This window comes from Nocardia sp. NPDC004604, from assembly GCF_040609795.1.
In the GTDB taxonomy this organism is placed as follows: domain Bacteria; phylum Actinomycetota; class Actinomycetes; order Mycobacteriales; family Mycobacteriaceae; genus Nocardia.
This window is the reverse complement of sequence record NZ_JBEXLC010000034.1, coordinates 1-57,671: the sequence shown is the minus strand read 5'-3', so window position 1 is coordinate 57,671 and position 57,671 is coordinate 1. Positions and strand designations below refer to the sequence as shown.

Below are 57,671 nucleotides of genomic sequence, written 5' to 3'. Positions count from 1 at the left end.
CTGCGGCGAGAAGCGACAGCCGCACCCCTTCTTCGTGATGCTTCCGGCGTTGCGCGAACTGAGGCGAGGTCGCCCCCAGGAACTCGAGAGCTGCATCGATTCCGGTGACCCGTGTCTGGCGAACAATTCGCTCACCCGGCGCGGGCTGGAACGGCTCGTCACGGGTCAGCCCGCCGCCGGTGCAGCCGATCTCGAGGCCGCCGCCGTACGCAGTCGAGCTATCGGGGAAACCCGGGCGTTGTGCCGTATCCTGCTGACCCTCGCCACCTATCGCGCGGGTGCGTACGGCACTGCGGCAACTCGACCACTCTTGGACGAGGCGGTCGGGCTGGTGTCCTCCTGGGTCGGCGCAAACGAGGTGGTCGCGGTGCACACCTGGATCGGGCAGTTGCGAGCCTGGACCGGCGATGTCACCGAGGCGCGCACGCATGCCACCGAGGCGCTCGGGCGCATAGATTCGACGGTCCGCGCGAGCACCGTGTGCTGGCTGCGTGTGGTGGAAGCCGACATCGCGCGGCAGACAGGCGACCGCGAGGAGGCCCTGTCACTGTACCGGCAGGCGATCACCGAACTCACGGCCTTGCGACTGGCGGGGCAGCCGTACAGTCACACCGCCAACGGTGCGGAGGTCTGGGGCCGCGCCGGGTACGCGATCACGCTCGCCGAAGCCGGTGAATACACAACAGCCCATGCCGAGTACGCCACGGCGAGAGCACTTTTGGATGGCCCCGGCTACCTAGAGCAGCACGCTCACCTCGGGACCGCTAACGCCGCCATCGCGCTTGCGAGCGGGCATCCTCGCCTCGCACTGACCATCATCGGTGGATGCGACACCCTGCACACGGGACAGCCGAACCAATACCGGGTACCCGACGCACAGCGCATCGTCGACGCAGCACAAGCCACCCTGAGCTCGGACTCGGTTCACCGGGCCCTCACCGCCGGACACGGACTTACCCCGGCCCGGCTCGCCACCCTGCAGGGCTGTGCCGAACATCCGGACCCAGCCGAAGACCCGCGAAGCCGAATCGCCTCGTAACTCGATCATTCGGATCGCGGCGCAGGCGAGTGGGTTCCACCGTGCGCCCGCGACCCGGGAACCCACACCAGGCCGAAGGCCGCGTGCCGCACTGGCAGCGGCTTGCCAGCGTATTGCCAGTGCGGGCGAGGATTCTTGACTGCGCAGGATATGAATTCGTCTCTGGAAGGACCCTCTATCATGGCTGTTCTCTGCATTCTCGATGTACACGGCATCACCACCGAGCAGTACAACGCGGTTGTCGAGCGCATGGGTGTCGAAGGGCACGCGCTGGGCAGCATCTACCTGCACATAGCCGCGGTAACGGAGGACGGGCTGCGGATCATCGAAATCTGGGACGAGAAGCAGGAATTCGAAACGTTCCTCGATCAGATCCTATTTCCGACCATGAAGGTACTCGGGATCGAGCAGACCCAGACTGTCACCGCCTTCCCGCTCCACAACGTGTTCACGCCTCGTCTCGAAGAGCTCCCGGGTCTCAGCCGCATGACCCAGGTCCCCTGACAGGTGCTCAACCATGCGTCTATCGAGATTTTCCAAACGCGCCTGCCTTCTTGTGGCCGCACTGACTGCTGCCACGTCCCTCGCTACATCTTGCTCCGACTCCGCGCCGTCTACCTCCTCCGTATCGGCAGCTGCTGAGCCGTTGCCCGGTTTCCACGATGGAACAATCGATCACGACGGGATCGCGGTCCACTACATCTACGGTGGTCATGGCCCGGCGATCGTGCTGCTGCACGGCTGGCCCGAATCCTGGCGAGCCTGGTCGAGGATCGCCCCCGGCCTCGCCCGGGATCACACCGTCTACGCGATCGACTTACGCGGCTACGGCGATTCCGGGTTGGCGAAATCTGATGAGGGTTACCAGGCGCTCGCGGTGACCACCGATATACACGCACTGGCGCAGCAGCTGAACCTGGGTCGCTTCGACCTCGTCGGTCATGATTGGGGCGGCGCGATCGCGCTGGCCTACGCGACCCAATACCGATCCGACATTGCGCATCTGGCCGTTCTCGAAGCACCCCCCAGCAGTGACTATCTCCATCTCGTGCAGACCAAACCCGATGTGTTCTGGTGGGATTGGTTGGCCAAAGGCCCCAAGGGCGAATTGCCCGAGGACCTCATCGCCGGCAAGGAAGCCCTGTTCTACGGCCACTTCTACGATGAAGCCGACGGTACGATAGACAGCAGCGAGCGCAATCAACTGATAGCTGCGCTGAGCAAGCCCGGCCGAACCCACGCCGCGCTCGAATACTTCCGACAACAGGATGTCGGAGAAAGACAGGTCGACGACCTTATCGCTCGCGACGGCAAACTCACCATCCCGGTGCTGGGCGTCGGTGGCGAACACAGTTTGGGTTCGGCCATCGGCAATCTACTCAACCGCGTCGCCGACCACGTCACCACCGACGTCGTGCCCGGGGCCAACCACTGGGTGCTGGAGGAAAACCCCGACTACGTTTCTGCCAGCCTGCGCACATTCCTCGCCAGCTAAAAACCTCGGATTCCCGGACCAGCGTGTGGCTGCCGATGTTCGGGTCGGATTCGAGTTCGCAGCGCCAGACATGCCGGCCGAAATTTCGCCAGGCGATGCGGTAGGACTCGTCGAACTCCAGGACTGTGTCCAACAGCAGCGCCGGATCCAGCATCATCTGCCGCAACTCCAGCCGGTCATGGTGCGTCGGCATGAGTTGACCGCACAACAGTGGCGGGTCGTTGAGGCGTTGCTGCCGGTGTCGGGGCCAAGGGCCGTCCCGCGGGTCGATGACCGGCGGGTGGTGAACGCGATGTTGTACAGGGCCAAGACGGGGATCGCGTGGCGGGATCTGCCTGAGCGGTACGGGCCGTGGAAGACGGTATACAACCGGTTTTGGCGGTGGTCACGTAACGGCACGCTGGCTGTGATGGTCACGCGAGTGCGGGTGATCGCCGACGCGGTTGATGAACTCGATAGGGAGGTGTCGGTGGATTCCTCGATCGTGCGTGCCCATGAGCACGCCGCCGGTGCCCGGGTGATTCGTGCCGGCGAGGAGCGGGTTCTACGACCTCGACGAGTCCGATGATCACGCGATCGGCCGGTCCCGTGGCGGTCTGACCACGAAGATCCGTCTGGCTTTCGACGGGCTCGGCCGTCCGTTGTCGATCGTGCTGACCGGTGGAAACGTCAATGACTGCACCGTGTTCACCCAGGTGCTGGCCGGGATCTGGATGCCGCGCCCGGGCCGCGGCAGGCCGTGGACCCGGCCGCGGCGGGGTGGTGGCCGACAAGGGCTACTCGACCGCGGCGATTCGCGCCCACCTACGTGAGCACGGGATCGCTGCGACCATCCCCGAACGAGCCGATTAGCAGGCCAATCGACGTCGCCGCGGACCCGCAAGTGGTCGTCCGCCGGCCTTCTCACCGCGAATCTATCGCCGCCGCAACGTGGTCGAACGCTGCTTCAACCGGCTCAAGCAATACCGCGCGATCGCCACCCGCTACGACAAGACCGCCATCTCCTACCGGGCATGCTCGATCTGGCCACCCTGCTCATATGGCTTTGAGGACAGGGCCTAGCGCCGCCTGACGTCGGCGAGATCCGGTCGTCCCGCCCCGCGGCGACATCTGCGGTGAACAACCCGATTCGATCTCAGCAATGATGTCGCTCAGATACCGCCGAGGGCCAGGTACTTCATCTCGAGAAACTCCTCGATGCCATGGTGTGAGCCTTCCCTTCCCATACCGGACTGCTTCACGCCGCCGAAGGGCACGCTCTCCACCGAGATGAATCCGGTGTTGACGCCGATCATTCCAGCCTCGATGGCCTCGCCAACGCGCCATGCGCGACTGTTGTCCCGGGTGTAGAAGTAGCTGGCCAGGCCGTACTCGGTGCTGTTGACCGCCTCGATCACCTCCGCCTCGGTGCCGAACCGGAACAGCCCGGCGACCGGGCCGAAGGTCTCCTCGTGGGAGATCAGCATGTCGGTCGTGACGTCGGCCAGCACCGTGGCCTCGTGGAAGGTGCCCTCCAGGGCGTGGCCGCCGGCCAGCACCCGGGCTCCGTGCGCGAGGGCGTCGGCCACATGCGCCCGCACCTTCTCGAAACCTTGGGTATCGATAAGCGGGCCCAGGTTCGAGTCCGGATCGGTGTACGGGGCTACCCGCAGCGCGGCTGCGCGTCCGGCGAAGCGGTGGGCGAAGTCCTCGTACACGGCGTCGTGGACGAAAAATCGATTGGCGCCCACGCACGACTGGCCACCATGACGGAACTTGGCGGTGATCGCCCCCTCGACCGCGGCGTCGAGATCAGCGTCCTCGAACACCACAAACGCTGCATTGCCACCCAATTCGAGTGTCATGCGCTTCACCGTCGGCGCGCACTGTGCCGCCAGAATCCGCCCCACCTCGGTCGAGCCGGTGAAGGTCAGCTGCCGCACCACCGGATTCGCGCACAGTTCACCACCGATGGTCGGAGCTGCCGCGTCGTCACCGGTGACGATATTCAGCACGCCGGCCGGGACACCGGCCTCAACGGCCAATTCGGCAATGGCCAAGGCGCACAAAGGCGTCTGTTCCGCAGGCTTGAGCACCACAGCGCAGCCCGCCGCGATGGCAGGCGCAGACTTCCGGGTGACCATGGCCGCGGGGAAGTTCCAAGGCGTGATCGCGCCGACCACGCCGACGGGCTGCTTCAACACCAGGATCCGAGTGTCGGTGCGGTGCGCCGGAATGGTCTCGCCGTACACCCGGCGCGCCTCGGCGGCGAAGAAATCGACAAACCCGATGGCATAGGCGACTTCGGCGCGAGAATCGCTGAGCGGCTTGCCGTTCTCGGCCGACAGTAGGACCGCCAACTCTTCGCTCTTCTCCGTGAGCAGCGCCGCCCAGCGATCGAGAATCTTCGAGCGATCCCCGGCCGTCCGCTCCGCCCAGGCGGGTTGCGCCACTTGGGCTGCCTCGATCGCCCGCCGGGTCTCGGCTTCCCCCATCTGGGGGACCTCGGCCAGCACCCGGCCCGTTGCCGGATCGGTCACGGGAAATGTTGCCCCGGAATCGGATCCGACGAACTTACCGTCGATGAGCGCCCGATCCTGCGGCACTACAACGGTGGAGGTCATTTCCACACTTGACATTCGTAACTCAACCTTCTGGGCATGGTGCCCGGACTCATTTCGAACGACGGAAGAATCGGTGATGGGCCGCCAGCATTCGTGGGACCACGAGGTACACAGCCAGCGGTACGACCACGGCCGTCAGGGCGAGTGCGCGCAGAACTAGCGGCCAATGACCGACAAACGGAGCCATCGCGACCATGCCGATAGCCACCATCGGGAAGATGGCGAGCCAGGTGATCACGGCCCGGACGTGCACCGAAGGCGCCGGGGTGGGTGGGGTTTCCATGGATGTCACGGTCTTTCGAGACGGCTGAGTGATCGTCCAAATCATGAACGGTCGCGCTGGCAAAGTACTGGTACATGTTTGCCAGCGGCGTCTGTCGCCTCGCCCGCCGAAGCGCTCGTGCCGCTACCCTCCAGGGCAGCAGCAGACTGGTCCACCCCTCGAGGCCCAACGATCGACCGATCACCGCCGTCATCAGCGAACGAGGTTCGAGGCTCTTCGCCCCGGAGTACGGCGTTGATCTGCTCGGCGGCGACGGTGCAGCCCAGGCGGTGCGGGCTCGTCCGTCGGCCCGGCCTTCCCGAGGGGCGTCAGTCTCGACAATGGCGCCTGGTCCGGTGATAACGAGTACGGAGCTGCCCGGTATCGAACCCGGGCAATTCGGCGTCGACGAGTCCGCGCTTCCGCTCGGTCAACGGCGCGGAGATCACGACAAGACCGTGCTAGGACACGCAGGGCCCGAAGACATTCCGACCGAAACAACCACAGTGGTGGGAGTAGCCGACCGTATCGCCGACACAGTCGGGCTGACTCTGGTACCCAACACTGACGGTCGACTGGTCGGCAGGATACGTCGCATGGCCGTCACAGTCCGCCATATTCGGCTATGAGCACTTGTCCCGGTTGATGCAAACGACCCATGCGCGGGCCGGGGTCCGAGAGGAGCTTCTCCTGGCCCTGTGCTCGTTCGCACATCGGCATGAGCGCGCACTCGGCGGAAACACCCCGGCAACTGGACACGCCAGCTGGCGTCACCAGTCATCGGCGATGCCGTCGGATCTCAACCGTACTGCGCGACGCCATAGTTCACCGATCATCGACGTCGGTCGGATTTCACCACCACAACCACAAGAATTGTACGGGTCGAACATCGACCGTTCCCCACGTGCGGCCACCAAACAGTTCACCATCCGCCCACGGGTCCGAAAACGCGAGGCAATCCTGGAGGTTCGGCTCCACCGACCCACGAAACTACCGGTGCGGTAGCGAACCCGTCACCGGGCCGGTCGCGCACGGTCGATGTCGGGACCGCGCGACGCGGTGCTGACCGCTGCATATCCGCCGACCATGCGGAATGATTTGACCTGCAAGGATTCGAGCCCAAACAGGTTTTGGGTCGCGACCCAAAACATCACCACCCACTGGCTCCGCCACACCACCCTCACCTGGGTCGAACGCACCTTCGGCTACACCACCGCCCGCGCCTACGCCGGCCACCACACCCACACCAGCGGCACCACCGCCACCGACGTCAAATCCAAACAGCCCTAGCGGCGTGTTTACCACGGCCTCACAGACAACGAAGATCAACAAGATTGCCAGTTACTACGGTGTGCCAGCGAAAGATGTCAGAGAAGCCATCCACAGAATCAAGGCTTACGGCGCGTGGCGCGGGGATGGTGCGAATAAGAATCCAGATGTTGTGGTCGATCTGGAATCCGGTGAGATATACGTGAAGAAGCCGGACGGCACCGCGTCAGACGATAGTATTGGAAATATCCGCGACGAGTTGGAAAGATGACGAAGGGTAGATGTGAACTCGGAGATTAAAGAGTACGACGGCAGGTGGATAATAAAACCTTTACGTGGAAGTCGCATTGCCAATATAGAATGGTGGCCCGATATATTCGAATTCCACCTCGATTCCGGATTCAGGATAGCTGCCGGATACGGTACCGAACTCTCGCCACGATCACTTGCCGAAGACGATCCCAACCGTCATGTGATCACGCACTGGCCGAAATCCGAAATCGAAAGGACGCTTACGGCGCCAATCGTATCGCCAGTATTCTTCAGGTCCGGCAGCTTGCGAATCGGCTTCCGAAATGGGTGGAATATGTTTGTGTCCGATCGGCACCCCGAGATACCAGCTGAGGTTTTCTGGGGCGATATTCTCATTTGGAACCGATCAGGTATCGCAAATCAGTCAGATTATCCGGTTGTGACCGTAGATAAATGGTCAGGAGCCAGAATTCAGGCACCCCCATGGCCATCTCGGCCAGCCGACCTCGAAATAAACTACGACTCAGATGATATCAATGATTGACCCGAAGCTCAGTCACCGACCGATAATACTCCAGCACCGATACCCTATATGCCGACGGAAATATGTCTAAGATCCAAGGCGTAGCCCAAACCTGATCCCCATCGAGCAATGGCGAAAGACTATTACGGGAGATAACCCCGGCGCTATGATCAAGGAAGCCGAGAGATCGACTGATTGTTTGACACCACCCGGCGAAACTGGGTGCCCGTACCCTCACGAGTAATGTCGGAAAAAGAACTTCACGGACTGGCAACCGAAGCGCAAGCTGTGGATCTCTTAATGAGGACGGATCAAGAGTTCTGCCAGAGTTCGGTACGTGATTTCGAGAGAATCATCGCAGTGTTGGATCAATATTCTGGCAACTGACTCGACGGGTTCGCGCAATGGAGGTCCGCGAGCGGTGTGACGGCTTGGACCCGCCGTGTACCGACGACGGCGGCATGACCGCAGCCTCACCAGCGGTGGGGAGGATGTGCGGATTGTGCCGGTACGGTTGTGTGGCATGTCCGTAGGGTCCTTTCGGCGAGTGGCGCTGGTGGTAGCCGCGATCGTGTGTGCCTCGCTTACGCTCGCAAGTCCGCCTGCGATGGCGAAGCCCTCGGATACCGGAGAGCTGAGCAGGATCGGACTGCTCGATCCCGCATGGTCGTTCGCCAAGGCCGCGGCATCGTTCGAGGTCGTCTACTCGACGAAGGATCAGCATGACGCGCCCGCCGAGGGGTCGGGTGCGCTGTATCTGCCGTCCGGTGTGCCACCGCTTGGCGGGTGGCCGCTGGTCGTGTGGGCACACGGCACCGCGGGCATCGGAGATTCCTGCGCGCCATCGCATCGGCCGCAAACGGAGCGAAACAGCACCTATTTCAACCAGATCCTGGACAGTGGGTATGCCGTCCTGGCACCCGACTACCAGGGGCTGGGCACTGCAGGACAGTTCAGTTACTACAACAGAAATGTCGAAGGACTGTCGATACTGGACGCGGTCGCGGCGATTCGCACCACCCCCATTCCGTTGTCGAGCAAATGGGTTGTGATCGGCCAGTCGGAAGGGGCGCACGCCGCGATGAGCGCGGCCAGCCTGTACGCCGAGCGCAGCGGCGGTCCGGCGACGGGGTTGAGCGGAGTGATAGCCACCGGCCTGCGCACCAAACCGGGTGCGAGCCTGCGGAAGATGTTCGAGCGAGCCTCGACCGGCTCCGAGAACCAAGTCGGGTACGCCGGGTACTTCCTGGCCTCGTTGCAGGAATTGAATCCCGGCAGTGTGACCCCATTCCTTTCCGACTTCGGAAAGGAATACGTGGAAAAGGCGACTTCGGAATGCCTTGCGGATCTGGTTGCGCGCGCGGGGGGCCGGCGGCCCGCAGCGCTTGTCGCCAACCCGGACGAACCGACGCCGACATTCGAAGCGGACATCACCGCGCTCGCCGGTTACCCGGAAGATCACTTCACCAGTGACGTCATGATCGGCTATGGCGACGCCGACATCGATGTTCCTCCCACAAACACGGAGAGTTACGGGAAAAGTCTCCAAGAGCTCAATCCCGGCATACAGGTGACGGTCGATAATTACCCAGGTAAAGACCATAGCGGCGCATTCCTGGCATCACTGCCGGATGCGTTGGCTTTCTTGAATACCCACCTGCGCTGACTCAAATGGTGTGATCGAGCGGTTCTTCGGAACTTTGAAATAAGCATTAGGTCGAGCCCCGCGCCTCGGCGCGCTCGATCTCGAGCATTTTCGGCTCCGGTCGACAACGACCTTCGGTGCTGGTCGAGTGTCGAGCCGAGGCTGGGGCCGATCGCGCACCAGCGGTCGCCTACCCTGACAAGTTGTGAGCACAGCCGCTGATACGACTGCCGTGACGAACTTGATCGCGAAGTACGCGGAACTGGTCGACGCGGGGGATTTCGGCGGTGTCGGCGCGCTGTTCGCCCACGCCGCGTTCATCGGCAGCGGCACAACGATCAGGGGCCGTGCAGGCGTCGAGGAAATGCTGCGCAGCACGGTGATCCGGTACGAGGACGGCACGCCGCGCACCCACCATGTCACGACGAACATCGCCATCGAATTCGACGACGAAGCGAATTCCGCTACGGCGCGTTCCTACGTCACCGTTTTCCAGGCCCTACCGGACCTTCCGCTGCAACCCGTGGCGGCAGGCCGCTACCACGACCGCTTCGAACGCATCGAGGGGCAATGGCGATTCGTGGAGCGCCGAGTTCGCATCCACCTGGTAGGCGATCTGAGCCACCACTTACGCACCTAGCCACTCACGTATCCCCGAAGACTGCACCATCAATGATCCATCGGTCGCCGGTCGCTGACCGGCCACGGCCGCGGAATTCTTGCGATCTTCGCTACCAGCTCCCTCCACCATGGAGTACGCGGGCATCTTCGGATTGGGCAACGGTGGGGAATGTGGCGGGCATTGTAGATGGGTCAACGCGGCAACTTCTAGAGTTCGGCGAAGCCGCGTAGAATTCGAGCCGGTCGGGACAGTATCTGGAGCCCTATCATGACCGAAAGAAAGAATTCACACACGAAGTTCGCCCGGTTGGCGGCCGCCGCTGGTATAGCCGCAGTTGCCGCAATTCCGGTCGTCGCAGCCACGGCGGAAGCGCCTACCGCGCACGCAACGACGCCCACGTCTGCAACCCAACTCGTCGACAACCCCGGTGGGGGTCACGGCGGCGGTTGGGGCGGCGGAGGCTGGGGCGGCGGAGGCTGGGGTCGCGGCGGAGGCTGGGGCGGCGGTTGGGGTGACGGTGGCGGCTGGGGTCGCGGCGGCGGCTGGGGTGGCGGCTGGGGTAACGGTGGCGGCTGGGGTAACGGCGGCGGCTGGGGTAACGGCGGCGGCTGGGGTAACGGCGGCGGCTGGGGTAACGGTGGCGGCTGGGGATGGTGGAATCCCGGCTGGTGGAACCTACCCGGCTGGGGTGGCTGGGGCAGCTTCTAGCGCCGGTGACCGAGCCCGGACACGCACAGCGTGCCGGGCTCGGTCGCATCGAGTACCGATCATGTGAAGCCAGGTGCGACCAACCGGGCTGGAGCTGGTGACGAGATGAAGATCGTGTGTATCGGTGGCGGGCCGGCCGGGTTGTACTTCGCTATCTCGATGAAGCGGCGCGACCCGGCCCATGACATCACGGTGATCGACCGCGATCCGCCCGGGTCCACCTACGGCTGGGGCGTCGTGTACTGGGACGACCTGCTCGACATTCTGTATCGGAACGACCCGGACAGCGCCCAGGCGGTGCGTGCCGGGTCGGTCCTATGGCGTGAACAGGCAATCCATGTGCGCGACGACCAGACCGCTCATTTCGCGGGGTACGGGTTCAGCATGGGGCGTGCGGCATTGCTCGACGTACTTTCCCGACGGGCGAGCGACCTGGGCGTCGATGTCCAGCACGAGCGAGAGGTCCACGACCTGTCCGGCTTCGAAGACACCGATCTCATCGTCGCTTGCGACGGCGCGAACAGCCGGATACGGCAGCTGGGTAATCCTCGTTTCGGCACGTCCGTCGCGCTCGGCGAGAATCGATTTATCTGGCTCGGTACGGACAAGGTATTCACCCGATTTACCTTCGCCTTCGAACACACCTCGGCCGGTTGGATCTGGTTCCATGCCTACCCGTCGGTTGCCGAAAAGATCAGCACCTGCATCGTTGAGTGCCAACCGCAGACTTGGCATGGACTGGGATTCGACGCCCTGGACAGCCTGGAGAACTTGCGTGTCCTGGAGAACATATTCACGCGCCTTCTCGACGGTCACTCGTTGATCAGCAAGACACGAGGCGAGTTCGCAAAGTGGAGCCGCTTTCCCGAGGTAACCAACAAGACCTGGTACCACGACAATGTGGTGCTGCTCGGCGATGCAGCGCACACGACGCACTTCACCATCGGTTCGGGCACCCGGTTGGCAATCGTCGACGCCGTCGTGCTCGCACAGAACCTGTACGAGCGTGCCGAGGTCGCCGACGCGCTGGAGAACTACGATGCGCAGCGGCGCGCTGCGCTGCGCCCGATACAGGCCGCCGCCCGTGCCAGCATGATCTGGTTCGAACACGCCGACCGGTATCTCGACCGCAGCGCCGTGCAGTTCGCCTATGCGATGGCGGCTCGGCACGGAGCACAGCTGCCGTGGCGATATCAGCTGCACCTACTCACACAGGTGCCCACTGTGCGCAAGATCCGGCGTGGCATCGACTCCGGACAGCGGTGGTGGCGGGCTGCCCGACGGGGGGAAATCGCGATGGCACCGCCGTCGCCACGACGCCCACCCGAACCGATCCCGACCGATCAGTCGCTGTTCTGATCCCCGCACAAGCCCGGCACGGCACAGGGCAGCAACTACTCGACCGCTCCGCCGCGTGCTTGCCAAGCGCGAGGGCAGAACATCCGATCAGCAGGCACGCCGGCCTCGGTGCAGTGCAGCGCACTGCCGAGGCCCACACGCTTCCAGCCTCCGTCGGCCGCTACGTAACGTGAGTGGTGCGGCAGCTCGGAAGGGCACAGCTAGTCGAGGCGGGTGGCGGTCACGGCCCACACCGGCAGGTGCACCCGGTTGTTTTTCAGCAGCGGCGCAACGATCTGGAGTTGTTCCAGCATCGGCTTCATCCGGTCAGCCCATCCCGAGTCGACGCGCATCTCCTTGGTGAGGTAGGTGAACGTCTCGGGGCTGAAGGTGGCTTGGTACGTGGTGGTTCCCAGGTAGTCGATGCGCCACCCGGCCGCGGGAAGCACCCGCTCGAAATTCTCCGCCGGCAGACCGTCGGGCTGCAGGCCGTTGACATTGTGGCGTCCGATTTCGAACATGAACAGTCGCGCCCCCGGTTTAGTGGCCCGGTGCAGGGCCTGCGCGTACTGGGTCTGTGTTTGTTCGTCGTCGAGGAACACGTGGTAGAACGCGCTGTCGACGACGGTGTCGAACCGATTCTCCAGGCCGTCGAGTCTGGTGGCATCGGCCACTTGGAAGTCCACCCGCACCCCGGCGCGCTCCGCGTTGCGCCTGGCCCGCTCGATCGCCGTCGGCGACGCATCGATCCCGGTGGCCGAGTAGCCCTTGGACGCGTAGTGGATCGCGTGATGTCCCAGGCCGGTTCCGGGGTCGAGCACCTCGCCCCGCACAGCGCCGTAGGCCACCAACTGCTGCACTACCGGCTGTGGGCCGCCGATGTCCCAGGGGATCAACGCAGCAGCGTCCTGCTCCGGCGGTGCATCGCGGTACAGCGCTTCGAAGTCTGGCTGAGCATTGTGGTTCGGTTCCTTGCCCATGACTCCTCCTTTGATTGCGGACGGGCCACACCTGAAGGGTCGTGCACGAGATCAGACCAATGGTTCCGTAATTCGCTGGCGGACGCCACCGACTGTCGGGTGGGTCGGATCAGGGCCGTGCGGATCCTTGCCTTCGATGACGGACCGGCGGACGCTCGAGTGCTGCACACCATCGCGATGATCCAAATCCGGATGCGCGTGACCACGGCCGCGGCCACTACGACAAGAAGCTCGCCGAAGGGAAGACCCCGAAACACGCGAAGCGCTGTCTCGAACGCCGCTTGGCCGATCTGCGCTGGCGAGGGCTGACTCGGGACGAATAACGCAGCGGCCCAACTGAATCCAGCTACCACACCGACGAGGTGTACGGGATGTCGGGGTGAGCGGAGCAGCGACAGCCAGGTCCTGAGCGCGCTGGGCATGGTGCACCGATTATGCATCGTTCCTGGCGATGATGGTCGCCCTCGACGCAGCCGTTAGTCGGGCGGTGTGGCGATCCGGTCAGTGGCTTCGGCGAGTCCGGACAATCGGGTGGCGGTGATCGGCAGGATGGCTGCGTCCCAGCCGGGGCCGCCGACGAATACTCGTGCGTCGGCGGCTTCGCAGGCGCGGATCGCGGAGGTCAGCGCGGTGGATTCCTGTTGGGACCACAGCACCACGTCGGTGGGGAGAGCGGTGCGGGCGAGTGTGTCGGCAATGGCGTCGGCGGGCACGTTGGCGCCGAGCATCCAGGCGGCGACTCCGCGTTCGGCGAGGGCCGCGCGCAGGGCTTCGAGCGGAAGCGCGTGGGTCTCGCCGCTGGTACAGGCCAGGATCACGGCGCGCGCGTGCGCCGGGGTGGTGGGCGGGGTGTGCCGGTGCAGCACCGCCGTGATCGACCACGACAGCAGATGCTCTACGTCGACACAACCCTCACCGCCGAGTTGGCGTGCGACGATCGCGGCGAAGGCCGGGCGGCACAGCAGTTCCCAGGTGTCGATGACCCCGTGGGCGTCCAGATGCGCGGTGAGCATGGCCGACAGCGTCGTTGTATCCAGTGTGAACGCGGCATCGACGAGTGGTTCCCAATCGCCGCGCGCGGGTGCGTGCTGCCGCCCGGTCACCGCGGCGGCCGCGCCGGCCGGGCTCAGGCCGGTGCGGATGAGGGCGAGCATCTGTTCGAGTACGGCGATATCGGATTCGCGGTAAAGGCGATGCCTACCGGCCTGATGCCGGATCGGGCCGATCTCGTAGCGGCGGTTCCAGCTGCGCAGCGTCGCGGTCGGAATTCCGAGGCGGTCGGCCACCGCGCGGACCGTATATCCGGCCGCATCGGGCAAGGGAACGGGACCGGCGGACATGGGCCTATTGTGCCTGCCCGTGGCGCCGGAACCGGGCACATCTTCCCGCCGCTGCTCGCGTGCGCCCCGGAACGGCGGTGTGCATCACTGCATCGTGCGCGGGTAGTGCGTCGTTCGGCGGCACGTGTCCTCTCCGGTTGCGAGAAGTGCAGAATGCATCGATTATGCATCGAATGATGGTACGGTGACATTCGGGGGCCGAGATGCGAGGAGTTCGGTATGACCTCACGCACCACCCGAACAAGGGGGCTTCGGCGCACCTCCTTCGTGGCGGCCGGGTTGGTCGCTGTGACGGCAGCAGTGTCGCCGTCGAGTGCCGCGTCGGCGAGTCCCGGCCCGGATCCGGTGCCGCAGTTGGATCTCGGGCGCTATGCGGGCACCTGGCATCAATTGGCCGCCGTCCCGCAGGTGTTCAACCTCTCCTGTGCTCGCGACACCATGGCCGAGTATCGCTTGGACGAACGCGGGGACGTCGCCGTGCACAACTCGTGCGTGACCTGGACCGGTGAGTTGAACGAAATCGACGGCACGGCAACGGTCAACGACCGGCAGACCGGCGCACAGCTCCATGTCAGCTTCCCCGGCGTACCCGGTCAGGACCTGCGGAACGGTCCGACCAACTACATCGTCACCGCACTGGGTCCCGACTATTCGTGGGCCCTGGTGACCGACCCGACCCGGGCGTCCGGGTTCGTTCTGTCCCGCACGGTTGCGCTCGATCCCGATACGTGGAACCACGTGCGCGCCGCGATCACAGGGGTGGGGCAAAGTCCGTGCCGGTACCTGACGTCGCCCACGACGGGCGGGCTCAGCGATATCGCGCCGCTGTGTACCCGATGACCCAGCACCAGGGCACCTTCGATGCAACCTCGTCCACCCGGGCCGGGACGGTCATCGCGCTGTTCACCCGTGATCTGCGGGTCGACGACAATCCGGTCCTGATCGCCGCCCAGCGCGACGGTGCCGCGGTGGTCCCGTTGTTCGTGGTCGACGAGCACATCGTGGCGCGCTTCGCCGCCCCGAACCGCGCGCGATTCCTTGCCGCGGCGTTATCCGAGCTGGATACCGAATTACGTTCTCTCGGTAGCCATCTGGTGATCAGGCGCGGCGATACGGTGACCGAAACCGATCGGGTCGCCGAGGAGGTGGGCGCGCTCCGCGTCCATGTGGCCGCCGACGTCAGTGCCTACAGTGTCCGCCGCGCCGAGCGGTTGCGAAACCGGCTCACGCGCCGCGGCCGTTCCCTGCATACCTACGACACCTCGGTCACCGCCGCCGCAGCACTGCGCCCGGCCGGTGGCCGCGACCACTTCGCTGTCTTCACACCGTATTTCCGGCGCTGGGTCTTCGAATATCGCCTCGACACGCTGGCCAGACCCCGGCGGCTCCGGACACCGCCGGTGGCCAGCGATCGGCTGCCCGTCGCCGAAGACCTGTGCCCCGGGCCCACCTCCCCGCTGCTTTCGGTCGGTGGTGCGACGACCGGACGGAAACTGTTGCGCGAGTGGGTTTCCGCGGGGATCAGCGACTACGACCGCCGCAGTGATGCGCTCGACGCCGATGCCACATCCCACCTGTCGCCGTATCTGCACTTCGGTTGTCTGTCGCCGGTGCAGGTCCTGGAAGCAACAGACCTGTCGACAGTCGACGGGCTCGCGTTCGCCAGGCAATTGGCGTGGCGGGACTTTCATCACCAGTTACTGGCAGCCAGACCACGCGCCGCCTGGAACGACTATCGATCGCGGGCTGTCGTCTGGCGCGAGGATCCGGATGCGGTCACGGCATGGCAGGAGGGTCGCACCGGAATCCCGGTAGTCGACGCCGGAATGCGCCAACTGCTGGCCCAGGGGTGGATGCCCGGTCGCGCCCGGCTGATCGCCGCGAGCTTCTTGACGAAGTCGCTGGGTATCGACTGGCGGGTGGGCGCCCGCCACTTCCTGCGCTGGCTGGTCGACGCCGACCTCGCCAATAATCAGCTCAACTGGCAGTGGGTCGCGGGGACCGGCACCGACACTCGGGCCAACCGCACCCTCAATCCCCTGCGGCAGGCCAACCGATTCGATCCCGAGGGCGAGTACGTGCGCCGTTGGGTGCCCGAACTCGCCACGCTGCCCGGCGCGTCGATTCACCGGCCATGGCGCCAGCACGTCGACCACGCAACATATCCCGCGCCGATCTGCGAATTCGTGGGCATGTGAGGCGAAGGAATCGGCACCTCCGACGGAGCGCCGGACGTTTCTAGAGCTGGCTCGGTGGCGCGACCCACTTCTCCTCGATCCGACCGAACCGCCAGACCAGCAGTGCGACCGCCCAGGTCAGCGCAAAGAGGGCAACGATCGCGAAGCCGACGATATTGAGGTCCACGCCGCTCACCGCATCCCAGATGCCGCCGCTCCAGTCCATCTGTTCGGCCAGCAGGCCGAGCAGTTCGATGGTGCCGACGATCACCGCCACCGCCACCGACAATGCGGTGACCGTGAGGTTGTAGTACACCTTGCGAACCGGTTTCGCGAAGGCCCATCCATAGGCGAAATTCATGAATGATCCGTCGAGCGTGTCGAGCAGGCTCATCCCGGCGGCGAACAGGATCGGGAGGCAAAGGATCGCGTACCACGGCAACCCCGCGGCCGCACCCGTGCCCGCGAGCACGAGCAGGGCGACCTCGGTGGCGGTGTCGAATCCCAGCCCGAACAGGACACCGATCGGATATATCTGCCACGGCTTGGTGATGGACTTCATCGCACCGCCGAAGAAGCGGTTCAGGAAACCGCGATTGGCGAGTTGGTGCTCGAGCGCGGCCTCATCGTATTGACCGGTCCGCATGCTCCGGAATACGCGAAGAATTCCCACGAGAACGACGATGTTGATGAATGCGATGAGATAGAGGAACGTACCGGAGACCGTTGTTCCGATCAGCCCGGTGTAATGGTGCAGGGCGGAGGAATCGTCTTCGACCGGACCCACGATCGCCTTGACGCCGATCGATAGCAGCAACGCGAGTCCGAAAACAACGGTGGAGTGGCCGAGGGAGAAGAAGAAACCCACCGACAGCGGCCGCTGCCCGTCACTCATCAACTTCCGGGTGGTGTTGTCGATGGCGGAAATATGATCGGCGTCGAAGGCATGGCGCAGTCCGAGGGTGTATGCGGTCAATCCGACCCCGATACCCAATGTCTGCCCGCCGACCCCGAAATGCTGTGGGGCGACGAAGACGACCAAGGTGATCCAGCCGACGAGATGCAGGGCAACGATCACGCCGATCATCGCCGCGGCGCGAAACCACTCCTGCGGGGTCAATGCATCCCGGACGACACGGTAACGCGAAGCTACTCGATCGGAGAGAGTTGTCGTCATGAATACTGTCCTCTCCCAGACGAACCCAGCGGATTCGACGATAACCCGGTGGCCGACGCATGCGACGCGATCGGCAGGAAAGTTATCGAGTTCGTAGCCATCGAGTGCGCCGATACCGGGTGTCGGCCCTGCCGGTGCGAGCGCGTTCGCGGTCGCGTCTCAGCGTCGGCCCAGTCGTTCATTTGTGACGCGCAACTGGCGGATTGTCGTCGCGGCCAGGTGCCGGACCTGTTGCGGACGCAGGCGGCCGCACAGCTGATCCCAATGCAGCGCAACGATATCGCCAACCGCCACGTCGGGCACCGCCGAATAACCGTTGTGCCACACGTCGACCCGCCGCGGCGCCGGAGCGGACAGCGCAAGCCGGTTCCCGTCCCAGGTGAGATGGCGACAGCGGACCACGACCTCGGAATCCGCTGCGGCGAGCACCCTTCCCCACGTGATGCGGCAGCTGTCGAGGACATACACGGGATGTTCGTCGTTGCCCTTACCGAGCAATCGGCTCCACGGGTAGACACCGAAGACGTGGAAACAGTGATTGGCCGCGGCCTCGCCAGCCAGGTCGGGAGTCAGGTGCGCCCAGTAGTGCCCGGCGACCGGGCCTATGACGGCCAAGAGTTCGGCAGCGAACTCCGCGGCGTCCAAGTCGGCGCCGACACCGCCACCGAGCCAATACGATTCGACGAGACGACCGTCCAATGGATCGTCGATTCCGGTCAGTTTGGACATCACCTGCAGATACGGCCACGCACCGGAGAACTTCTGCGCCGCCGCGCGCACGGCCTGGCGCGCCCCGCCGCGCAGCTCCGCATCCGCTGGACCACAGAACCCGAGCGCGTTGGGCGCGTTGGCATAGCGGACGAACATATCGGTGCCGTCGACACACGTCGACTCGATACCAACGATGCCAGTACCTCCGCCTTCTCCACTGCGGGGAAATTGCCTGTCTTTCAACAGATTCGCGGTAGCTGCTCACCCGCAGGCAAATCGACCACGCGGGTGCCACCCAGTGCCGTCCGGGCGACCACCATGCCGGGATGCTCTGCGACGCAGACTCCGATTGCGGCACTGCGGGCGCCGAGTGGATGGTCGCGCATCGCGGCGAGCACCCGATCGGCATCCTGCGGCGGCACGAACGCGACCAACTTGCCCTCATTGGCGACATACATCGGGTCGAGGCCGAGCAGTGCGCAGGCATCGCGGACCTCCGCGGGTACCGGGATCGTCCGCTCATCCAGTGCGACACCGACTTTCGCGACTCGCGCGATCTCGTTCAGGGTGGCCGCCACGCCGCCGCGCGTGGGATCGCGCAGTACGTGCACATCCGCTCCGGTGGCGATCATCGCGGCGACCAGCCCGTTGAGGGGGGCGGTGTCGCTGAACACCGTGGTCCCGAATTCGAGTCCTTCGCGGCAGCTCAATACGGCGACACCGTGCAGTCCGATCTCGCCGCTGACGATCACCACATCACCGGGCCGGGCCCGCTCCGGACGGATATCCACGCCGTCGTCGACCACACCGATTCCGGCCGTATTGATGTAGACCCCGTCACCGTGGCCCGCATCGACCACCTTGGTGTCGCCGGTCACCAGTTTCACATCGGCGCCCAGTGCGGCGGTGCCCATCGCCGCCGCGATGCGGGCGATATCGACCAGCGCGGTGCCTTCTTCCAGAATGAACGCTGTCGACAGCGCTGCCGGGCGAGCGCCCACCATGGCCAGATCGTTGACCGTACCGTTGACGGCGAGCTCACCGATCGAGCCGCCCGGAAATACCATCGGTTTCACCACGAATGAATCGGTGGTGAAGGCCAACTTGGTTCCGCCGATGGTGATCACGGCGGAATCTGCGAGCCCGGTCTCGGACGCCGCACCGAATGCGGGCAGGAAAAGGTGCTCGATGAGTTCGCCCGACATCGCCCCACCGCCGCCGTGGCCCATCACGATATTCGGTGAATCCCGCAGCGGCATCGGGCAGACCCAGCCGTCCATGTCGAAGACCGGCGCTGTCGCCGACACATCGGTCTTCTCATGCATGAGCGACCTCCGCAGGCAGGTCGAGCCGCCGGTAGAGGTAGTAGGCCGCGCAGGCACCCTCCGAGGACACCATGGTGGCGCCCAGCGGGTTTCGCGGCGTGCACTGCTTGCCGAATGCGGCGCATTCGTGCGGTTTGATGAGGCCCTGCAACACCTCGCCGGATCGGCAGATCGAGGATTCTGCGGTACTCATGTGGCCGACTGCGAACCGTTGCTCCGCATCGTAGTCGCGGTAGCGCTCCGAGAGCCGCCAGCCGCTGCGCGGGATGACGCCGATCCCCCGCCAGCCCCGGTCGGTGACCTCGAAAACGTCCTCCAGCATCGCCTTGGCCGCTGGGTTACCGGCGGCGGCGACGGCACGGGGATAGGCGTTCTCCACCTCGTGACGCCCGGCCTCCAGCTGCATCACGGTGCGGCGGATGCCCTCGAGAATGTCGAGCGGCTCGAATCCGGTGACCACCACCGGAACCCGGTACTTCTCCGCCAACGGTGGGTATTCGCCGGTTCCCATCACGGTGCACACGTGCCCCGCAGCGAGGAACGCCTGCACCCGGCAGGTCGGCGATTCCATGATCGCGGCAATGGCCGGCGGTACCAGCACATGGGAGACCAGCAGCGAAAAATTCTGCACGCCGAGTCGTTTCGCCTGATACACGGTCATCGCATTGGCGGGTGCGGTGGTCTCGAAACCGATGCCGAAGAACACCACCTGACGGTCGGGATTCGCCCGCGCCAATTCGAGTGCGTCCAGGGGTGAATAGACCACCCGCACGTCGCCACCCTCGCTCTTGACGCGGAACAGATCCTTCGTACTGCCGGGAACACGCAACATATCGCCGAAGGAACAGAAGATCACCCCCGGCCGGGCGGCGATCGCGAGTGCCTTATCGATCACATCGAGCGGTGTGACGCACACCGGGCAGCCGGGACCATGGATCATCTCGATCTGATCGGGCAGAAGCTGGTCTATACCGTGGCGAATGATCGAATGCGTCTGTCCGCCACACACTTCCATAATCGACCAGCGCCTGGTTGTCACCGCCCGGATGCGGTCGAGCAGGATCTTCGCGAGTTCTGGATTGCTGAATTCATCAAGGTACTTCACTATGTCACCTCCGGGTCGGGTTGCTGTTCGGTGGCTTCCGGATTCTCGAGACCGGCCTGCGCCGCGGCGATGGCGAAGCCATCGCCGAACTCCTCCTTCAGCACCCCGAGCCGTTCGAATTCGGACAGAGTCTGCAGCGCCGACTGCTCATCGAGACGCTGGATCGCGAATCCGACGTGGACGACGACATAATCACCCACGGCCGCGTCGGGGATGTATTGCAGGCACACATCCTTGTGGACGCCGCCGAAGTCGACCACCGACATCAACGTGCCATCACGCTCGTGCAGGCTGAGCACCTTTCCCGGGACCGCCAAGCACATGATTGCCTCTCCTTCCGCTCAACCCGCGCCGATGGCGAGTAGCTGACCGAACGCGAGACCGCCGTCATTGGGCGGCAGTCTGCGATGGCTTATGACATGAAATCCGTTCTCCCGCAGCAGTATCCGAGTCCGAGAGAGCAAAAGGGCGTTCTGGAACACGCCACCGGACAGCGCAACCGGCGTCGACGGCGCCGCGAATGCGGTGGCCAGTTCCAGCACCAGGTGGGCGACCGCGGCATGAAAGCGCGCTGCGATCACACCCGCCGGAACACCCTGACGCACATCGCTGAGCACCGCGGCGATCACCGATGCCGCATCGATCGAGGCGATATCGGAGGTCGACTCCGCGGCACCGCGAGACGGGATCGCGAACCGGTAGCGGTCCGTACCGGGATCCACGCCACGCGCGATCGCCTCCAGTTCGATCGCGGCCTGCGCCTCGTAGTCCACCTGGTGGCGCACGCCGACCAGCGAGGACACCGCGTCGAACAATCGCCCCATGCTCGAAGTCGGCACACAGCCGAATCCGGTGTCGAACTGGTGCATGAGCACCGCGCGTTCGGCGGCGGGGCAGGCCCGCACGGCCGGGATGTCCTCGGCCCACTCGATACCCGCGGCCCGCAGGTGCGAAAGCGCCATGCGATACGGTCGGCGCACACTGGCGTCGCCACCGGCCAGCGGCACATATCGCAGATGTGCGAGTCGGCGATAGCCCTTGTAGCCCGCGGCGAGGACCTCACCTCCCCAGATCGCACCGTCCGGCCCGAATCCCGTACCGTCGAAGGCTATTCCGAGGACGGCGGCGGCCGGGTCCAGCCCGTGCTCCCCCATCACCGCCGCGATATGGGCGTGATGATGCTGCACCGTCCGCACCGGACGCCCGGCGGCGTGCTGTTCGGCCCAGGCGGTCGACCGATAGCGCGGATGCGCGTCCGCCGCCAATTGGCCGGGGCGCACTCCGGTCAGTTCCTCGAGATGGCGCTCGGCATCGGTGAACGCCCGCAGGGTGGCCAGGTCGTCCATATCGCCGATGTGCTGGCTCAACCAGGCGTAACGTCCGTCTCCGACCGCACAGGTGTTCTTCAGATCGGCACCGACCGCGAGTGTCGGCGGCACCGGCATGGGTAGCGCCAGCGGCAGTGGCGCGTAGCCGCGGGATCGCCGGACGGGCAGCTCATCGCCATCGACCAGCCGCACCACCGAATCGTCGCAGGGCACCAGGATGCGACGGTTGTGCGAGAGCCACCCGTCGGCCAGACCCGCGAGCCGCGTCAGCGCGTCGCCGTCGTCGTAGCAGATCGGCTCACCACCCAGATTTCCCGATGTCATCACCAGCACCTGGGGGCCGGGCGCGTCGCCGGACAGCCCGAAGAGCAGCAGATGCAGTGGCGTGTAGGCGATCATGACGCCGAGGTCCGGGTTGCGCGGTGCCACCGATTCCGCGACAGTGACGAATCCATCAGGTGCACAAGGTATCTCGCCCGGTAGAACACGGTGGCGCGGCAACAGCACAATCGGGCGGGCGGGGCCGGTCAACAGCGCGGCGGCCGTCTCGTGCACCTCCACGATCGACCGCGCGGTCAGCAGATCGGACACCATGACGGCAAAAGGCTTGTCCCCGCGCCGCTTTCGGCGACGCAACTCGGCGACGGCAGCCTCGTTCGCCGCATCGCACGCGAGATGGTAGCCACCGATACCCTTGACCGCGAGAATTCCACCGGAGCGCAATAGATCACGCGCCGCTGCCAGCGGATCACCAGCGCCCGGACCGGTATAGGACAGGGTCGGACCGCAATCCGGACAGGCGATCGGCTGCGCGTGGAAGCGCCGGTCACCGGGATCGCGGTATTCGCTGGCACAGCGCTCGCACATCGCGAACTCGGCCATGGAGGTGCGCTCGCGGTCGTAGGGCAGGCTGGCGATGATGGTGAACCGCGGACCGCAGTTGGTGCAGTTGACAAACGGATGGCGGTACCGCCGATTGCCCGGATCGCACAGCTCGGCCGCACAGTCTGCGCAGATCGCAACATCGGGCGAGGCCAGTGTCCGGCTGCCGCCGCGAATGGTGGTGTCGGCGATATGGAAACCGGTCCCGCCGCGCACCGGGATCTCGGTGTGCTCGACGGTTTCGATGACCGCGAGCGGTGGCGGCCGGAGGCGAATTCGGCTCACGAATTCGTCCAGATCCGCCGGTCCGCCCTCGATTTCGATGATCACCCCGCGGCTGTCGTTGGACACCCGGCCGGTCAAGGACAATTCGGCGGCGGTGGTGTACACGAAGGGCCGGAATCCGACGCCCTGGACCACACCTCGGACTTCCACCTGCCACCGAATACGTCGGTTCACGGCAGCTCCCCGTGCCCGAGCAGTCGCAGCCCGTCCAGCGCCGCGGCCGCCCCCGCTTCGTCGGTCTTCTCCACCGCGAAGCCCATATGGATGATCACCCAGTCGCCGGGGCGCACCGGATCGTCCTGCAGTATGCCGACATTCACCCGTCTGCGCGCACCCGACACATCCACGAGCGCGATCTGATCGTGGTAGCCGTCGACGATCTCGATTACCCGGCCGGGGATCCCGAGGCACACAGCTCATACCTCCTGTCGATCGAGCAGGTCCGCCACCACGGTGTCGATCGCGGTGATCGCGTGGGGCACGGCCGCCTCGACCGAGGCGGTCAATCCGATCCCCTCGGCAACGGATTCGACCTGACAGCCCACCACGATCGTGGGCGGCACGGTGCCGCCGAGCGCCAGGACCGTCTCGAAGACGGCTTCGGGATTCATCGCGTGCCCGTCGAAGTACGTGCTCGCGCTCTCGGCCAGCTCGATGCGGAACACCTCGATCCGGCCGGGCGCACCCCGATCCGGGATCGCGTCCACGAGCACCAACGCGTCCCATTCGTTGAGCAGGTCGTAGGCCAGATGCATGCCTCGGATGCCGTAATCGACGAAATGCACACCGTTCTCACCGCCGGACGACAGCTGTCGAACCACGGCGGGCCCGAATCCGTCGTCGCCGAGAAAGATATTGCCTACGCCCGCGACCAGTACTTGTGTCGTGCCCATCACCCCTGTCCGTCGGCCGACGACAGCGCGTCACCGGCATTCACATCGGTCGACACCGGCCGCACAGTCGATACCGGCCTCACATATGGCGAATCCGCAGATACCTCCGGAGGTCCGGTATGGACCGCAGCCCGACGACCGCGCATCCGGCCACGACCACAGCGACGACAACGGTCGCGATCACCCCTACCGTTTCCATATCGACCCTTCCTTTCATCTCTATGAGCCTCATCTCTATGAGCCCTCGAGCGGCTCGATCTCGTCGGGAGCGAAATACAGGTAGCGCCCGTACCACTCGTGCAGATCGGCCGCGGGATCGTCTTCGACGACAACCCCGATGTGCACGTCGCCGTCCACGTCCTCGTGTACCAACGTCACTCGCGCGACCATGCTGTCGTAGAACAAGTCGTGAGCGTCGGCGCGGCGAGACGGACGCAGCACCACCCGACTGCCCTTGCTCACCAGTACGCCTGCCACGACGACGGCATCGGACTCGGGACGTACGGCATTGTCGGCCAAGGGATCCCACCAGTCGACACCGTCGGGGATCGCGGGCAGCACTTGTGGCTGTCGCAGGTCGCGCAGCTCACCGTGCAGCTCTTGCAGTTGGTCCGGTGTCATGCTGTCGCAGCGGTCGATGATCTCCGCGGCCCGCGCATCGGTGGCGCGGGCCTGTTCCTTTTCTTCATCGGTCATGGTCATCACGCGCAGCGCAAGGATCTCGTCGATCTCGGTGGAGTCGAATAGCGGACCCGGACTCTGTTCGGCGACCTGTGGGTGGTCGTAGAGGATGATCGGTGAGATCAGCAGCAGGCTCTGATCGCCGGGAGGCCCGGCCAGCACGGGGAAGCACCGATGGTGCGAGCAGCGCTGCACCGCGGCCGCCGCCTCCGCAGGCGGGTCCAGCAGCGATACGAAGTCGCCACCTTCGATTTCGGCGAGGACATGCGCGCCGATGAACGAACGGGCGATGGCGTCGTCCTTATCGGAGGCGGGCGAACCCAGATTGCGAACCGCGATTGTCAGTCCCTGGTACCCGTCCACACGGTGCACCGTCACCGTCAGTTCCCCGACGAGCGGACACCGGGTGCGAACCAGTCGGCCGACGATATTTCCGGCTCCGTCGTCGATCTCCTCGAGGTCGGTACCGCCCTCGATCGTGATCCGGAAAGTGCGGTCGGCCAGGGGAAACGGCCCGAAATCGAGTTCCTGTTCGACGGCCTCGTCCCAGCTGAGCCACGACCGCGAGCCGACCCGCAGCTCGGCCACCGACGCGCCGAGTTCATCCTCGACGGTGCGCCGCTGCAACTGCAGGAACCGGACGGTGACGCCGATCGTGGCGCCGTCGGCGGCCTCGACGAGACACTGTGCCGACAGCCCCGCTTCCTCACCCAACCCCGATTCCGCCGCATCCACCGGACCGAGCACGCCGAATTGCCAGCGGGACTGGTTCTTTCGGGCATTCGCCCGATAGGGGTAGAGCAGATACCCCTCGTAGAGCACCGAGTCGGCCACCGCGCGCGCTCGGGCACGCGCGGACCGGCCCGCCTCATCCAGCTTCATCGCGCCTCCCGAGCCTCGGTGGCCAGCAGTTCACGAACCGCATCGTCGTAGCCGAGCAGGCCACGGCCGGATTTATAGGCCGACAGGTCGTCGAGAGTCTCCCGCGACAGCCGCAACCAACCCGAATTCGGGAAATACGCGCCCATCAGGTCATGCCATACCGATACCGGCATATTGAATCTGTCGTCGCGATCCCATGGCACCTGCTGGATCGCGAAACCATTGGCGCCCTTGATGAATACCGTGCCGCTGAACAGAAAGATCAGCGGTACCGTGCCCGCTCGCAGCGCATGCAGATACTTCGATCCGGCGACCTCGAAGTCGTAGGTTACCGGCAGCGGCAGATCCACCTCGGCGCCTCCGCTGAATCCGGGAACCATGGTGGCGCAGTGCATCCACAGAAACGAGCGCTGGGTGTCGTGCCACCGTTCGCGGGGACCGAACAGATCCACCAGACCCGCGGATTCCTCGTCGGTGTAGGAGCGGCGATTCGGTTCGATGCGCACCTGCGCCCGTAGCGCGATGGCATGGACCGGCTCCTCGGCCAGCGCCGCGATGCCGACCCTGGCGGACAGCGCTGGTGCCGCCGCGTACAACTCCGGCCGGATATCCAGTACGGCGAAGGTGATCGAGTACGCCGGGCTCATCGCGGTCCCCCGGCAACTCGCGCGCGGGCCGACATCGCCGAGAAGAACTCGTCGATGTACCGGTGCACATCACGTCCGCCGTCGAACCCGCGCCACAGCATTCGCACCCGTCCGACGAATTCGTAGCAGGCGTCGATGGGCAGCAATAGGCAGCCCGACGTGGCGCCGCGATCCGGCATCCGAATCAGCAGTGCCTCGGTATCGTCGGCCAGAATGTCGATCTCCGGATGCCGTTCCAGGATGGCGCTCCACAGGTCGAGCGGCAGTTCGGATTCGGTGGCACCGGCCGGTCCGGGATAGAACGCGACGGTGCGGCCGAGTGTGGAGTTGCGGAAGAAGAACGCCAAGCCGACCGGAATCTCCAGCGCATCCCATTCCCCTTGACCAACAGTGACATTCGGGAAAACCAGATACCGATCGGGCACCGCCCGGTAGCGCAGCGACGCCGAGCTGTCGGTGAACAGCAGATAGCAGCCGCGACAAACGCACATCAGCTGTCTGCCTTCGATATTCACCACGTGCTGGTGAGTCTCTGCGATCGGGTCCGCGCACATTTCGCACCGCTCCCCGACCGGCGTGGTCGCCGGTCGCGCCGCCGCGAGACGCCGCAGCACCGGGAACGATGGATTCACCCGACCACCTCCGCCGGAAGCGCAACCGACGGCTCGCCGTCGCGGACCAATACCGGAAGCGGCTCGAGATGACCGTCGCCGTCGATTCGGGCACCGGCGTGCACGACATCGAAGTGTGCCCGGCATACCGGGCAGCGCAGCACGGCTTCATCCGATGCGAACCCCATTCGGCGGTGCAATACCGCCCCGGCCAGCGAATTCCCGCAGGCCGCACAGCAATCGCGATAGACGAACAGCCCGTCACCGATCCGACAGGCAAGCACCGCCACTCCGGCGATGGTGAACCCGCCGACCTCACCGGGACCCAACGTGGCGAGTTCGGGCACGCCGATCCAGCTGCCGACCTGCTGCCCGCGCGGATGTATATGCGTCATCAGCGATTCGGCCGGGAATACGCCGGGGGTCGAATCCGACTGAGCCGCAACCACTTCGATGGAGTCGATCTCCGGCGCCGCCGCTCGCACCGCATCCTCGACCGCCAGCTCGAGCGTCACCGACGAGGATGGGCAGGTGCGGCAGCTCCCGGTGAGCTCCAGCTGGACCACGCCGTCCGCGACGCCGAGCAGGGTGACATCGCCGCCATGCGATCCCAGGTAGGGCCGCACACTGTCCAGTGCGGCCTGCACCCGTGTCACGACATCGTGCGGATGGAGTCCGTGCACAAGCAGCAGACTCGCGATCAGCTCGTCGTCGGCCAGTCGTTCGATCGCATCGTCGTCGAGCAGCCGCAGGATCTGTTGCAGCCCAGCGCCGTACAGGTCGACGACCTCCCGGACCAGTTGCTCGGCGCGTTCCCGGGCGGCGGCGCCGCCGGCCGAGGTGGCGTCGAGCAACGTGTCGATCCGATCGCCAGCGCTGCGCCAGCGATCCTCATCGACGGCCGGGTCGTCCCGGACTTCGGAGCGATCGTTCACAGTGCGTGCCTCCGGTTCGACTCGGGTTACTCCGGCGTGAATGTCTGGGTCGGGGAATGCAGCTTTTGCAGCGTCTTTCCATTGCCCAGATACATGTGCACGCCACATGGCAGGCACGGATCGAAACTGCGCACGGTGCGCATGATGTCGATGCCCTTGAAGTTCTCCCGGTCGTTCTCTTCGAAGATCGGCTGACCCTGCACCGCATCCTCGTACGGGCCCGGCGTGCCGAAACTATCGCGCGGGCTGGCATTCCACGGCGTCGGCGGATAGGGGTGGTAATTGGCGATCTTGCCGTCCTTGATCACCATGTGGTGGGACAGCACACCGCGCACGGCCTCGGTGAACCCGCAGCCGATCCCCTCGTCCGGAACCTCGAACGTTTCCCAGGTCTTGGTGCGACCCGCCCGGATCTCCGCGAGAGCCTGCTCCGCGAAATGCACGGCGCACGCCGCGGCATAGGCCTGGAAGTAGGTGCGCGCCCGGTTGCGTTCGATCGTATTGCTGCCGAATGCCGGAATCTTCCACTCCAATTCGACCGGACCCTTGAGCGCCGTTTTCGGCAGGTTGATCTGCACACTGTGGCCGGTGGATTTCACGTAGCCGATATCGACCAGGCCGGCCAGCGCGGTGGTCCACAGCCTGGCCAGCGGTCCGCCACCGGTATCGAGTGCCAGATGGTCCTTGCCGTCGAACCAGCGCGGCGACATCACCCAGCTGTACTTGTCCTCCAGGTCGCGCTTCTGCGGCCTCGGGTTGGTGTGCTGATTCCACGGATGGCGCCGGTCCACCGGATTACCCAGCGGGTCGGTCTTGACGAACATGTCCTGATCGGTCCAGTCCTCGTAATACGAGCTGCCCAGCAGGATTCGCAGACCCAGATTGATATCGATCAGGGAGGTGGTGATCAGCTTTCCGTCGAGCACAATACCCGGGGACACGAACATTTTCCGGCCCCACTGCTCCATATCCTTATAGTTGAAGTTGCAGAACTCCGGATTCTGGAACGAGCCCCAGCAGCCGAGCATGGTGCGGCGCAGCCCCACCTGGTCGTAACCGGGTAGCGCCTCGTAGAAGAAGTCGAACAAATCGTCGTGCATCGGCACGACCTTCTTCATGAACTCGACATAGCGCATCAGCCGGGACATGTAGTCGGTCATCAACTGGATCGTCGCCGTCGTCCCGACGCCGCCGGGGTACAGCGTGGACGGATGCACATGTCTGCCCTCCATCAGGCAGAACATCTCACGGGTATAGCGGCTGACCTGCAGCGCCTCCCGATAGAACTCACCGGTGAACGGATTGAGCGCCCGCATGATGTCGGCGATGGTGCGATATCCGTGGTCCTGCGCGTGCGGCGCCTCCGTCCGCTCCGCCTTCGTCAACACCCCGGGGTTTGTCTCGGAAACCATCTTCTCGCAGAAATCCACACCAACCAGGTTCTCCTGGAAGATATTGTGGTCGAACATATATTCGGCGGCCTCACCCATGTTGACGATCCACTCGCCGAGGTTCGGCGGCTTGACGCCGTAGGCCATGTTCTGGGTGTAGCACGAACACGTGGCGTGATTGTCACCGCAGATGCCACAGATTCGGCTGGTGATGAAGTGGGCATCGCGAGGGTCCTTGCCGCGCATGAAGATCGAATAGCCACGGAAGATCGAGGACGTGCTGTGGCACTCGACCACCTCGCGATTCTCGAAGTCGATCTTGGTGTAGATGCCCAGACTGCCCACGATTCGGGTGATCGGATCCCACGCCATCTCGACGAGGGCGTTCGGATCGATCTTGCGATGTGAGGGCTGCGGGATGATCTCGGTCATCGTAAGGTCCTCCTACCAGGTCCGAGTCGCGCCGGATACCAGCTTGTCGCCCTTGTGCCGCCAGCCCGGCTCCTTGTCGACCGTGCGAGCGGTCATGTGGCGCAGGCTGCGTATGACGGAGCCGTACAGCCCCGAAGCGGCAGACGACAATTTGCCACCGGGCGGTTCGTCCATGAACGGCATGAACTTGTCCGGGAATCCGGGCATTGTGCAGCCGATGCAGATACCGCCCACATTCGGGCAGCCGCCCACGCCGTTGATCCAACCGCGCTTGGGCACATTGCATTTCACTACCGGACCCCAGCAACCCAATTTCACGATGCACTTCGGCGATCCGTATTCGGTGGCGAAATCGCCCTGCTCGTAATAGCCCGCTCGGTCGCAACCCTCGTGGACGGTCGCGCCGAACAACCACTTGGGCCGCAGCGACTCGTCCAGCGGGATCATCGGCGCCTGACCGGTCGCCATATAGAGCAGATAGGTCAGCGTCTCCGACAAATTGTCCGGTTGAATCGGGCAGCCCGGCACACAGACGATCGGGATCCCGGCCTTACTCTTCCACTCCCAGCCGAGATAGTCCGGCACACCCATCGCGCCGGTCGGGTTGCCCGCCATCGCGTGGATGCCACCGTAGGTGGCGCAGGTCCCCGCGGCTACGACAGCGGTGGCCTTCGGGGCCAGGCGGTCGATCCATTCGCTGGTGGTCATCGGCTGGTTCGTCTCGGGGTTATTGCCGAACCCGCACCAGTAGCCCTCGGTGTGGAGTCGCTCATTCGGGATCGACCCCTCGACGACCAGGACGAACGGTTCGATTTCGCCGCGATCGGCCTTGAAGAACCACTCGAGGAAGTCATCGGCGCCCCCGGTCGGGCCGCATTCGTAATCGATCAGTGGCCAATGGACGGCAACTTTCGGCAGCCCCGGAAGTGCTCCGAGTGCGATCTCCTCGACGCTGGGTTGGGTGGCGGCAGTCAGCGCCACTGAATCACCGTCACAACTTAGGCCGGCGTTGATCCAGAGAACATGGATCAACGTATCTTCGGCTTTGACTGCTTCCTGAGTCGGCATTGTCAGCCACCCTTCTGAAGCGAATTACATGTGGTCGCGTCCTTTGGTTCGACCAAGAACCGACCGCTAATGTGATTCCGATCACGTCAGTCTAGGCTTGACGCACAGTGCCCTCAATAGGGCTCGACACGGTCCGGCGGCGTTCGGAAAGCCATTCGTACCATCGCGAAACACCTTCGCCCGTGGCTGCCGAGAGCGTTATGAACTCTAGCCCCGGATTGACCCGATGCGCATATTCGCGGCATTGATCGAGATCGAAATCGACGAATGGCAGCAGGTCGATCTTGTTGACGATCACCAGGCTCGCGGCGGCGAACATGTGCGGATACTTCAGCGGCTTATCGGAACCCTCGGTCACCGAGATAACCACCACTTTGCCGTGCTCACCGAGGTCGAACAAGGCCGGACAGACCAGATTGCCGACATTCTCGACGAACAACATCGTTCCCGGCTCCGGATCGAGGACATCGAGCGCGTGCCGCACCATCTCCGCGTCCAGATGACAACCGGCGCCGGTGTTGATCTGCACGGCACGGCAACCGGCCGCGGCAATCCGCTCGGCATCCAGCAATGTCTCCTGATCGCCCTCGATCACCGCCATCGGCATCTCGCGCAGCTCCGTGACCGTGCGCACCAGCAGCGTGGTCTTTCCAGCCCCTGGCGAGCTCGTCATATTGAGCGCCAAGATGTCGCGCTCCCGGAGGCGTATTCGATTCTGCTGTGCGAGTTGGTCGTTCTTGGCGAGCACCTTCTGTTCGAGGGTCACCGTGTCGGTGACCGGGAGATGTACATGATCACCGCCGTGTTCAACGTCGTGCTCGTGCACGTGTTCGTCTCCGTGCGGGTGTTGATGCGGATGCTCATGCGGGATGGTGATCACGCCGGCCGAATGTTCGTCGCATCCGCAGGTTGCGCACATGCGTCACTCACCTCCATGGATCGTATTCGTAGTTCCATTCCGGACTTGATCTCGACATCGGAACTGCCGCATGCGCACAACAAGATCAGATCCGGCAGCGTGAAATCGGCACCGCAGGCCCGGCAATGCGCACTGCCCGGAACGGTGCGGATATCGAGACGCGCCCCCTCGGCGAGGGTCCCCTCGGCTGCCAGTTCGAAACAAAACTGCATGGCGTCGGGCACGACGGCGCACAATGCACCGACCTCGACGGTGACACTGTGCACCATTCGGCCCGCCGCATGCTCACTCACCACATCGATGACACTCTGGGTTATCGCCATCTCATGCATCGCGGCTCATCTCTCGTCGAGAAGAACTATTCCGAGGCTACTCCGAAGCAAATCGATATTGCGGTGGAAATCGACGAAACTGCAGTAGACCAGGGCGATATTGTCGAACCTTGGGCAACCCGGCAGCATCCAATGCCGGTCCCGGGCGTCAGACCTCACGCGGCACCCGGACCGGAGCGGGTTGCGGGATTTTGCGGAGGAAGGCATGACGCCGTGCCGCGAATCCGTAGCGGTCGCCGAAGAGATCGGCCGACATCTGCGCCAGTTCCTCGGTCAAGATCGCCTCGATTCGGCCGGGCGGCAGATCGATATTCAGCCTGGCCCATTTGGCCTGCATGGCGGCAGCCCACACGGCAGGACGGCAGTACTCCCGGGCGAGGTCGTCGAGCCAGCAATCGAATTCGCGGTCCGGACCGACGCGATCGATGAGATTCGAACGGTGCGCCTCGACGGTATCGAGGCTCGGACAATCGGTGAGCAGCTCACGGGCACGATCAGGCCCGACCCGATGGGGCAGGGTAAAGGTATGCAGCTCGGAACCGGTGAGCCCGAGCGTCGCGTAGTGCGGATTCAGCAAGACGCGCTGCCGGGCCACGACGATATCGGCGGCCAGGGCGAGCATCACCCCACCGGCACCTGCCGAGCCGGTGAGTGCGGCAATGGTGACCTGCGAGGTGCACTCCAGCAACGCACGGCATACGGCATTGATCGCGGTGATATTCGCCCAGCCCTCGCGGGCCGGTTCGACCGCATGTTCGATGGCTCCCAGGTGGATCCCGTTGCACCAGTGCGGGTTGTCGGTCCCGCGCAGTATGAGCACGTCGGTGCCTTCCCGTCCCGCGTGCCGGATCGCGTCGGCGAGGCGCAGGCAGAAAACGGTGTCGAATGCGCCGTTGTAGGCATCGATGGTGATGGTCGCAATCGGGCTTGCACCTTCGCGGTGGTAGTGGATGTCACCGACGGTGGCCGCGGTGTTTCGCGGAACGGTCAGGATCGGGTAGCCCATCCGGTGCAGCACATTGGTCGCGGGGCCTTTGCAGCCGTCCGAAGCGGTTTTCGCGCGGAGGTGGCCGATCCAGAGTGTGTCCGTGCCGCAAGCTATTTCGATGCGGTGGTGCGCACGACCGACGATAGCTCCTGGCTCGCCGATGTGGCCGAGGCGTTTCCCGGGATGGGCGTCGTACACGTGAACGGGATGGGTGTGCAGCGTGGTGAGCACGCCCGGGGAGCCGTCCGCGGCGTTGATCCGCCGCGCGATCGTGTGGGCATCATCGGCCCAGTCGATGGCCCGGTCGGATTGCCGCATCGCCGGTCTGGGGCGTGCGTCGCGAATTTCTCGCGGCGCGTCCGCTTGATCGACCGGCACATATCGGGGATCGGATGCCTTATCGGCGGCTTCGAGAATGCATTCCACCGCAGCATCGGCGACGACAGTGTTGTACAGGGCGCTCTTGGTACGGCCGCCGGGCAGCGGGAACGTGCGAAATGCCCAGACCGGGCCCGCGTCCATCTCGGCAACGGCGGTGAGCGCCGAAACACCCCACCTCGGTTCGGCATTCGTTATCGCCCAATCCAGCGAGTGCGGACCACGGTCGCCGACCGGACCGGGATGGATGGTCAGCGTTGTCCAGCGACTGGTGATGCGCTCGGGGACAGCAGATTTCAGATATGGGCAGATGATGAGATCGAAATCCGCGCGAGCGACCGCGGCATCCATCTCACCGGCACCGGCGACAACTTCGGTCCGCACCACCCGTCCCGCCCTGCGCAGCGCGGCGGCCGCGCGCCGGGTAAGCCCGTTCTCGGCGCTGCTGAGCAGCAAAACCCGCTGAGACATTGCGTGAGCCCTCCTGCACAGCCTCTGGTACACGACGATCCATAGTGGTGACGAGACGGCTTGCAAAACCCATGCGGATCGGGACTGTACTCGCTACCGATCACTCCCCCGCTCCGACACGCACACCCGATACCGCCCGCAACGGAACGAACACGGCTCCCGCACTCGTCAACACGAACACCGGAGAGAAAGGGCCGCCGAGCGCCATGCTGGCGGTCCTCTTTCTCTCCAGTTCAGCGGGGCAGTCGTGCGCGAGTCGCTACGTCGACCGCTGGGTTACGGCCCGACCGGGTGTTCGGTATTCGGCGAGTCCGGTCAAGGCCTGCGGTAGCGGACCCTGATGGAGGACGCCGAGGCGTTGGGTGGCGCGGGTGAGGGCGACGTAGAGCTCGGCCGCGCCGCGCGGGCCGTCGGCGAGGATTCGTTCCGGTTCGACGACGAGGACGGCATCGAACTCGAGGCCCTTGGTCTCCGATGCCGTTACCGTGCCGGGCACACCGGGTGGTCCGATCACGACGCTGGTGCCTTCGCGGCCGGCTTCGTCCCGTACAAATTCCGCTATGGCAGTGGACAGTTCGTTCTCGGCGACCTGCCTGGACCAGGGCTGGACGCCGCAGGCGCGCACCGATTCCGGTGGCTGGACCGCGGGTGCGAACTCGGCGAGTAGCGCGGCGGCGACGGTCATGATCTCCGCCGGAGTGCGGTAGTTCACCGACAGCGACCGGTAGACCCAGCGTCCGGGCACGTACGGCTCGAGCATGGTGTCCCACGAAGTCGCGCCAGCCACCGACCGGCGCTGGGCGAGATCGCCGACCACTGTGAAGGATCGGTTCGGGCAGCGCCGCATCAGCACCCGCCAGTCCATTTCGGACAGTTCCTGGGCCTCGTCGACCACCACGTGCCGGTAGGTCCAATCCCGGTCTGTAGCAGCGCGTTCGACGAGTTCACGGGTGTCGCGTTCGAGGAATCGATCGGCCAGATCCTCGGCGTAGAGCAGGTCCTGGGCGAACAGATGGTCCTCATCGTCCATGTGGTCCGCGCGGCTGATCATGAGGTCCAGCACCCCGGCTGCGTACTCGGCCTGGGTCTGCTGTTCCCGCTCGGCGGTCCGGTCGGCCGGTTTGTCGGGGCCGAGCAGGTCGAACAGTTCGTCGAGCAGCGGCACGTCCGATACCGTCCAGGCGGCGCCATCGGCACGCAACAGCGCCCCGTCGGCGCCCGCCGCTCGCAGCCGCTCGGGCGACGAAAACAGCTGTGCCAATAGGGTTTCCGGCGTCAGTATCGGCCAGAGTGCGTCGAGCGCGGCGGTGAACATCTCGTTGTCGGCGAGCTCTGCGAGCAGGTCCGCCCGCAGCTGTTCCCATGCCTCGCGGTCCGAGCGGGTCAGCCAGCCCTTGCCGATCCGGGCTATCGCCCGTTCGGTGAGCACGTAGGTGATGATCTCGCGGAACACCGTGCGGGCCGCATTGTGCGCCAGCCCGCTGGCACGCGCCTCCTCCCTGGCCCACTGCGCGGTCTCGGCGTCGATACGCATCGTGACATCCGCCATTTCGATCGGCAGCGGATGTTCCGGCAGGCGCTGCCGATCGGCGATCGCCGCCGCGAGCACATCCAGGATCTTCAGCGAGCCCTTGAGCCGCGCAGCCTCCGCGGTGTCCTCGGCGGTGACACGCAGACCGGGCACGAGGTCGCCGGTGGTCATGAACACGACATTGGACTCGCCCAGCGACGGCAGCACGCGGCCGATGTGGTTCAGGAACGCCGGATTGGGCCCGACCACGAGCACACCGTGGCGTTCCATCCGCTCGCGCTGGGTGTAGAGCAGGTATGCGACGCGGTGCAGCGCAACCACGGTCTTCCCGGTGCCCGGACCACCCTCGATGACCAGCACCCCCGGGTGATCGAGCCGGATGATCCGGTCCTGTTCGGCCTGGATCGTCGCCACGATGTCGCGCATCCCCGCACCGCGCGGTGCGTTGACCGCCGCGAGCAGGGCCGCGTCCCCGCGCTCGGCACCACCGGGGCGGCCGAGCAGCTCGTCGGTGAAATCGACCAGGCGCCGCCCGCGGGTGTGGAACTGGCGGCGTCGACGCATGCTCTCCGGGCTCGCGGCGGTGGCAACGTAGAACGGCCGCGACGCTGGCGCCCGCCAATCGAGCAGCAGCGGTTCGTACTCGTTCTCCTCGTCGTAAAGCCCGATCCGGCCGATGTAGGAGTGTTCGCCCGACACGCTGTCCAACCGGCCGAAACACAACCCGTTGTCGGCCACGTCCAGCCGCTTCACCTCCTTGGCCAGCGCGCGCACCTCGGCATCGCGTTCGACGAGCGCCCCGCCGTTTCCGCGCAACGCCGCGCTGTACCGGCCCTTCGCCCGCGCGCGCTCGGCATCGAGCCGCGTGTAGAGCTCGGCCACATAGCTGCGCTCGGACCGCAATTCGTCTTCGTATCCCTGAGTTGACACGTACCCTCCCTTTCCTTGGCTCGACAATGCCGTGTGGTTCATGCGGACACGGGCGGCCTTTCTCGGGCGGCCGCGTCGACCAGCAGCTGCGCGGCCACCGTCGCGCCGTCGGTGCGGATCGTGCTGGCCACGGTGGCCGCTCGTGCACGGGTCTCGGTGGTGAGGGCCGTCGCGAGCGCGACCGACAGGGACTCGGTGGTCGGCGTCGGACCGTCGTGTGCCACACCGATGCCGAGGTCGGCCACCCGACGCGCCCAGTACGGCTGGTCCACCAGCTGAGGCACCACCACCTGGGGCGCGCCCGCGCGGGTGGCCGTTGTCGTGGTGCCCGCACCGCCGTGGTGCACGACGGCGGCCACCCGGCCGAACAGCGCCTGCTGGTTGACCTCGCCGACGACGAAGCAGTCGTCCTGATCGTCGATCAGGGCCAGGTCGGCCCAGCCGCGGGAGATGAGTACCCGGCGGCCCTGCGCGCGGACCGCCTCGATGACCACCCGGGCGATGTCATTCGCGGCTTGCATGGGCATGCTGCCGAAGCCCACGTAGACCGGTGGTGTGCCCGCATCCAGGAAGGCCACCAATTCGGCCGGGAGCGGGCGCTCATCCGGCACGATCCAGGCACCGGTCTGCACCACCTCCAGGTCCGAGGTCTCCTGCCACGGGCCGAGGGCCGGGTCCGTCGCCAGCCACGGATGGTCGGTGCAGACGTGATCGCGGACATTGTCCACCGGTGGCAGGCCGATCGAGGCCCGGTGGGCGTTGACCACCGGGCCGAACAGCTCGTTCATGTGCTGGGCGTTCAGGTCCCACAGCACCCGGTTGTCGGTGACATCCGGCGGCAATGGCCGACCCGGCCATTGGTGCGGTGGGTGGTGCGGCGAGGGCAGCATGGTCGCGAAGAAGCTCACATACACGAAGTGGATGTCCAGTTTCTCCGCCACGGCCCGCGCGGCGGCCACGGCCGGGAACAGCCCGGTCGCCACCACCACAGCACATCCGTCGGCCGCCGCGGCGAGCGCGTCGAACTGCGCGGCGACCAACTCGGCCGCCCGCTGCGGCAGGTCCGCGGGTTCCCATTTCTTCGGCCCGCTCGCTACCTCGCGCATCGACGGGCCGCTCGGCACCATGGGCACACCGACCTCGGCCAACCGCTCCGCGAAGTCCGGCGGCGCGCACACCCGCACCTGCGCGCCGAGTGCCCGCAACCGCATCGCGAGTGCCACCATCGGTTCGACATCCCCGCGCGACCCATACGTCGACAACAACACACGCATTCGGTACTCCCATTTCCGCCGGTTCTGGACTCGGCCAGCGATTCTGCAGCATGACCCGGGTCTTGCCGCAAGCCCCGGGGTGCGCTATATGTTGGTAACGGAAGGGAGTCGGTAAGCTCCTTCCGCTTGATCGTCCGCAGCGCACGGGCAATCTCCCCGCAAAACCACATGGGCGTTGGGCGCAGACCTGCCACTCGCCGGGGTAGCGGCGAGATAGCGCGGCCGGGACACGCCGAGATCTCGAACACGCCGATGCGCAGGAGGCGAAACCCAACACAGGCCATACGATTTCGCTATGACCACTGGGGTTGGGAAAGTGCTGGTTACCAGGAAGATTCAGCGACGCGGCCGATCGGTGCTGGTTACTGTCGGTGCGCCACAGCCATTTTCATCGACCGATTCCAGCTACGTATGCCGACTACGTATCGAGGGGTTGCAGCCCGGACCGATGATGATCAGAGCTACCGGCAACCAGCCGGTGCAGGCGTTGCTGTCCGGATTGGGAGAAGTCAGCTCGAGGCTGTCGGTCACCCTCCCCGATTTCCTATCCGATGCCCACATCGGTGGTGACCTCACACCACTTCGCGCCTAGTACGAGGAGCCCTCGGGGCCCCGGCGCGGAGCCGGGGCCTCTCGCACGACCGACCGGTCGCTATCGCGGTGGATGGCGCACCTTCGGGCATGTTTTGCCCGCGAGGTGACACTTCTCCTCGAAGCCCTCGGGCAGCCAGGCGCCGGACAGCAATGTCGGGTGGTGCGGGAAGTGTCCATGTGCCGCAATGGTGAATACGAGTGCGGCCCACGGGCATTGCACCTGCACCGTTGCCGGGGTGCCGTCATCGAGGACATATTTGAAGCCGACGCGGTCGGGTCCGAGCAGATCCACCTGATCCAAGCCCGACCAGTACATCGACCAGGACTGCTGCGGGTTGATGAAATACATCCGCTGATCGGAAACGACCACTGTGGCGGGCGGATCCGCGACCCACCGCGGTTGCATGTCCTGCTCGGCTCGACGTCGTCGCGCATGATTGAACGCGGCATTGCCGAGATGTGCCGCGGCCACGAAGCCCAGTGACCCGGTGGCGGCGATCCGGTTGCGGTCCCAGCTGCCGTCGCCGACGGCGCGCCATTCCCACCACACCGCGGGTCCCTCGGCCAGCGGCAGCTCACCTCGTTCCAACCTGATTCGGGTCGGCCGCGGCGGCAACTCCGGCAACCGTCCGGTTCTCAGCAGCTGCACTACCCCGCACGTGTACAGCAGGTGGTCGTCGAACCACGACCAGCCCACCTGCTGGGCGAGAAACCGATTGATGTCCTCATCGGGGTCGTACATGCGGTTGGCTCCCAGAACTGTGCACCTGTCACAGGGATTCGGGGTCCGGCAGGATCTCGGCGACCGCATCGACCGCTCGATCGCGTTCGGCCGAGGGCTCACCGATTTCCACCCGAATCCGCCGCACCAGGATCTCACGCGGCGGTGGGGCAGGGCATCGACGCGGTTATGCCGAAAGATCGGTGGTCTCGGCTCCCGCCATCTTCACCAGCATGTCGTGCAATGCCTTCGCCAACTTCCCCGCACGATCGCCGTAGAGTGCGACCTCGGTGAACGCATCGACCAATGCGGGTCCCGGATCCAATGGGCTGTAAGCGAGATCGGCACCGCCACGCAGGGATTCGGTGACCAACCTGCGCTGCGCTTCCTGACGCGCACGAAAGTCACCCGCGACTTCGAGGGCACAACCGAATTCACGAACAACCGCCGCGTACACCGGCCGGTCGGCAGTGCGCCTTCTGCGCAGCCACCTTCGCGGCGGCGCATTGCCGGTCGGCGGAACCAGCGTCGCCAAAGTGGGTCCATGCAGAACCATCCAGATCGCCCGGGACTTCGACCGCGGCGTCTCCGACGAGCCCCCGCGCACCGCACCCACACCATCGTCCGGATCGGTGATCGCAATGCCCCGCAATGCAATCGGATACTTTCCGAGCATGTCATCGATGGCCGCCGCGATCTCCCGCACCGCGTAGATATCGACCCGCGCCGCATGGAATCCAGTGATCTCCAACTCATGCCGCGCCGCCATCTCCACCGCAATCTGGTGCGCCGGAGGCTCGGTCACGGCATGATTCCGGGGACGCACCGCCACCTCGGCCGCCGACTCCTGCCTCCACCCCGCCGCAGACTCCCGACCGTCGGCCTGCGGATGCGGTACCCCCGCAGCCGACTCGAGGGACTGCGACCGATGCCCCTCCAGCCGCGCGCTATCGGGATCCGGACCTGCTGGTCCGGCAATGTCGCCCCCTGCCCCGATCACACTGGGTTCCGCAGCGGGGCCGCGGGATTGCAACCGCAAAGCATCGAACCGCGCACTGTCAGAGTCCGGACCGTCCCCGGCGAGTCCCGGTCCATCAGCCGCTGGACGAACCAACCCTGGCCCGCTGACATCACCCAGCGGACGGTCTGCGGCCGGTCCGGTAGCGCCGCCACTCGCGCTGATCAACCCGGCGTCCGCAGCATGGGGCAGGGACTGCGCCCACGACGCCTCGAACCGTGCGCTGTTGGGATCCGGACCGACCACGTCGAGACCCGACCCATCAACACGCGGAGGAACTTCCCCTGGTCCCGCCAGCGGACGAACCTCCCCCGGTCCCCCGACATCGGCCAGCGGACGACCCGCTACTGGTCCAACAGCGTCGCCACCTGCGCGGGTTACACTAACTTCCGCTGCAGGTTCGAAGAACCGCGGCTGCAGCGCCTCTCGCGATGCGCGGTCCGTGTCCGGATCGATCGTCTCCGGTCCCGACACTTCAACCTGCGGACGAACCACTTCTGGTCCCCCGATATCGCCCATCGAACGAACCACGCCCGGTCCAGCGACGGGGCCACCCGCGATCGCAGTGGGTTCGGCAGCGGCGGTGACATCACCCAGCGGAAGAGCCTCGGCTGGCCCACTAGCGGCACCACCTGCGCCGATCGCGGTGGATTCCGCGGCGGGAGCGAGGAACTCCGATCGTGGCGCCTCCTGCTCTCCACCATCAGTGGCCCGCTCGACCGCCGCTGGAGTCGGTACATCAACCAGCGGGCGAGCCACGTCTGGTTCCGCTGCATCGCCTACCGGACGAACCACTGCCGGTCCGGCGGCATTGCCACCCGGACTGGGTTCTGGTGTGGGGGTGAGAGATTGCGCGCCTTGCCGCGTGCTATCAGCGTCCGGATAGACCGCGTTTGGTCCCGGTCCATCGACCTGCGGACGAACCGACTCTGGTTCTGCAACATCACCCGGCGGACGAACCGCAGCCGGTCCAGTAGCGTCGCCACCCGTGTCGATCGCAGTGGGTTCCGGAACGGAGGGCAGAGACTGCGAGCGCTGGGCCGTTAGCCGTGCGCTATCGGGGTCTGGACCTAACGGCTCGGAGCCCGCCTGCCGACGGGCTCCCCTTGGCCCCGCGACATCGAGCAGCGGACGAATCGCCTCTGGTCCAGTAGCGTCGCCACCCATGCCACCCACAGTGGGTTCCATAGCGGGGGCCGGGCATTGGGACTGGGCCGCCTCTCGCCGTGCACTCTCGGGGTCCCGGCGGACAGCGGCGGATCCTCGTGCATCGACCTGTGAATGAACCGAACCTGGCCCCGTCACATCGCCCAGCGGACGCATCGCTGCGGATACCGTGACATCGCCCGTCGGATGACCCGCTCCTGATTCCGTGACATCGTTGAGCGGGCGAGCCGCTGCTGGTTCAGTGACGTCGACACCCGTGCGGACGACGTTGGGATCCGCAGCGGGAGTGCGGGACTGCGGTCGGAAGGCTTCTCGCGGTTCGCTGTCGGGGGTCGGCGGGATCGCCTCGGGTTCCGGTACATCAGCCTGTGGACGAGCCGATCCCGGTCCGGTGACATTGTCCGGCGGGCGAGTTGCTGCCGGTCCCGGGGTATCGCCGAGCGGCACAGCTGATTCGGGAGCTTCGCTACCTGCGCCGACCGTAGTGGGCTCGGCAGCGGGGGTGCGGGACTCTGGCCGCAGCACCCGTCGGGGGTCCGGACCGAACGACTCGGGGACCGGCAAGTCGACCTGCGGGGGAACCGACCGTGGTCCCGCGATATCGTCCAGCGGACGAGCCGCTGCCGGGTGCGAGACCGGCGGATGAGCCACTGCCGATTCCGCCACGTCACCTGCCGGGCGAACCACTGCCGGACCCACGACATCGCCCAACGGGCGGGTTGCCGCGGGTCCCGCCGTGTCACTACGCGCGGGGACCGCCGTGGGCTCGGCAGCGGGGTTCGGGGACTGTGATCGCAGCGGCTGGTGCGGTGCGGTGTCGGGGTTCGGACCGAACGACTTCGGGCCCGATACGTCGATCTGTGGATGTACCAACCCTGGTTCCGCAACATCGTCCATCGGACGACTCGCCAAGGGGCCCTGAATATCGGCGAGCGGAGAAACTGCTGCTCGTCCAGAGTTCTGCGGAGGAGCCGCTGCTGATCCCGCGCTGGGCGGAAGAACCGCTGCCGATCCCGCGCTCGGCGGAAGAACCGCTGCTGGTCCAGAGTTCTGCGGAGGAGCCGCTGCTGATCCCGCGCTCGGTGGAGGACCCGCTGCCGATCCCGCGCTCGGCGGAAGAACCGCTGCCGATCCCGCGCTCGACGGAAGAACCGCTGCCGATCCCACACCCGACGGAAGAACCGCTGCCGATCCCGAGTTCGGCGGGCGAGTTGCTGCGGATCCCGCCGCATCGACCAGCGGGCGAGCCGCTGCTGATCCGCTGGCATCTTCCACCGAAGCCGCCGCTGGGCTGCTGGCTTCGCCGCCCATGCGGGTCACGGTGGGGCGCGGTGGTGGCGGTGCGGGCAGGCGGATTGCTGACGAGCGTGCTGCCACGAGTGGGTTCGCTTCGGCCGCAACGGGTGTGGGCACTCGGGTGGATGCGGCGGAAGGTTGTGGGCGTAGGCGCACGGTGCGTTGTGTCCATGGTGTCTCTGCATTTCGACGAGACCATGGGGTTGGCTGCGGCTTGCGGGCGGAGACAGAGGGCTGAGGTTGCGCGACTTGCGCGACTTGCGCGACTTGCGCGACTTGCGCGACTTGCGCGACTTGCGCGACTTGCGCGACTTGCGCGGAGACGCGGATATCGGATGCGGCCGTGACCGGATCGGCGGGAACAGGCGTCGTGGCGGTGGCGGAATCGGCTTCTGCGGCTGCGATGGCGGTTTTCAGGTCGGTGACGGCGCGGGTGGCTTGGGTGATGAGGTGTTCCAGGCTTGCGACCATCGCGCGGAGTTCGCTGAGGTCGATCCGCGATCGCTGGCTCACCGCGCTCTCCTGCTCGTCCTAGCGCGGTCAGGTGCTGGCGGGTGTGCTGACCTGTAACCACGTTTCGATGCCACCGAACCGAAGACGGACAGTGGCCCACCTAATTTTCGCTCAGGTCGCAAAACTCCCGAGACTGGGAAGTCCGCGTAGTTGCGGCCGAGCTCCCGACTCACGGACGCGCGGTTTCACACAGAACGGCGCGAGGGTCGCCATGGGCGATCACATGGGCGTCATGCAGGACTGGGCAGCGGTGCACGTTCGGCAGGGGTCCGCCCGTTGGCCGGTGTCGGTGGCGGCGGGCGTGACTCACCCGCCACATCCCGAGGTCGGGTCACGTGTCAGATCGTTGCGAACGCAAAGTGAACTCCCGAAGTCACGGTTGAGACGAATTATCAACGCGTTCTTGCTGTTTCGCGGTGTGTTGTTCACAGATCGGACGGTGGTCGTTCACACCGCGACGTTAACGTCGAAAGTCGTTGCCGGGGACTGTTGAGCAGCCCTGAGGATCTACCAGCTCCGATACTCGTCTCACCGTAGTGCCGTCTGTGTGCGGCACTACGGCATACGAATCAGGTTGTGGCGGTGAATAACTGGAAAGCAGAACCCTGCGATCAGGTCCTGTGGCAAATGCCCGCGATGCTGCGGCGATTTCGGGACCGGCTACTCGCATCACGTCCCCGGCGCTGGGCGACCCGGATCCTGCTGGGTCTGTTCCTGCTGTTCGTCTGCCCCATCCTGCTGGGTGCGGTGGCCAGCGCTGAAACGGGTACCAGGACCACCGGATCGTCGGTGGGCAGTGCGCTCGGCTGGACACACGTCAAGGATTCGTCGGGGGTCGAACTTTCGAGCTATATGTTCGCCACCGACCACGGCAGCGTGCTGCACCCGGGAAATGCCGCCGTCTCACTCGTGCTCGGCCTGGAGTTCGCGGGCTGGAAAATCCTTGTGACAACGGCGATCTGGCTCATCGGGTACGCATTGAGTTTCCAGTGGCTGAATATCGTTTCGAAACCGTTGGAGGGCGTGGCGCACAGCCTGACCGGGCAGATCGCGACACCGATCATGTTGGTGACCGCCGCGACGATCGGCGCGTTCTTCGTGGCCTGGTTTGTCACCCGTGGCTTCTACGCCAAGGCGACCATGCAGGTGGTGACGATGGTGGGAGTCGCGATTTTGGGTCCGATATTCCTGGCCGAGCCGTTGGCGGATGTGTTGTCCTCGGATGGCTTGCTCGCGGAGGGGCGCGATCTCGGCATCTCGGTCGCGGCGGGGCTCAACGGCAATGGCACCGCCGACCCGTCTCATTCGGTGGCGACCATGCAGGCCACCCTCACCGATAACTTCGCGCGGCGCCCGCTCCAGGTGTGGAACTACGGGCATGTGGTCGACGAGCAGCCAGCGTGCAAGTCGGCATGGTCGGCGGGTATGTCGGCAGGTAACGAAGACCGCGTGAAGAACGGCATCAGCAGTTGCGGGGACCGCGTGGCAAAGGAGTCGGTCGACAATCCGAACTTCGAGCAGATCGCGACCGGACTGTTATTGCTGCTGGCCGGAACGGTATTACTCGCCTTCGGCGCCGTGCTCGCGATCAAGGTCGTCCGGGCGGCGCTCGACACTATCTACCACGGCTTGATGTCGATCTTCGGCTTCGCCGCGGGCGGCTTTGTATATGGGCCGACGCAGACTTTCCTGGTGCGCAATATGGTCGACGGCGTGATCGCGGCCGCGCGGATGACGGCGTTCACCATATTTCTGGGCGTGTACGTCTTGATCCTGGGAGATCTGTTCCGGCTGGCCGGGGACCAGGTCATGGTGGTGTTCGTTATCGGAGCAATCGTGATGATCATCGCGATCCTCCAGCTCAAGAAGCTCAGCAAAAGCCTGGACAAGGGCAACGAATGGGTCGCGAACAGGTTCGCCCTTGCCATCCAGGGCAGCGGCGGTGGGCGAGCGTCGGGCAGCGGTGGCGGGACCGCACTGGGTATGGGCACCATGGGTGCAGGGCACTCCATGTCAAAAATGCCGATGCTGGCGGCACTCGGCGCGGTCAGTACCATTAGCAATTCACCGGCGACCGAATGGCTCTGGGGCAGAACCCGATCACCGTTGCGGCCCTTCTCCAGAATGGAGCGACAGTCGCAGTTGGCTCAGTGGGGATTCTGGAGCTCGCGGGGGGTCGGCGGCCCCAGGGGCTACTACGCCCAGTCATATTTGCACCGGCCGTTGTTCGAGATGGCCGCACGGGAGGCCGCTGAGGCGAATGGCGGCATCAACACCGTCCGCGGCGCGGCCGCAGCGATGCAAGCTGTCGCGGATGTCGGCGGAAAGTCAACTGATGCGTGGGTCGCGATGGACGTTGTCGGATTCCGCGACGAGCGAATAAGGTACAACGCCATTCGGTCGTGGGAGATCGTCGATGGCAACACCAAGGACTGGACGCTCGCCAACACCCATCTCGGCCACGTGGTCGCCGGGGTCCAGCGCGTCCAGGACTCGTCGCTTCGCCTCATCGCGGGCAATAGTGCCCCTGGAGAGGTCGCGGCAGATCTCGCTAACTTGCAAGCGGCCGCATTCCGGTACCGGCGTTCGGTCCCCGCTGGCGTCACTCTCGACGGCGGCGTCGCGAACGGGCCGGAGGAGCAATTCGTCAGTGCCTACCTGGCCGCGCCTACGTCGGAAGCGATCCTCGATCTCCAACGAGTCGCCAGTGGCGTTGCGCCCACGGGCCCGTTGCTCGGCACTGTTTTCGAGAATGACCACCTCGCCGCCCGGCGCATGATGGGAGCGATCGGAAGTAGGCAAGCGGACCTTGTCCTGAACAGCGTCAATGACGTACTGGCTAATCCAACGGACCAGCAGTTGCTCCGCGTGGCCCGTGGCCACATCTCCGACGCGACCATCACCGACCAAGCATTGAGCGGAGCCAAGCGAACATCGACCAACACACCGACGCCACCGGCACAGAACAGCCCACAGCGGCCCGGCTGGGCCAGGGCGCTGGATCCCGTCGGCCAGGCACTGAATTAGTACCGGAGGCAAGGCTATTCGGCGGATGCGGGTCGGTTGTTCGGCGTCGTGGGCGAGTTCGGGGAATCCGGCACGGAGCTGGTCCCGGCAGCGGCGAACCTCGCGGAGCTCGCGGAGGGTACGCGGCGCCTCGGCCGTCGATCGCACGACGCGGCGCCCGGTCCCGAGGGGTTGAATGGTCGCGGCCAGCGCGACGGCGCTATGGCTGAGCAGATCGTTGATCAGTTCGACGAACTTCCCGCGTCCGGGTACCGGGTCGTCGGCTGCTCGACGATCACGATCGGTTCGGTGGGCAGGCCCGGGTGCGGACGTTCGGCCATCACCGGGAACTGGGCGGTGTGAAATTGGCGAATCTTTGCGATTCGCAATACTTTTCGGCGGGCCAGGAACCAACCGCAGACCAGGGCCGGAGCCAGTCCGACCAGCATGGCGATCACCGCGGCGCGTTGAACCATATCGCCGCTGCAGGCCATCAGGACGACCACGGTTGCCAGGAACAGCAGCGTCGCCACCGTCGTATAGGGCGTGCCGGGCAGCCGAGAGTGCGGACGCCAGGCCAGTCCGAGTCGCCACTGCTGCCACAGGCGCAGATGACAGAGCAGCACCGTGGTCCACGACGCAATGGTGCCCAGCGCCGATACGTTCAAGACGATCTCGAATGCCTTCTCCGGCACCACCGCATCGAGACCGACACCGACCAATGCGATGGCACCGGTGGCCAGGATGCCGACATATGGCACACCCGACGGTGACATTCGCGCGGCCGCGGCGGGTGCGCTGCCGTTCATCGACATCGAGCGCAGAATCCGGCCGGTCGAGTACAGCCCGGCGTTGAGACTGGAGAAGGCCGCGGTGATCACGATCAGGTTCATGATCGAACCGGCCGCTGGCACACCGATTCTCGCGAAGAACGTGACGAACGGACTCTCACCGGCACGGAATACTGTGTAGGGCAATAGCAGTCCGAGCAGTATCAGCGAGCCGACGTAGAACACCGCGATGCGCGAGATGACGGAGTTGATCGACCGCGGCATGATCGCCTCCGGATGCTCCGCCTCACCGGCCGCGATACCGACCAGTTCGACTGCGGCATAGGCGAATACGACGCCGGTCAGGACGGTGACCAGCGGTAGTAGACCGGTCGGGAACAGTCCACCGTGGTGCGCGATCACACCGACACCGGTCGGCGCGCCTCGAATCGTGAAGCGACCAGCGAGGAAAATCGTGCCGACGATCAGAAAGCCGACCAGCGCAACGACTTTGATCAATGCGACCCAGAACTCTAGTTCACCGAACCAGCGCACCGAGATCAGGTTGGTACAGACGACCACGACCAGGGCGATGAGCGCGATCACCCACTGCGGGACGACTGCGAACGCGCCCCAGTAGCGGACATAGGCGGCGATGGCGGTGATATCGACGATCCCGGTCATGCACCAGTGGAAGAAGTAGGTCCACCCGACGGCGAATGCCAGCTTCTCCCCGTAGAACTCGCGGGCGTAGGAGACGAACGATCCGGAGGAGGGCCGATGCAGCACCAGTTCGCCGAGCGCTCGCAAGATGAAGAATACGAATACCCCGCATACCGCGTACACCAGGAACAATCCTGGACCGGCACCGGCCAGGCGCCCGCCTGCCCCGAGAAATAGACCGGTGCCGATAACCCCACCGATCGCGATCATCTGCACTTGGCGCGCGCGCAACGCTCTGCGATAACCGACATCTTCGGCATGCAGCGCATCGGCGAACGTCGAGAGTTCTACTGGTCCTCGACCTGCGATCATGACCCAGCCTTCCAGTGCGGGATATCATGTCGCGAAGCAATGTACCGTTAGTTAACGGTACATTCAACAAGGTTTCACATTTGGTTTCGATGGGTACTCTAGACCGCCGCCCTGCGAAACCGATTGCAATCCAAAGAAGCTCAGCCGATCGGTCGATAGCGTCCGAGTAGCTGCACGTGCCGCGGTTCGAGTTCGTCGATGCTCCGCACGCCGAGCAGTTTCATCGTACGGACGATCTGCGCGCGCAGGATGTCGATGGTGCGATCCACACCGGGTTCGCCGCCCGCCATCAGGCCGTAGAGGTAGGCGCGGCCGATGAGTGTGAACCGCGCGCCGATAGCCAGCGCGGCGACTATGTCGGCGCCGTGCATGATGCCGGTGTCCAGGTGGATTTCGATATCCGCTCCGACTTCGCGCACGACCGAGGGCAGTAGATGCAGTGGCACCGGTGCTCGATCCAGTTGGCGTCCACCGTGATTCGACAGCACGATGCCATCGGTGCCGAGCGCGGCCAGACGTCGCGCATCCTCGACGGTTTGCACGCCCTTCACCAGCATCCGACCGGGCCAATGCTCGCGGATCAAGGCCAGATCATCGAATCCGACGGTGGGGTCGAACATGGCATCGAGCAGTTCGGCCACCGTACCGGACCAGCGGTCGAGGGAGGCGAAGGCCAGCGGTTCGGTGGTCAGGAAGTCCCACCACCACGCGGGCTTGCCCACGGCGTCGATGGCGCCACCGAAGGTGATCGAGGGCGGTACGGTCATACCATTGCGGGCATCGCGTAGCCGGGCGCCGGAGACGGGGACGTCGACGGTGACCACAAGGGTGTCGAATCCGGCCGCCGCGGCGCGGTCCACGAGGGCGAGGGATCGGTCACGATCGGTCATCATGTAGAGCTGAAACCAATTGCGCGCATTGGGCCCGGTGGCCGCCGCGACATCCTCGATGGCGGTGGTGCCCATGGTCGAGAGCGTGAACGGTATGCCCGCTCGTTCGGCAGCGCGTGCTCCGGCCAACTCCCCAGCGGTATGCATCATCCTGGTGAATCCGGTGGGCGCGATGCCGAACGGCAGTTGGACGGACTTGCCGAGCACGGTCGCGGTGGTGTCGGTCGCCGCCACATCGCGCAGGATCGCGGGGCGGAACTCGATATCGGAGAACGCCTCTCGGGCCCGGTTCAGACTGATTTCGGCATCGGCCGCACCGTCGGTGTAGTCGAAGGCGACCTTGGGGGTGCGCTTACGGGCCATCGCGCGCAGATCCCAAATCGTCTGGGCGCGTTCGAGTTTGCGCGCCATGCCGTCGAACGGTCGTTCGAACTTGACCAACGGCGCGAGTTCGCGCGGGCGCGGCAGCCTGCGCGCGGTCATCGTGGACCGGACCGGAGGCTGTGCGGCGCCCACAGTTCGTCGGCGTCACCGGCGTCGAGTCGGCCGCGGTAGACGTCGATCTTGTGGTCGATGAGTTCCAGATTGCCCTGCAGCTCAGCGATTTTGGCGGCCACATCGGCGCGGTGGGCCACCATGAGGGCAAGCCGTTCCTGTTCGTTGCCGTGCCCGGCGGAGACCAGTTGGGCATAGCGCCGGATGGTTTTGATAGGCATGCCGGTGGCCCGCAGCCTGGTGCACACGGTAATCCAGGTCAGGTCCACCGGCCGATAGCGCCTGCGCCCGCCATTGGTGCGTTCGACGGAGGTGATGACCAGGCCTGCGCGTTCGTAGTAGCGCAGGGTGTGGGCGCTGACCCCGGTGCGGCGAGCGGCTTCGGCGATGGTCACGCCCGCCTCGGGTGCGGAACGCATGGACTCGGATACCGGCTGCGGTTCGACTTCGAGCACACTCTAAATCGTAGCTTCGATACGAGCCTGCTCGGCGCTACCACCGTGAGTGGCCGAACGGGCGATCGAGAAATGCTGTCGGTAGCGATCCGGCGTGGTGGCCAACTGCCGGGAGAAGACCCGGTGCAGTGTTTCACCGTGTTTGTAGCCGACCGCCTTGGCGATGGCGGATACGGTCATATCGGTGGTCTCCAGGAGGCCGCGGGCCGCCTCCACACGCAGGTTCTCCACGAAAGCGGCTGGGGTGCTTCCAGTTTCGGTGCGGAAAGCACGGGCGAAGGCGCGCTCGCTCAGCCCCGCCCGTGCTGCCAGTGCGGCCACGCTCAGGTCCTCGTCCAAATGGTCGGGCAGCCACTGTTGTACGGCTCGGATCGCCGGCGTACGCGCCGGTTGTGCACGCAGCTGGGCGCTGAATTGCGCTTGGCCGCCCGGCCTCCGGGCGAAGACGACGAACCACCGGGCGATCAGCTGCGCCACCTCGGTGCCGTGATCCGCCTCGACCAGGGCCAGCGCGAGATCGATACTGGCGGTGACCCCCGCCGAGGTCCACCGGTTTCCGTCGTTGACATAGATCCGGTCCGGCTCGACGGTCACCCGAGGATAACGCTCGGCCATCATGGCGCACGCACCCCAATGCGTTGTCGCGTGATAGCCATCGAGCAGCCCGCCCGCAGCCAGCAGCAGCGAACCGGCACATACCGCTGCGACCCGTCGCGACCGCCGGGCAATGGCCGGAAGGTCGCGCACCACCTCGGCCGATACCGCCGGCGCGAAGGCGCCATTGCCCCCGATGACGATCATCGTGTCGATCTCGTCGTCACCCGCGGCGATCTCCGCCAGGGAATGTCCGACATTCATCGTCACACCGCCCTCCACCGCGATGGCGCCGGCCCGCGGCGCCGCCGTCACCAACCGGTAGACCGGCGATCCGGAGACAGCGTTCGCGGCACCGAAAATGTCCATGGGACCGGCCAATTCGATCAGCTGGATCCCGTCGTAGACCACGAGGACAACGGTTCGGGACGTCGACACGTCCCTATCATCACCGCATGCACCCATGGCTGTCACGGCAATGTGCCAGCCGATCACACCGCGTGCCGGACGGGCTCGAGCAGACCGGCGGCATGCTGGCGCAGGAACGGAATGATCAGTTCAGCGACTCGGTCGCCGAACTGGGCGTGCGGATAGTGCCCGCCGCCGTCGACGACGGCGACCTTCCCGATGCCCATGGGCATCGCCGCGACAATCGCCATCCCTTCGGCCTTCGGATCCGGGTAGTCCGGATCCGCGGCGCCCATGATGACCAGCGCAGGACGGTGGACGCCGGACAGCGCGGCCTCGGCATCGGCCGGAGTGGTCCTGCCGGTCTTCATGAATTCGGCCCACCGGCCGGGTTTCCGCAGGGTCCGCATCAGGCCGTCGAGGTAGTCGGTGTAATCGTCCGGCTTGGTCGGATAGGCGAAGTCGAGGTATCTGCGCCACAGTCTCGGCGACCCGAGCAGCAGCGTGCCCATCAATCGCATCAGCCCACGCCGATACCGCGGCACGGTGAACAGGGCACCCATGTCCAGGTGCTGGGCCTTGGTGAACGGGTTGATCTCGATAATGGCCGCGACCAGTTCCGGCGCCTCGGCCGCCGCGATGGTCGCCGCGCCGCCGGACAGCGAGTGCCCGACGATCGCCGCGGGACCGCCGAAGTACCGGATCACACTGAGCAGGTCACCGGCGACATCGGTCCGGCTGATGGCCGCCTTCCTGGTGACCGAGGGCCAGCCGAGGCTGGATTCGCCGTGCCCGCGCAGGTCCGCGTTCACCACCCGGTATCCCGCGGCGACCAGTGGCGGTACGAGATGGCGATAGTCGTGCCGCGAGGTGCCGATGCCGTGTGAGAGCACCACCAGCGGCCCGTCACCGACGACATCACAGGCCAGGCGCCCTTCCGCGAAAGTCACGAACTCGGTCATTTGCTTACCTTCCAAGCGATTTCGATCGGTCGCGGCGTGCGCGACATGGGTCGAATTGAACGCCGGAAATCAGCGGCTGTCGGTAGGCTCGGCGGGATCGGTCATAGACACAGCGGATTTCGTCAGTCACTGACCCGATCGGCCCCGACCGAGGCGGCCTGCGGGTCGGACCACCTGCACCGATGTCGGCCCGGTAGCCCGATCCGCGGCGCGTCACGCAATGCAATCGTTCGGCAACATCACAAACGCGTCCGGCCGCTCCAGGCCACGGCTCAGCGCCCGACATCGATTGCCAGCGCCGCGCGGGGCCTACCTTGCAGCTGGGCAACCCCCCGAATAGACTGTGATGTGCGTCACAATCAATTGGCGCAGGGTCTCCGACAGCACCGTGGGTGGGTGGATGTGCAGCGAGAGTGGGGGCACGGATCGCAGGACCGAGGAGAACGATCATGTCCGGACTGGTGCACCAACCCTGCGTCACGCTCGACCGGCGGGGCGTCGCCGACTACGCCGAACCGTGAAATACCATGTCGGACAAGGCACGAACGCTGGCGGCGGCCAATGGCCGGACCCCGGAGGCGGATCCGGAATTCGCCACGCGCGCCGAGGCCTTCGGCACCCGGATGCTGGACATTGTCAATGACGGATTCTTGGCCCTGATGATCAGCATCGGCCACCAGACTCGCCTGTTCGACACGATGAGCACGATGCCGCCCGCGACGAGCACGCAGATCGCCGAGGCCGCGAAGCTGAACGAGCGATATGTGCGCGAATGGCTCGCCGCACTCACCGTTGGACGGATTGTCGACTACCACCCCGCCGATCGCACATACGTGCTGCCTCCGGCGCACGCCACCTCGCTGACCAGGGCGGCCGGCCCGGACAATATCGCCTCCTTCACGCAGTTCGTGCCGCTGACCGCGAGCGTCGAGCCCGAGATCATCGACTGTTTCCGCCACGGCGGCGGCGTCGGGTACGCCGAGTACGGCCGATTTCAGCAGCTCGCGGCGGAGCAGAGCGCCGCGGTTCATGACGTCGCGCTGATCGACGTCACCATCGCGCTGGCGCCGGGACTGCCCGAGCGGCTACGCCAGGGCATCGCGGTCGCCGATATCGGCTGCGGCAGTGGGCATGCCATCAACCTGTTGGGCAGGGAATTTCCCAACAGCCACTTCGTGGGCTACGACTTCTCGGAGGAAGGGATCGCGGCGGGCCGCGCGCAGGCGCGGGCGATGGGCCTGGCCAATACCGGTTTCGAACTGCGCGATGTCACATATCTGGCCGAATCCAACAGATTCGACCTGATCACCGCCTTCGATACGATCCATGACCAGGCCCATCCGAAACAGGTGCTGCGCGGCATCGCCGAGGCATTGAAGGACGACGGCATCTTCCTGATGGTGGACGTCCAGGCCTCCAGCAACCTGGAGGAGAACCTGGACCACCCGATGGGGCCCGGCCTGTACGCCATCTCCACGATGCACTGCATGACGGTGTCGCTGGCACTCGACGGCGATGGCCTCGGCACCATGTGGGGCGAACAGCTCGCGACCCGCATGCTCCGCGAAGCGGGCTTCGCGTCCATCGATATCGAGCACGTCGAAGCCGACATCCTCAACAGCTACTACGTGGCAAGGAAGAGCTGAGCGCCGATCAGTCCCAGGTTTGCGCGGTATCGTACCGGCGGCGCATCTGACGTCGCCGGTAGAACACCTCGTCGACCGATAACGTCGTCGCGGTGGCGATCGGTGCCAGATGGATGTTCAGTCCGAGGTCGCTGATGCGGTGTTCCAGATCGATGCGGCGTTCCGGGGGCAAGGCGGACCACATCGCTTCGAAGCGGGCGCGCACGTTGACGTCGGTGGTCGCGATCAGGCGCAGCAGCAAGTGCCAGAAGTGGGCGTCGGTGGCAATACCGGGCAGTGCGGCGACCATCGCGTCGCTCAACTGCGCGAGCAGGGCCACCACTCGGTGCTGGATCCCGGCGTTGGCATTTTCGATCAGGTTGAACAGTCCACGCCACAGCTCGGATTCGATCCGGCCCTCGAGGCCGCCGATGAGTCCGGCCAGCGCCGCATCGTTCGCCAGGATCGGATTCACGGCCAGGTTACCCAGCCCCCACGGGCTGAGGTGTCCGATGAACGTCAGCAACTCCGGCACCGCACCAGCCCGTAGATAGGTCGCGATGAGATTGCCGATCAATTCGACGGATCCGATGCTGAACAGCACATCGCCGATCGCCGCGATCAGATCCGGGTCGCAGCGCGCGAACGCCGACAGCGCGGCCAGTTGCAGACCCGTCGACCCGGTGAGCACGGTATGCAACATCCGCGGCGCCCGCTGCCGCGGCCCGGCCAGCAGCTGACGCAGGATGGCGCTCACGCCATTGACGGAATAGGCATAGGCGGCGGAGAAGATCAGGCCCTCGTCATCGAGCACGCCCTGTTCGATGGCCAGGACCAATTCCGGTGTCGCGAAGGCATCGAGGAATGGTCCGGCGGTGATGTAGTCCTTGCGCGCGAGCATTTCGTTGAGGATGTGCACGATCGGTTCCGCAGGCGCCACATCGGCGAGTTGGCCGACAGTACGCGGATCCATATACGGCGCACAGTCGGCCACATACCCTGGCGCGAGCATGGCAACCGTCTCGGCCGCCTTCTTCGGGTGGTCCACACCGACCGCACCCGCGGCCCGGCCCGTCATCATCGGTGGCACCAGGCGCTGCACCAGCGGCATCGAGATGCGCAGCGGAATGACCGGCACCAATTTGCTGATCCGCTCGAAGGTCTCGTTGTGCTGATCGAAGATCAGGCCGGCCAGCCGTTCCTGGAGTTGGTGCAGATTCTCGCCGCCCAACCGCTCCAGATGCGCCAATCGCTCCACCGGGGTGTGCAAAGTTCGTGACAGCAGCACGATCTGGGCACCGGTTACCAGATCACCCATCAGCCGAGCCGACTCCCGAACATGATCTTCTTCGTCACCGCGCGAAACGGCCGGGGCAGGGCACCGACCATCTCATCGATGGCCTCGATCAGTGCGGCCGTCTCCAACTGCTTGGCCGCGCGGAACATCTCCAGCAGCTCGGCGGCCTCTTGTTCGGTGAGGAACCCGGCTGCCGCCAACGGTCCGCGTAGTTCGTGTTCGAGGTCGGACCTGGCGGTCATACGGCTACTCGTTTCTTCATATATCCCAGCGTTACTCACTCGTAAGGGCTTCGAGCATAGGTGTGCCGACCGCCCGGCGTGGCCGTGCGTAAAGAATTCGTTATCCAAAGAAGTTCATAACTTTTTGAGAGGTGCGAATTCCTTTTTATTTGCGCCGCAACGTAACTCGGGTTTTTATTCTCAGTGACGGGAAGTTGCGCAATCGGCCGTCGTGGATATCTGTTTGTATCGGGGCATGATGGATTCGTGTCGGCTCACCCGGGTTCATTTCCGCGCCGGGAGCCACCTGTGCCGACATCGGGCCTGACACGCCGGTCGTTCCTCGGCGCGACCGGTCTCGGTGCGGTCGCGCTCACCGCAGCATGCACCGGCTTCGCCACCACCGGCAGCGGCGGCATGCTGTTCCTCTCCACTCAATTCCGGCCCGCCGACGAGGCCGAACGTTTCCGCAGCCTGCTCGGCAGGACCGCGCCCGGCGTCAGCTATGTGACCATCGAGGAAAGCCCGTTCGCCAGCCAGGTGCGCAGTCAGGTCGGCGCGGGTTCGACGCAGGTCGGTCTGCTCGGCGGTCTGCACGGCGATATCGCGCCGCTGGCCGACGGCTATCTCCAGGACCTCACCGGCTTGCTCGCCGACCTCGGCAACCGCGGCTGGCCCGCCGCCTACCTGCAACTCGCGAAGGCCGGTACCGACCGGACCTGGTATATCCCGTGGGCCACCGCCAGTTACGTCCTCGCTGCGCATGCCGACGCGCTCGAACACCTGCCCTCCGGTGCGGATGCCACGGCGCTGACCTACGACCAGTTCCTCGACTGGGCCATCGCGGCTCGCCGCGCCAATGGCAACCGGCCGATGCTCGGCCTGCCCGCCGGTCCGAAGGGTCTGCTGCACCGGTTCACCCAGGGCTATCTGCTGCCCTCGTTCACCGGCGGCCAGATCACCACCTTCCGTTCGGAGGCAGCCGTCACGGCGTGGCGATACTTCCGCGAACTATGGGCCAACTGCGCCCAAGCGAGTACGAACTACGACTTCATGCACGATGGTGTTCCAGTCCTATGCCGTATTCCCGAATAAGAAGGTCGCCGACAATATCGGCTTCGGCCTGCGTGTGCACGGCGTGCCAACCGATGAGATCCGTCGCAAGGTCGCGTGGGCGGCGGATCTGCTGCAGCTGACGCCCTACCTCGACCGGTATCCGGCGAAGTTGTCCGGCGGCCAGCGCCAGCGCGTCGCGGTGGCACGGGCGATCGTGATGGACGCCGATGTGCTGCTCATGGATGAGCCGCTGTCCAATCTCGATGCGCTGCTGCGGCTTTCGTTCCGCGCCGAGCTGAAGAAACTGGTCGGCCAACTGGGTACCACCACGATCTACGTCACCCATGACCAAGTGGAGGCGCTATCTCTGGGCGACCGTGTCGCGGTGATGCGCGACGGCGTGATCGTCCAATGTGGCCCGCCGACAGCGGTATACGACGGCCCCGCAACCGAATTCGTCGGCGGCTTCCTCGGCAGCCCGCCGATGAACTTCCTCACCGGGACCGTCGAGGTGGACGATGCCGGACCCCGCATCGACCTGGGTGGGCAGTCGCTGCCCGTACCCGCGGCGCTCGAATCGTTGCGCGGCCACAAGCTCAACCTCGGCATCCGGCCCGAGGCGATTGTCGTCGGTGCGGAGCACCCCGACGACAATGCCCTCGTCGGGGAACTCCAGGTGCTGGAACCGCTCGGCTCGTCGACCCTGTTGACCACCGATGTCAGCGGTCAGGCGGTGCAGGTTCAGGCGCGGCCGGGTTTCCGAGCCGACCGGGGCAGTGCACTGAAGCTGCATCTGCCACCGCTGGCCTGCCGCTGGTACGACCCGGAAACCGGACTATTGCTGGAACAATCAGCTTAGATATCCGGTACTGACCTCACCGTATCCGATCAATTCAATGGACGGATATTTACCGATTTGATCCGATGGTGCCACTTCGGCCGACGGTCCGCCTCGACCTTCGATATCGAGCGTTTGTTCGGCCTGCTGAAGAATGAGACAATTCGGCGAACACAATCGATGAACGGCGAGTGCACGCTGCGCCTGCCCGGGCGTGAGTTCGCCCGGGTATGAAAAGCAATCGCCCAGGTTGGAGATGATCGATCGCATTTCGGCTAGCCAACTCGCACCGGCACGACGGCATCTTCGGCGAATCGGCCGCGGCCGACGGTGAGCGTCACCAAGCCGATATTGCCGATGGTGGTGATCAATGGACCGGCGACGGTGGCGAATTGATATCCGCTCGCCAGCAAGACTCCGAACACTCCGAGCGCCCCGGCGAAGGCATTCGCCGCGAACATTTGCCAGGTTTCTTCCTGGGGTTTCGACCAGGCGTGCCGCAACGTGGGGACGGTGGCGATGAGATTGGCGCAGATGGCCAGCATCGCACCGAACGTCTTATCCGAAATCTCCACGGTTACCAGCACACATGCAATGGATGAGAGCAGACACGCCCAATCTATGTTGTCCCCCGGTCGCAGACTCACCCCACGCCACAGACCGAGGGCGATCACCGCGGCATTCATAGTTGCCGACGCGGCGTTGATACCGGCGGCGAGATAGGCACCCGCAAGATATGCGACCGCCGCGAATACGGTATTTGCCGTACACCACGCCACCCACGACGCCATGCGTGGTCGCGTACCACCGTCCAGAATTCCGGCCAGATATGCGATGACCCCATACAATGAGATACCGACGCTGACACAGGCCGCCGTCGAGCTCAGACTCCAAAACCCACTCACGTACACCATTCCTCAGATATTTTTCGCGCGCGGATATGCGCAAGACAGCCAGAAGTGGCGATTCGACCCGCATCCGAACACACCGAAGGAGACAGCATCCGGTGCGACGGTGGAATCCGGATCCTGCCCTTGGTAAACGCTTCGGGATGTTTTGTTCGTGCGCTATCGAAAAATATCCTCACACGCCGATTCCGGCGTCACAAATCCAGAACGCACGCCGTAACGAACCTTAACGAAGGCTTCACCGCAATAGCCATCGCGGGTAACTGATGCTTAACAGAGCCGGGGAACCCGAAATGTAATCCACGTCATGCGCGTCGACCTCGAAGGCGCCATGAACACACGAAGACCCCAGCCGGAGCTGGGGTCTCCCGTG

50 protein-coding genes and 1 pseudogene (1 of these 51 running past the window's edge) are annotated in these 57,671 nt (G+C 65.1%); 17 read left to right on the top strand and 34 right to left on the bottom strand.

The genetic code is table 11. The annotated features are described in order from the left end of the window. The 4 genes and pseudogenes from ABZW16_RS15220 to ABZW16_RS15205 form a co-directional block, all read left to right on the top strand. Window positions 1–1,039, top strand: partial view of a BTAD domain-containing putative transcriptional regulator gene (locus ABZW16_RS15220; RefSeq protein ID WP_354956141.1) — the final stretch only. The gene continues 2,030 nt to the left of window position 1, outside the view; the window shows 1,039 of its 3,069 coding nt (coding positions 2,031–3,069); its start codon lies off the left edge, out of view; the stop codon is at window positions 1,037–1,039. Window positions 1,040–1,219: 180 nt separating this feature from the next. After that, window positions 1,220–1,543 (top strand): hypothetical protein, encoded by a 324-nt coding sequence (locus ABZW16_RS15215; protein WP_354956139.1) that lies wholly within the window; start codon window positions 1,220–1,222, stop codon window positions 1,541–1,543. Between the two features lie 223 nt (window positions 1,544–1,766). Continuing rightward, on the top strand, window positions 1,767–2,534 hold the full coding sequence (locus tag ABZW16_RS15210) for an alpha/beta hydrolase (RefSeq protein WP_354956137.1): 768 nt from the start codon (window positions 1,767–1,769) through the stop codon (window positions 2,532–2,534). Between the two features lie 178 nt (window positions 2,535–2,712). Next, window positions 2,713–3,596: pseudogene (locus ABZW16_RS15205) on the top strand (IS5 family transposase). Window positions 3,597–3,685: 89 nt separating this feature from the next. Here the strand turns inward: ABZW16_RS15205 and ABZW16_RS15200 are convergent. Next, a complete protein-coding gene (locus ABZW16_RS15200) occupies window positions 3,686–5,152 on the bottom strand; it encodes an NAD-dependent succinate-semialdehyde dehydrogenase (RefSeq protein ID WP_354956135.1) in 1,467 nt (488 codons plus the stop codon). Window positions 5,153–5,186: 34 nt separating this feature from the next. Next, entirely contained in the window at window positions 5,187–5,420 is a 234-nt protein-coding gene (locus tag ABZW16_RS15195; protein WP_354956133.1) for a hypothetical protein, read from the bottom strand. A gap of 1,065 nt (window positions 5,421–6,485) precedes the next feature. Here ABZW16_RS15195 and ABZW16_RS15190 point away from each other — a divergent pair. From ABZW16_RS15190 to ABZW16_RS15165, 6 genes are all read left to right on the top strand, one after another. Further along, a complete protein-coding gene (locus tag ABZW16_RS15190) occupies window positions 6,486–6,689 on the top strand; it encodes a hypothetical protein (RefSeq protein ID WP_354956131.1) in 204 nt (67 codons plus the stop codon). 4 nt (window positions 6,690–6,693) lie between these two features. Continuing rightward, window positions 6,694–6,939: a hypothetical protein gene (locus tag ABZW16_RS15185; protein ID WP_354956129.1), complete on the top strand. Its 246-nt coding sequence runs from the start codon at window positions 6,694–6,696 to the stop codon at window positions 6,937–6,939. Window positions 6,940–8,242: 1,303 nt separating this feature from the next. Next, window positions 8,243–9,109 carry a lipase family protein gene (locus ABZW16_RS15180; RefSeq protein ID WP_354956127.1) on the top strand — a complete coding sequence of 289 codons (867 nt, stop codon included), beginning with the start codon at window positions 8,243–8,245 and terminating at the stop codon, window positions 9,107–9,109. A gap of 184 nt (window positions 9,110–9,293) precedes the next feature. Further along, window positions 9,294–9,728 (top strand): nuclear transport factor 2 family protein, encoded by a 435-nt coding sequence (locus ABZW16_RS15175; protein ID WP_354956126.1) that lies wholly within the window; start codon window positions 9,294–9,296, stop codon window positions 9,726–9,728. A 249-nt stretch (window positions 9,729–9,977) separates the two neighbouring features. Then, the gene (locus tag ABZW16_RS15170) at window positions 9,978–10,418 is read left to right on the top strand and encodes a hypothetical protein (protein ID WP_354956124.1); all 441 of its coding nucleotides are present in this window, start codon (window positions 9,978–9,980) and stop codon (window positions 10,416–10,418) included. 159 nt (window positions 10,419–10,577) lie between these two features. Beyond that, on the top strand, window positions 10,578–11,777 hold the full coding sequence (locus ABZW16_RS15165; RefSeq protein ID WP_354956122.1) for an FAD-dependent monooxygenase: 1,200 nt from the start codon (window positions 10,578–10,580) through the stop codon (window positions 11,775–11,777). Between the two features lie 200 nt (window positions 11,778–11,977). Here ABZW16_RS15165 and ABZW16_RS15160 read toward each other — a convergent pair whose 3' ends face one another. Beyond that, complete coding sequence (locus ABZW16_RS15160) at window positions 11,978–12,736, bottom strand: class I SAM-dependent methyltransferase (RefSeq protein WP_354956120.1); 759 nt, start codon at window positions 12,734–12,736, stop codon at window positions 11,978–11,980. Window positions 12,737–13,212: 476 nt separating this feature from the next. After that, window positions 13,213–14,076, bottom strand: a complete 864-nt coding sequence (locus tag ABZW16_RS15155; protein ID WP_354956118.1) for a MerR family transcriptional regulator — start codon at window positions 14,074–14,076, stop codon at window positions 13,213–13,215. A 219-nt stretch (window positions 14,077–14,295) separates the two neighbouring features. Between ABZW16_RS15155 and ABZW16_RS15150 the strand changes: the two genes are divergently transcribed. Then, window positions 14,296–14,916 carry a lipocalin family protein gene (locus ABZW16_RS15150; RefSeq protein WP_354956116.1) on the top strand — a complete coding sequence of 207 codons (621 nt, stop codon included), beginning with the start codon at window positions 14,296–14,298 and terminating at the stop codon, window positions 14,914–14,916. Then, complete coding sequence (locus ABZW16_RS15145; protein WP_354956114.1) at window positions 14,913–16,274, top strand: deoxyribodipyrimidine photo-lyase; 1,362 nt, start codon at window positions 14,913–14,915, stop codon at window positions 16,272–16,274. The genes ABZW16_RS15150 and ABZW16_RS15145 overlap by 4 nt, the downstream gene beginning before the upstream one ends. 40 nt (window positions 16,275–16,314) lie before the next feature. Here the strand turns inward: ABZW16_RS15145 and ABZW16_RS15140 are convergent, their stop codons facing one another. The 19 genes from ABZW16_RS15140 to ABZW16_RS15050 form a co-directional block, all read right to left on the bottom strand. Beyond that, the gene (locus tag ABZW16_RS15140; protein WP_354956113.1) at window positions 16,315–17,430 is read right to left on the bottom strand and encodes a HoxN/HupN/NixA family nickel/cobalt transporter; all 1,116 of its coding nucleotides are present in this window, start codon (window positions 17,428–17,430) and stop codon (window positions 16,315–16,317) included. Window positions 17,431–17,589: 159 nt separating this feature from the next. Next, complete coding sequence (locus ABZW16_RS15135; RefSeq protein WP_354956152.1) at window positions 17,590–18,327, bottom strand: DUF6390 family protein; 738 nt, start codon at window positions 18,325–18,327, stop codon at window positions 17,590–17,592. Window positions 18,328–18,380: 53 nt separating this feature from the next. After that, complete coding sequence (gene hypE, locus ABZW16_RS15130) at window positions 18,381–19,466, bottom strand: hydrogenase expression/formation protein HypE (RefSeq protein ID WP_354956111.1); 1,086 nt, start codon at window positions 19,464–19,466, stop codon at window positions 18,381–18,383. After that, the gene (hypD, locus tag ABZW16_RS15125; RefSeq protein WP_354956109.1) at window positions 19,459–20,571 is read right to left on the bottom strand and encodes a hydrogenase formation protein HypD; all 1,113 of its coding nucleotides are present in this window, start codon (window positions 20,569–20,571) and stop codon (window positions 19,459–19,461) included. The genes hypE and hypD overlap by 8 nt, the downstream gene beginning before the upstream one ends. Then, a complete protein-coding gene (locus ABZW16_RS15120) occupies window positions 20,571–20,894 on the bottom strand; it encodes a HypC/HybG/HupF family hydrogenase formation chaperone (protein WP_354956108.1) in 324 nt (107 codons plus the stop codon). Before ABZW16_RS15120 ends, hypD begins: the two co-directional genes overlap by 1 nt. Before the next feature lie 18 nt (window positions 20,895–20,912). Continuing rightward, complete coding sequence (hypF, locus tag ABZW16_RS15115; RefSeq protein ID WP_354956107.1) at window positions 20,913–23,240, bottom strand: carbamoyltransferase HypF; 2,328 nt, start codon at window positions 23,238–23,240, stop codon at window positions 20,913–20,915. Further along, window positions 23,237–23,479, bottom strand: coding sequence for a HypC/HybG/HupF family hydrogenase formation chaperone (locus ABZW16_RS15110; protein WP_354956105.1), 243 nt, complete (start codon window positions 23,477–23,479; stop codon window positions 23,237–23,239). The genes hypF and ABZW16_RS15110 overlap by 4 nt, the downstream gene beginning before the upstream one ends. Window positions 23,480–23,482: 3 nt before the next feature. After that, complete coding sequence (locus ABZW16_RS15105) at window positions 23,483–23,959, bottom strand: hydrogenase maturation protease (RefSeq protein WP_354956103.1); 477 nt, start codon at window positions 23,957–23,959, stop codon at window positions 23,483–23,485. A 234-nt stretch (window positions 23,960–24,193) separates the two neighbouring features. Further along, window positions 24,194–25,522, bottom strand: coding sequence for a hypothetical protein (locus ABZW16_RS15100; RefSeq protein ID WP_354956101.1), 1,329 nt, complete (start codon window positions 25,520–25,522; stop codon window positions 24,194–24,196). Then, window positions 25,519–26,169 carry a DUF6084 family protein gene (locus ABZW16_RS15095; RefSeq protein ID WP_354956099.1) on the bottom strand — a complete coding sequence of 217 codons (651 nt, stop codon included), beginning with the start codon at window positions 26,167–26,169 and terminating at the stop codon, window positions 25,519–25,521. The genes ABZW16_RS15100 and ABZW16_RS15095 overlap by 4 nt, the downstream gene beginning before the upstream one ends. Beyond that, window positions 26,166–26,801, bottom strand: coding sequence for a DUF5947 family protein (locus ABZW16_RS15090; protein ID WP_354956097.1), 636 nt, complete (start codon window positions 26,799–26,801; stop codon window positions 26,166–26,168). The genes ABZW16_RS15095 and ABZW16_RS15090 overlap by 4 nt, the downstream gene beginning before the upstream one ends. Then, entirely contained in the window at window positions 26,798–27,715 is a 918-nt protein-coding gene (locus ABZW16_RS15085; RefSeq protein WP_354956096.1) for a NifU family protein, read from the bottom strand. Before ABZW16_RS15085 ends, ABZW16_RS15090 begins: the two co-directional genes overlap by 4 nt. Before the next feature lie 26 nt (window positions 27,716–27,741). Then, complete coding sequence (locus ABZW16_RS15080; protein ID WP_354956094.1) at window positions 27,742–29,538, bottom strand: nickel-dependent hydrogenase large subunit; 1,797 nt, start codon at window positions 29,536–29,538, stop codon at window positions 27,742–27,744. 12 nt (window positions 29,539–29,550) lie between these two features. Next, window positions 29,551–30,606, bottom strand: coding sequence for a hydrogenase expression protein HypE (locus ABZW16_RS15075; RefSeq protein ID WP_354956092.1), 1,056 nt, complete (start codon window positions 30,604–30,606; stop codon window positions 29,551–29,553). A gap of 91 nt (window positions 30,607–30,697) precedes the next feature. Continuing rightward, window positions 30,698–31,525: a hydrogenase nickel incorporation protein HypB gene (gene hypB / locus ABZW16_RS15070; RefSeq protein WP_354956090.1), complete on the bottom strand. Its 828-nt coding sequence runs from the start codon at window positions 31,523–31,525 to the stop codon at window positions 30,698–30,700. After that, complete coding sequence (hypA, locus tag ABZW16_RS15065) at window positions 31,483–31,857, bottom strand: hydrogenase maturation nickel metallochaperone HypA (RefSeq protein WP_354956088.1); 375 nt, start codon at window positions 31,855–31,857, stop codon at window positions 31,483–31,485. The genes hypB and hypA overlap by 43 nt, the downstream gene beginning before the upstream one ends. A 148-nt stretch (window positions 31,858–32,005) precedes the next feature. Beyond that, window positions 32,006–33,694, bottom strand: a complete 1,689-nt coding sequence (locus tag ABZW16_RS15060) for an enoyl-CoA hydratase-related protein (RefSeq protein ID WP_354956086.1) — start codon at window positions 33,692–33,694, stop codon at window positions 32,006–32,008. Between the two features lie 259 nt (window positions 33,695–33,953). Further along, a complete protein-coding gene (helR, locus tag ABZW16_RS15055; protein ID WP_354956084.1) occupies window positions 33,954–36,155 on the bottom strand; it encodes an RNA polymerase recycling motor ATPase HelR in 2,202 nt (733 codons plus the stop codon). 38 nt (window positions 36,156–36,193) lie between these two features. Continuing rightward, a complete protein-coding gene (locus ABZW16_RS15050) occupies window positions 36,194–37,429 on the bottom strand; it encodes a glycosyltransferase (RefSeq protein ID WP_354956082.1) in 1,236 nt (411 codons plus the stop codon). A 295-nt stretch (window positions 37,430–37,724) separates the two neighbouring features. Between ABZW16_RS15050 and ABZW16_RS15045 the strand changes: the two genes are divergently transcribed. Continuing rightward, a complete protein-coding gene (locus ABZW16_RS15045; protein WP_354956080.1) occupies window positions 37,725–38,021 on the top strand; it encodes a hypothetical protein in 297 nt (98 codons plus the stop codon). 60 nt (window positions 38,022–38,081) lie between these two features. Here ABZW16_RS15045 and ABZW16_RS15040 read toward each other — a convergent pair whose 3' ends face one another. Continuing rightward, window positions 38,082–38,765 carry a hypothetical protein gene (locus ABZW16_RS15040; RefSeq protein ID WP_354956078.1) on the bottom strand — a complete coding sequence of 228 codons (684 nt, stop codon included), beginning with the start codon at window positions 38,763–38,765 and terminating at the stop codon, window positions 38,082–38,084. 166 nt (window positions 38,766–38,931) lie between these two features. After that, window positions 38,932–39,549: a hypothetical protein gene (locus ABZW16_RS15035; protein WP_354956076.1), complete on the bottom strand. Its 618-nt coding sequence runs from the start codon at window positions 39,547–39,549 to the stop codon at window positions 38,932–38,934. A gap of 3,771 nt (window positions 39,550–43,320) precedes the next feature. On the opposite strand from ABZW16_RS15035, the gene ABZW16_RS15030 reads away from it, so the two are divergent. Next, window positions 43,321–45,765: a hypothetical protein gene (locus tag ABZW16_RS15030; RefSeq protein ID WP_354956074.1), complete on the top strand. Its 2,445-nt coding sequence runs from the start codon at window positions 43,321–43,323 to the stop codon at window positions 45,763–45,765. 221 nt (window positions 45,766–45,986) lie between these two features. On the opposite strand, the gene ABZW16_RS15025 is transcribed toward ABZW16_RS15030, so the two are convergent. The 5 genes from ABZW16_RS15025 to ABZW16_RS15005 all read right to left on the bottom strand — a co-directional run bounded on the left by ABZW16_RS15025 (window position 45,987) and on the right by ABZW16_RS15005 (window position 51,353). After that, window positions 45,987–47,549, bottom strand: a complete 1,563-nt coding sequence (locus tag ABZW16_RS15025; protein ID WP_354956072.1) for an amino acid permease — start codon at window positions 47,547–47,549, stop codon at window positions 45,987–45,989. Between the two features lie 140 nt (window positions 47,550–47,689). Further along, a complete protein-coding gene (locus ABZW16_RS15020; protein WP_354956070.1) occupies window positions 47,690–48,922 on the bottom strand; it encodes an alpha-hydroxy acid oxidase in 1,233 nt (410 codons plus the stop codon). Further along, window positions 48,919–49,389, bottom strand: coding sequence for a MerR family transcriptional regulator (locus ABZW16_RS15015; protein WP_354956068.1), 471 nt, complete (start codon window positions 49,387–49,389; stop codon window positions 48,919–48,921). The genes ABZW16_RS15020 and ABZW16_RS15015 overlap by 4 nt, the downstream gene beginning before the upstream one ends. 3 nt (window positions 49,390–49,392) lie before the next feature. Then, window positions 49,393–50,421 (bottom strand): helix-turn-helix domain-containing protein, encoded by a 1,029-nt coding sequence (locus ABZW16_RS15010; protein ID WP_354956066.1) that lies wholly within the window; start codon window positions 50,419–50,421, stop codon window positions 49,393–49,395. 53 nt (window positions 50,422–50,474) lie between these two features. Then, window positions 50,475–51,353 carry an alpha/beta hydrolase gene (locus ABZW16_RS15005; RefSeq protein WP_354956064.1) on the bottom strand — a complete coding sequence of 293 codons (879 nt, stop codon included), beginning with the start codon at window positions 51,351–51,353 and terminating at the stop codon, window positions 50,475–50,477. 527 nt (window positions 51,354–51,880) lie between these two features. Between ABZW16_RS15005 and ABZW16_RS15000 the strand changes: the two genes are divergently transcribed. Further along, window positions 51,881–52,999 carry a class I SAM-dependent methyltransferase gene (locus ABZW16_RS15000; protein ID WP_354956062.1) on the top strand — a complete coding sequence of 373 codons (1,119 nt, stop codon included), beginning with the start codon at window positions 51,881–51,883 and terminating at the stop codon, window positions 52,997–52,999. Between the two features lie 7 nt (window positions 53,000–53,006). On the opposite strand, the gene ABZW16_RS14995 is transcribed toward ABZW16_RS15000, so the two are convergent. Together ABZW16_RS14995 and ABZW16_RS14990 are read right to left on the bottom strand one after the other, a co-directional pair. Then, window positions 53,007–54,296 carry a hypothetical protein gene (locus tag ABZW16_RS14995; protein WP_354956060.1) on the bottom strand — a complete coding sequence of 430 codons (1,290 nt, stop codon included), beginning with the start codon at window positions 54,294–54,296 and terminating at the stop codon, window positions 53,007–53,009. Then, complete coding sequence (locus ABZW16_RS14990) at window positions 54,296–54,517, bottom strand: hypothetical protein (RefSeq protein WP_354956058.1); 222 nt, start codon at window positions 54,515–54,517, stop codon at window positions 54,296–54,298. The genes ABZW16_RS14995 and ABZW16_RS14990 overlap by 1 nt, the downstream gene beginning before the upstream one ends. A 288-nt stretch (window positions 54,518–54,805) precedes the next feature. Between ABZW16_RS14990 and ABZW16_RS14985 the strand changes: the two genes are divergently transcribed. Further along, complete coding sequence (locus ABZW16_RS14985; RefSeq protein ID WP_354956056.1) at window positions 54,806–55,591, top strand: extracellular solute-binding protein; 786 nt, start codon at window positions 54,806–54,808, stop codon at window positions 55,589–55,591. Continuing rightward, a complete protein-coding gene (locus ABZW16_RS14980) occupies window positions 55,557–56,411 on the top strand; it encodes an ATP-binding cassette domain-containing protein (RefSeq protein ID WP_354956055.1) in 855 nt (284 codons plus the stop codon). Before ABZW16_RS14985 ends, ABZW16_RS14980 begins: the two co-directional genes overlap by 35 nt. Here the strand turns inward: ABZW16_RS14980 and ABZW16_RS14975 are convergent. Both ABZW16_RS14975 and ABZW16_RS14970 read right to left on the bottom strand, forming a co-directional pair. Then, window positions 56,403–56,660 carry a hypothetical protein gene (locus tag ABZW16_RS14975; protein ID WP_354956053.1) on the bottom strand — a complete coding sequence of 86 codons (258 nt, stop codon included), beginning with the start codon at window positions 56,658–56,660 and terminating at the stop codon, window positions 56,403–56,405. The two genes, ABZW16_RS14980 and ABZW16_RS14975, sit on opposite strands and share 9 nt — an antisense overlap. Before the next feature lie 5 nt (window positions 56,661–56,665). Continuing rightward, window positions 56,666–57,295 (bottom strand): hypothetical protein, encoded by a 630-nt coding sequence (locus ABZW16_RS14970; RefSeq protein ID WP_354956051.1) that lies wholly within the window; start codon window positions 57,293–57,295, stop codon window positions 56,666–56,668. Window positions 57,296–57,671 lie beyond the last annotated feature (376 nt).

Excerpts from the sequence above, each read along its gene's own strand:
- ABZW16_RS15100 (WP_354956101.1), bottom strand. The coding sequence starts at position 25,522 with ATGAAGCTGGATGAGGCGGGCCGGTCCGCGCGTGCCCGAGCGCGCGCG.
- ABZW16_RS14975 (WP_354956053.1), bottom strand. The coding sequence starts at position 56,660 with ATGCGATCGATCATCTCCAACCTGGGCGATTGCTTTTCATACCCGGGC.
- ABZW16_RS15060 (WP_354956086.1), bottom strand. The coding sequence starts at position 33,694 with ATGTCTCAGCGGGTTTTGCTGCTCAGCAGCGCCGAGAACGGGCTTACC.
- ABZW16_RS15155 (WP_354956118.1), bottom strand. The coding sequence starts at position 14,076 with ATGTCCGCCGGTCCCGTTCCCTTGCCCGATGCGGCCGGATATACGGTC.
- ABZW16_RS15200 (WP_354956135.1), bottom strand. The coding sequence starts at position 5,152 with ATGTCAAGTGTGGAAATGACCTCCACCGTTGTAGTGCCGCAGGATCGG.
- ABZW16_RS15040 (WP_354956078.1), bottom strand. The coding sequence starts at position 38,765 with ATGTACGACCCCGATGAGGACATCAATCGGTTTCTCGCCCAGCAGGTG.
- ABZW16_RS15150 (WP_354956116.1), top strand. The coding sequence starts at position 14,296 with ATGACCTCACGCACCACCCGAACAAGGGGGCTTCGGCGCACCTCCTTC.
- ABZW16_RS15170 (WP_354956124.1), top strand. The coding sequence starts at position 9,978 with ATGACCGAAAGAAAGAATTCACACACGAAGTTCGCCCGGTTGGCGGCC.
- hypB (WP_354956090.1), bottom strand. The coding sequence starts at position 31,525 with ATGTGCGCAACCTGCGGATGCGACGAACATTCGGCCGGCGTGATCACC.
- ABZW16_RS15025 (WP_354956072.1), bottom strand. The coding sequence starts at position 47,549 with ATGATCGCAGGTCGAGGACCAGTAGAACTCTCGACGTTCGCCGATGCG.
- ABZW16_RS15145 (WP_354956114.1), top strand. The coding sequence starts at position 14,913 with ATGACCCAGCACCAGGGCACCTTCGATGCAACCTCGTCCACCCGGGCC.
- ABZW16_RS15190 (WP_354956131.1), top strand. The coding sequence starts at position 6,486 with ATGCGGAATGATTTGACCTGCAAGGATTCGAGCCCAAACAGGTTTTGG.
- ABZW16_RS15105 (WP_354956103.1), bottom strand. The coding sequence starts at position 23,959 with ATGGGCACGACACAAGTACTGGTCGCGGGCGTAGGCAATATCTTTCTC.
- ABZW16_RS14980 (WP_354956055.1), top strand. The coding sequence starts at position 55,557 with ATGGTGTTCCAGTCCTATGCCGTATTCCCGAATAAGAAGGTCGCCGAC.
- ABZW16_RS15165 (WP_354956122.1), top strand. The coding sequence starts at position 10,578 with ATGAAGCGGCGCGACCCGGCCCATGACATCACGGTGATCGACCGCGAT.
- ABZW16_RS15215 (WP_354956139.1), top strand. The coding sequence starts at position 1,220 with ATGGCTGTTCTCTGCATTCTCGATGTACACGGCATCACCACCGAGCAG.
- ABZW16_RS15095 (WP_354956099.1), bottom strand. The coding sequence starts at position 26,169 with ATGAGCCCGGCGTACTCGATCACCTTCGCCGTACTGGATATCCGGCCG.
- ABZW16_RS15020 (WP_354956070.1), bottom strand. The coding sequence starts at position 48,922 with ATGACCGCGCGCAGGCTGCCGCGCCCGCGCGAACTCGCGCCGTTGGTC.
- ABZW16_RS15195 (WP_354956133.1), bottom strand. The coding sequence starts at position 5,420 with ATGGAAACCCCACCCACCCCGGCGCCTTCGGTGCACGTCCGGGCCGTG.
- ABZW16_RS15050 (WP_354956082.1), bottom strand. The coding sequence starts at position 37,429 with ATGCGTGTGTTGTTGTCGACGTATGGGTCGCGCGGGGATGTCGAACCG.
- hypE (WP_354956111.1), bottom strand. The coding sequence starts at position 19,466 with ATGCATGAGAAGACCGATGTGTCGGCGACAGCGCCGGTCTTCGACATG.
- hypA (WP_354956088.1), bottom strand. The coding sequence starts at position 31,857 with ATGCATGAGATGGCGATAACCCAGAGTGTCATCGATGTGGTGAGTGAG.
- ABZW16_RS14990 (WP_354956058.1), bottom strand. The coding sequence starts at position 54,517 with ATGACCGCCAGGTCCGACCTCGAACACGAACTACGCGGACCGTTGGCG.
- ABZW16_RS15075 (WP_354956092.1), bottom strand. The coding sequence starts at position 30,606 with ATGCCGACTCAGGAAGCAGTCAAAGCCGAAGATACGTTGATCCATGTT.
- ABZW16_RS15000 (WP_354956062.1), top strand. The coding sequence starts at position 51,881 with ATGTCGGACAAGGCACGAACGCTGGCGGCGGCCAATGGCCGGACCCCG.
- ABZW16_RS15045 (WP_354956080.1), top strand. The coding sequence starts at position 37,725 with ATGACCACTGGGGTTGGGAAAGTGCTGGTTACCAGGAAGATTCAGCGA.
- ABZW16_RS15080 (WP_354956094.1), bottom strand. The coding sequence starts at position 29,538 with ATGACCGAGATCATCCCGCAGCCCTCACATCGCAAGATCGATCCGAAC.
- ABZW16_RS15005 (WP_354956064.1), bottom strand. The coding sequence starts at position 51,353 with ATGACCGAGTTCGTGACTTTCGCGGAAGGGCGCCTGGCCTGTGATGTC.
- ABZW16_RS14995 (WP_354956060.1), bottom strand. The coding sequence starts at position 54,296 with ATGGGTGATCTGGTAACCGGTGCCCAGATCGTGCTGCTGTCACGAACT.
- ABZW16_RS15140 (WP_354956113.1), bottom strand. The coding sequence starts at position 17,430 with ATGACGACAACTCTCTCCGATCGAGTAGCTTCGCGTTACCGTGTCGTC.
- ABZW16_RS15120 (WP_354956108.1), bottom strand. The coding sequence starts at position 20,894 with ATGTGCTTGGCGGTCCCGGGAAAGGTGCTCAGCCTGCACGAGCGTGAT.
- ABZW16_RS15160 (WP_354956120.1), bottom strand. The coding sequence starts at position 12,736 with ATGGGCAAGGAACCGAACCACAATGCTCAGCCAGACTTCGAAGCGCTG.